Source organism: Pseudomonas sp. S2_H10 (assembly GCF_054668285.1).
In genome coordinates, this window is record NZ_CP162754.1 from 461,374 (window position 1) to 519,044 (window position 57,671).

Here is a 57,671-nt window from a genome sequence, read left to right on the forward strand (position 1 = left end):
GACTCAAGAGCGCCGTGTTTTTCCAGTTTGCACGCGTTATCGTTAACGACCATCGCGAGCAGGCTCGTTCCTACAGGGTTGGGTGGGCGCCACTGGAAATCGCCCTGCACCTGCGCCCCGACGCACCACGCCGGGTGACCGCCCAATGATCAGTCTTCTGACGTATGTTGGCCCCGCCAGTTTCTCGGAGAAAACCCGGTCCACTGCTTGAAATGCCGACTGAACACCGAGACATCGGCATAACCCAGGTTCAACGCCAGATCGGTGATGCTGGTTTTGTCCCGCAGCAGGTTTTGCTTGGCGATTTCCAGGCGGGTTTCCTGCAGCAACTGACTGAAACGGCTGCCTTCGGCCTGCAGGCGTTTTTGCAGGACCCGCGGTTGCAGGTCCAGTGAGTTGCTGACCGCCTCGATGCTGCACTCGCCCGTGTGCAGGAGGCCGCCGATCAGATGGCAGACTTGCGCCTTGAGGTTGTCCGGGTACTGGTGCTTGAGCAGTTGCATGCGATGCAGCAGGTGTTCGCGCATCAGTTCTTCATTGGCTTGCGGCGAACGCTTGAGAAACTCCAGCGGAAAACTGATGCCATCGAAGCTGCTGTCGAAACGCAGCCTGCCGTAGACACCTGCCGCCTGCCACAGGGCGCTTTTCGCCGCGCCTTGTTGCAGATGGAGGCGGATCTGCGGGCTGTCGACCCCGGCGAGGATCTTCACGGCATTGAACAGTTGCGCCGCGCTGAGCTGGCTCAGTTGCAGCAGACCGCTGTCATTGCTGAAGTCAAAACTCAAGCGAACCTCGGCGCGCTCGCCCCGCTGGCCTATCTCCAGGTGCAACCCGCTGGCATGCAGGTACAGGTATTGCCGGGCAAAGCTCAACGCGTCCCCCACCGTCGGCTGCCGGCTGCCGGACAAGGCAACGTCGCCAATCGCCAACAGGTTCTGGCGCGACGCCAGGCGCAGTGCGAACAGCGGCTCCTGGCATTGACGCGCGGTTTCATCGAGCAGGTCGGCGGTCTTCTCGTAAGACAGGTAGCTGTTGGGTTGGCGTAACTGGGCCACGACCATGCCGGCGTCACGCAACAGGTTCACCGGATTCTGGCCAAGTTGCGACACCAGGGTGCTGTAGCCCTCGATTGCGCCACTGCGTAGTAGAAACATCGTCCGTAGCCATCCGCGTCAAGATTCGCAATAAAGCAAGTTTTGCGCCCCGCAAGTCAACTCCATTGTCGACCGCTGTCTCAGCGCACCACATGCAAGTAATGCAAGTGACGCTCGTACTGGTCGAGGATATCGCCGATGACGTCCTCGCGGCTCCAGCCCATCAGGTCATAGTCCTGGCCGCCCTCGCGCAGGTGCACTTCGGCACGGAAGTATTTGCGCGCGTCGGAGCCATCGTCGCCATCGCGAATGACAAAACTCGGCGTGGTAAAGGCACGCGGGCGCACCTCGTAGAGGAAGCGCCCCTCCCCGCCATGGTTCACTTCCAACGCCACACTGCCCTCGGCGTTCTCGTTGACCGTGACCTCATAGCCTTGCTTGCGCAGCTCGACGGCAACCTCCTCGCAGGCAGGCTTGACCACTTCTTCGATGAAGCGCCGGACATGGGCGCGCCTGGGCAGCATGGCGATATTGCGCAGGCGCCGTTGCCAGCCGCCATGGGGATGCCGCGCATGGTGCTGGCCCGGCAACGCCTGGGTGCGCAGCCCGCGCCGCGTGGCGTCCAGGCTCAGCGCCTTGAACAGGCCCCAGATGGATGCCAGCAGAATGATCGAGAATGGCAGTGCACTGGCGATCGTCGCGGTCTGCAGTGCCTTCAGGCCGTTGGCCAACAGCAACGCGATCGCTACCACGCCGATGCACACCGACCAGAAAATACGCTGCCACAGCGGCGAGTGGTCATGCCCGGAGGATGCCAGCATATCCACCACCAGCGCGCCGGAATCGGCGGAAGTGACGAAGAACACCACCACCATCAGCACGGCCACCATCGACACCACGCCGGAAAACGGGAAGTGCTCGAGGAAGGCGAACAGTGCCAGTGAGCTGTCCTGGTCGATGACGCTGGCCAAGTCCTTGACGCCTTCGTTGAGCACCATATGGATCGCCGAATCACCGAAGATGGTCATCCACAGCAGGGTGAAGCCGGCCGGCACGAACAGCACGCCGCAAACAAACTCGCGGATGGTCCGGCCGCGGGAGATGCGCGCGATGAACAGCCCGACAAAGGGCGACCAGGACAGCCACCAGCCCCAATACAGCAGCGTCCAGCCGCCGATCCAGTCGGTGGGCTCGTAGGCATAGAGATTGAAGGTCTTGTTGACGATGTCCGACAGATAGGCGCCGGTGTTCTGCACGTAGGCCTGCAACAGAAAGACCGTAGGCCCCAGCAGCAGTACGAAGACCATCAGCACCACGGCCAGCCCGAGGTTGATTTCCGAGAGGATGCGAATGCCCTTGTCCAGGCCGCTGGCGACCGACAAGGTGGCCAGCGCGCATGTCGCCGTGATCAGGATCACTTGCACCGTGGTGTTCACCGGCAGGCCGAACAAATGATGGAAGCCGCTGTTGATTTGCAACACGCCATAACCCAGCGACGTCGCGACACCGAACACGGTGCCGAGGATGGCGAACACATCCACGGCATGGCCGATCGGACCGTAGATGCGTTCGCCGATCAACGGATACAACGCCGAACGCAGTGTCAGCGGCAGGCCGTTGCGAAAGCTGAAGTAGGCCAGGATCAACGCGACCATGGCGTAGATCGCCCAGGCGTGCAGGCCCCAATGGAAGAAGGTGATCTTCATCGCCTCACGGGCAGCGGCGACCGTACCGCCCTCACCCACTGGCGGCGAGGTGAAGTGCATGACCGGTTCAGCCACGCCGAAGAACATCAAGCCGATTCCCATGCCCGCGGAAAACAACATGGCGAACCAACTGCTGTTGCGGTAGTCCGGCACGCTGTGATCCGGCCCCAGCTTGATGTCGCCGTAGCGACTCACGGCCAGGAACACCACGCTGATCAGGATCAGGGCGACCGACAGAATGTAGAACCAGCTGGCGTTGGTGTTGATCCAGCGCTGAATGTCGTCGAATTGCGACTGGGCCTGGGTTTGAAACACCACGGCATAAAGCACCAGCAGCAAAATGAGAATCGCGCTGGTGTAGAAAACCGGCGGATTGAGCGTACTCTTCGGCTTGGCAGGGCTGTCCATGAAAGCATCGTCTCCTTTGCAGCGGGGCATTCGAAGGTTCAGCCCAACAGCTACCTGGGCTCCGGCTCATCGAGTGTAGTTGCTTCCCCGGCTCAGGCAGCGCTCAGGTTTGCGCTTGTCGGGTGACCGTTGCCAAGTCTTCCACGATCGACTGCGCCGATCCGCCGTGTATCACAGTGTGTCAGCGCAACCTCTCGATACACAGACTTTCATCCGGCGGGAGATTGGACACAGGCCGGATACGTTGCCGCGTTTCAATGCAAGCAAGGTTTGCAGGGGCACAGACCGCACCCCTGACCCATGGCTGGTAATGGAGACAACCCATGAAGATGGCACTGCGCAACAGCAACACCGGCAAGACCCGCCGCCACCTGGCCGGCCCTTCGATTCTCGCGCTCACCCTGTTCGGCGTGCTCGGCGCGGCCCAGGCGCAAGCGGCCGCCACCGTGCAGCCAGTTGCGGCTCCCGCCGCGTCCACGCAAGCGCTGGCCTTGCCCTTCGGAGCGCTCAAGCACGTCAACGCGGGCCTGCTGGACGTGGCGTACGCCGAAACAGGCCCGGCCGACGGGCCGGTGGTGATCCTGCTGCACGGCTGGCCATACGATATTCACAGCTATGACCAGGTTGCGCCGTTGCTGGCCGCCAAGGGCTATCGGGTGCTGATGCCGTATGCGCGTGGTTATGGCGATACGCATTTCCTCTCCGACAAGCCCCTGCGCAATGGCCAGCCGGCTGCGCTGGCCAGTGATGTCATCGACTTCATGGACGCGTTGAAGATCAAGCAAGCGGTGCTCGGGGGGTATGACTGGGGTGCGCGTTCGGCCGACATCGTCTCTGCGCTGTGGCCGGAGCGGGTCAAGGCGCTGGTCTCGGTCAGCGGTTACCTGATCGGCAACCAGGCGGCCGGCAAGAACCCGCTGCCACCCAAGGCGGAATTGCAGTGGTGGTATCAGTTCTACTTCGCCACCGACCGTGGTCGCGCCGGTTACGAGAAAAACACCCACGACTTCGCCAAATTGATCTGGCAACTGGCCTCACCAAAATGGGCGTTCGACGATGCCACCTTCGACCGCAGCGCCCAGGCGCTGGAGAATCCGGACCATGTCGACATCACCGTGTTCAACTACCGCTGGCGCCTGGGCCTGGTCCAGGGTGAAAGCCGCTACGAAGCGCTGGAGCAGAAGCTGGCCATGGCGCCGTCCATCAGCGTGCCGACCATCACCCTGGAAGGCGACGCCAACGGTGCGCCGCACCCCGCCCCCGAGGATTACGCCAAGCGCTTCACCGGCAAATACGAGTTCCGCCTGATCAACGGCGGCATCGGCCACAACCTGCCGCAGGAAGATCCCCAGGCGTTCGCCAAGGCGGTGATCGATGCCGATCATCTTTGACCAACGTGGGCACGATCCCTTGCTGGCGATGTTCGTCAACGATAACGCGTGCAAACAGGATAAACGCGGCGCACCTGAGTCCATCGCCGGCAAGCCGGCTCCTACGGGTATCGCGTGTTTCGAACGGTACGTGGTCCCTTGTAGGAGCCGGCTTGCTGGCGATGGTCGTCAACGATAACGCGGATAACCCGAATGAACGCGCCGCCCTTGAGTCCATCGCCAGCAAGCCGGCTCCTACAGGTGTCGCGTCGTCGGTGATTCCCGGGATTGACGCGGTCTTTTGTAGGAGCTGGCTTGTCGGGTCGCCGCATCGCAGCGATGGTCGTCAACGATAACGCGTGTAAACGGCATAAACGCGGCGCACCTGAGTCCATCGCCGGCAAGCCGACTCCTACGGGTATTGCCGGGGCAAACATTGAGCTATCTTGTCTGCGACTCACCTGCATCAGGTGACTGCCAACAAGTAAGGACGCTTCATGAATAGTTTGCCCCGGCGCCATGCCCTCTTCGCCCTGACTCTCGCCAGTACGCTCACAGCCGCTGCCCTGTCGGGCACTGCGGTTTACGCAGCGCAAGCCACGGCTGCAGCCCCGGCCGCCAGCGCTGTCTCAGGCCCTGTTACCGGCACCAAGGTAACTGAACCGTACGTACGCATGATGGCGCGCGAGGCGTATTTCTGGGGTTGGCCGATGGCCAATATCTTCAATCGTCGCCAGGCGTTCAAGAACCTGCCCGAGCCCGGCTTGATGGGCGGCATCGTGCCCATAGCGCCGATCAACCGATTGTCGATGCTCAGCGACTACATCGACCCGGCCGAGCGGCTGGTGGCCTGTCCGAACCAGGACGTGGTGTACGGTGCCGGCAGCATCGCCCTGGACATTGAGCCGGTGGTGCTGCAAGTGCCGGACTTCGACGGCCGCTTCTGGGTGTATCAGGTGGTGGACCTGCGTTCGGACAGCTTCGCCGAACTGGGCAAAATGTATAACACCCAGCCAGGTTTCTACCTGCTGGTCGGCCCGGACTGGAACGGCAAGGTGCCGCCCGGCATCAAACGGGTGTACCGCGCGCGCACCAACACCGGGTTCGTGATCCCGCGGGTGTTCCAGGACGATACCGCCGCCGACCGCCAGGCCGTGCAGCCGGCATTGGCAGGCATCGACATGTACCCGCTGTCGCAATACGACGGCAAGGTCAAGAAACGCGACTGGAGCAAACAACCGAAATTCCCCGCCCAGGCTTCCGAAGGCAATGCCGAAACCAAATGGGTCGACCCGGAGAAGTTCTTCGACGAACTGCCGGCCCTGCTCAAGGACGCCAAGCCATTGCCTGGCGAAGAAGCCCGCTACGCACAAATGGCCGCCCTCGCAGCCATCGCCAAGGCCGACCCGCAACTGCGCGCTGCAATGATCGACGAGGCGAAAAAGGCCGACAGCGAAGTGATCGATCCGCTGTTGCAGTTCCGCAACTACGGCCTGCAACTGCCCAACCACTGGAGCACCGTCAGCAACGGCGCGGCGTTCGGCACCGACTATTTCACCCGGACCGCCGTGGCGCGTTCGAACATATTCGTCAACCAGCAGAAAGAGACCAAATACTTCTACCAGGATCTGGATGAGAACGGCCTGCACCTCAACGGCCAGTACGGCTACAGCGTCACGTTCGCCAAAGGCAAGCTGCCGCCGGTCAAGGGTTTCTGGTCGCTGACGCTGTACAACGAACAGCACTTTTTCGCCCCCAACGACCTCAAGCGCTACTCCATCGGCACCAAGAACAAATCCCTGCAAACCAACCCTGACGGCTCGCTGACTATCTATGTTCAAAGCGAATCGCCGGGCAAGGACAAGGAAAGCAACTGGCTGCCCTCGCCCAAAGGCGCCGAATTCTCGCTGTACATCCGCGCCTACTGGCCGCAGGCCGATGCCCTCGATGGCGACTGGACCCCGCCGGCCGTGGTGAAAACCAATTGATAAGGACTTCGACGATGAACGCAGCCAGCAAAACGCTGACCGCACTGGCGTTGGCCGTTTCGGTCAGCCTCGGCGCCCAGGCGGCCACGCACTATGAACAACTGGCGGACCTGCCCTTCGCCGGCGGTTATCCAACCCTTGAAGGCGTGGCCCAGCTCAAGAACGAGTTGCTGTTCCAGCGCGCCGTGCAGTCCTACATCTGGGCACTGCCGGCACTGAACATGTACGCCATGAAGGAAGGCTCGGAAAAAACCTTCGGTGCCGGCTACAACGTGCTGCCGATCTGGAAAGACCGGCTCAACGCCAAGACCCTGGTGACCACGCCGAACTCCGACGTGATCTATGCCATGGGTTACCTGGACCTCAAGCAGGACGGCCCGATGGTGATCGAAGTGCCGCCGGGGATGCAGGGCATTCTCGACGACTTCTTCCAGCGCCCGATCTGCTCCGAAGGCCAGATCGAAGGTCGCCAGTGGTGCGGCGATGTCGGCCTGCCCGGTCCGGACAAAGGCAAGGGTGCCAAGTACCTGGTGCTGCCACCGGATTACACCGGTGACGTGCCTGCGGGCTACCTGACCTACCGTTCGCGCACCTACAACGTGTTTGTGTTCTGGCGCGGTTTCTTCAAGGACCCGAAACAGCTGGAGGCACCGGTCAAGCTCATGGAGCAGACACGCATCTATCCGCTGGGCAAAGAAACGACGGCGAAAAAGATGGAGTTCCCCAACGCCTCGAATATCCCGGTCAACATGCTCTACCCCACCGATGGCAGCGCGTTCGACATGCTTTCGCGGTTTATCGACCATGAATATGTCGACCCGCAGGACATGGAAATGCGCGGCATGCTTGCCGCCCTGGGCATTATCAAGGGCAAGCCGTTCCAGCCGGATGCGGCGACCCGCGACCTGCTCGACAAGGCCGCCAGGACCGCGAGCAAAATGGGCCACGCCACTTCCTACACCCCGCAAACCATCGTCGCCAACGGCACCTGGTATCCGGACCGCAAGTGGCTGAACGTCTTCCCGGGCAACGCAACGTTCACGGCCGACACCTTCAACTACATCGACCCGCGCACCGGCTTCTTCACCAATGCCTACTCGGCCAGCCCGGGCATGGCGGTCAACATGGAGAACGTCGGCGCCAAGTACCCTGCTACCTTCGTCGACGCCAAGGGCGAGTTCCTCTCGGGCAGCAACGGCTACACGCTGAACCTGCCCAAAGGCATTCCAGCGGCGTTGTTCTGGTCGGTGACCGTGTACGACTCGATCACCGCATCGGGCGTGGACAACGGCCAGCCGTTCCCGTCGTTGAACACCATGGACAAACCCCTGGTGAATGCCGACGGTTCGATTGACCTGCACTTCGGGCCGGACTCACCGGGTGAAGGCAAGAACTGGATTCGCACCCTGCCGGGCAAAGGCTACTTCGTGATCCTGCGCCTGTACGGCCCGACCAAGGCGTTTTTCGACAAGGCCTGGAAACCCGGTGATTTGCACAAGCAATAACCCGTGATGCCGTGAACAAATGAGCGCCCAGGTGGCGCTCATTTCATTTGGGTCACGCAAACCCCCTGTAGGAGCGGGCTTGCTGGCGATAGCGCAGTGTCAGTCAACATCGATGCCGGATGTACCGGCCTCATCGCGAGCAAGCTCGCTCCCACAGGTTTCAGTGGTGTCCTCAGATTTCGCGTCCGACACCGATCAACTGTGGGAGCGGGCTCGCTCGCGATAGCGAAGTGTCAGTCAACATCAATGCTGGCTGTACCGGCCTCATCGCGAGCAAGCTCGCTCCCACAGGTTTCAGTGGTGTCCTCAGATTTGGCGTCCGACACAAATCAACTGTGGGAGCGGGCTTGCCCGCGATAGCGGAGGGTCAGTCAACATCAATGCCGGATGTGCCGGCCTCATCGCGAGCAAGCTCGCTCCCACAGGTTTCAGTGGTGTCCTCAAATTTCGCGTCCGACACAGATCAACTGTGCGGGCTTGCCCGCGATAGCGGAGGGTCAGTCGCCATCAATGCTGGATGTACCGGCCTCATCGCGAGCAAGCTCGCTCCCACAGGTTTCAGTGGTGTCCTCAGATTTCGCGTCCAACACCGATCAACTGTGGGAGCGGGCTTGCCCGCGATAGCGGTGGGTCAGTCAACATCAATGCTGGCTGTACCGGCCTCATCGCGAGCAAGCTCGCTCCCACAAGCCCCCCTGTCAGCATTTGGTAAGTCCCTGGCGTGAAATGCGCTGAAATCCCCCGCCTCGCTATCCATCATCTCCCTCAGCTTGTCCACCCTGGCGCTCGTGCGTGATGCACAGGCGTCGAGGCCCCAGGTAAACCGCGCCTGTTTCAAGCCCCCAACAATAAAAATCAGGAGGGCATCTCTATGACCCCAATCCGTGGTCGCACCTTGCTGGCCCGTACTGCGTTAGTCCTCTCGCCGCTGTCGCTGGCTGTCATGCAGTCGGCGCACGCCGGTGAGTTTCAATGGGGAGAAGTCACCGGTCGTGCCAACGGCAGCATCAGCGTGGGCGCCGTCTGGAGCGCCGAGAACCCCAACGGCAATTTCATCAACCAGGCCAACGCCGACAGCATCGGCCATGGTCATGCCGGGCAGTTCAACCCCAACAGCGCGCGCAACGTCGACGACAGCCGACTGAACTGGGGCAAGGGCGATCTGGTGTCCTCGCCCATCACCGTGCTCGGCGAGATGGAACTGAACTGGAAAAACTATGGCGCGTTCATTCGCGGCAAGACCTGGTACGACTACACCCTGAACCACCACAACGTCGACTTTGGCCATTCCTCCAATGGCTACCAGGCCAACAGCACGCTCGATGACAGCCACTTCGACGAGCTGGCCAGATTCCAGGGCGTGGCGCTGCTCGATGCCTACGTATTCGGCGATTTCGAGATTGCCGATCACCCGCTCAACGCCCGGGCCGGTAACCAGGTGGTCAACTGGGGCGAAGGCCTGTTCTTCCAGAACGGCATCAACGCGATCAACCCGGTCGATACCGCCGCCCTGCGCCGTCCCGGCTCGCAACTCAAGGAAGCGCTGGTGCCGGTGCCGATGCTCTATGGCAACCTCGGCCTGACCGACAACCTGAGCCTGGAAACCTTCTACCAACTGCAATGGAAGGCCTCGACCCTGGAAGGTTGCGGCACGTTCTTCTCCAGCAACGACTACATCACCGACGGTTGCTACGGTGTGCCGCGCGCCGGTGCCAATGATCCGGCCTCCTACGCGGCCGGCCAGTACATCACCCGCGGGCCAGACAACGATCCCCGCAACAGCGGCCAGTACGGCATGTCGCTGCGCTATTTCGCCGACGCCATCGACACCGAGCTCGGCGCGTACGCCATGAACATTCATTCGCGCACGCCCTACGCCAGCATCAACACCGACCTTTACGGTCCGACGGGTGCCGGTTGGCGCGATCCCAACCTGGCCCCCGGCAACGCGGCGAAAAACGCCAGCTACTTTGCCGACTTCCCGGAAGACATCCGCATTTTCGGTTTGAGTTTTTCCACTAACCTGTGGGGCACCTCGGTGTTCGGCGAGTACAGCTATCGTCCCAACCAGCCGGTGCAACTGGCGACCGGTGACCTGATCCCGGCCTTCGCCGGTAACGCTGCCGGCACCGCCGCGCTCATCGGCCAGCCGCTGACCCTGGGCAACGACGCCATCAATGCCGCGCCGGGTTCTGTCTACAACGGTTACGACCGCCTGAAGATTTCCCAGTTTTCCCTGGGCTTCATCAAGTCGATCCCGCAGGTGCTGGGCGCCGACAGCCTGAACCTGATGGGCGAAGCGGCCATGAAGTACATGCACGACCTGCCGGCCCCGTCGGACCGACGCTACAACAAGACCGAAATCTACGGCAGCAACCTGGCGGACGGCAGCGCGGCCGGCTGTGCCGGTGGCGTCACCGTGCAGCAATACAAGCAGTACGGCTGCACCCGGGACGGCTACACCACCCAGTTCTCCTGGGGCTATCGCCTGCGCGCCCAGTTGAACTACCCGGGGGTATTCGCCGGGGTCAACCTGTCGCCGTTCATGGCATTCGGCCAGGACGTCCAGGGCTGGTCCTACGACGGCAACTTCGTCGAAGACCGCTTGCTGGGCTCGGTCGGCCTGCGTGCGGACTACCTGCAGGACTACTCCGCCGAGGTGTCCTGGTCGGGCACCGGCAACACCCCTTTCGCGCCCACCGACAAGGATTTCATCTCCCTCAGCCTGCGCATGGGCTTCTAGTACACGAGATTTCAGCATGAACCCTAAAAAACTGTTTCGCCTCACCCTCCTCGGCGCCTTGATCAGTGTCGCCAGCACCCAGGCACTGGCCGCCCTCGATGCCAAGGACATCGCCCGCCTGGGCACCGACCTGACCCCGGTCGGCGCGGAAAAGGCCGGCAACGCCAGCGGCAGCATTCCGGCCTGGACCGGCGGCCTGAACGCCGCGCCGGCCGGTTACAACCCGGCCCAGGACTACGTCGACCCGTACGCCGGCGAAAAACCGCTGTACACCGTGACCGCCGCCAACATGGCCCAATACAAGGCCGAGCTGACGCCGGGCTACCAGGCCATGTTGCAGAAGTACCCGACCTTCAAGATGCAGGTCTACCCGAGTCATCGCAGCGCGGCCCTGCCGCCAAGCGAGTACGCGGAAATCCGCAAGGAAGCGGCCACCGTGTCCCTGGCCGACAATGGCAACGGCATGGTCAATTACCAGAGCACCTCGGTGCCGTTCCCGATCCCCAAGACTGGCCTGGAAGCCATCTACAACCACATGGTCCGCTACCGCGCCGGTGGCTATCACTACTACCCGACCGAAATGGTGGTGCAGGCCAACGGCAAGTTCACCCCGGTACGCCGTGACGTCTCGGTGATGATGGCGTCGGCCATGGGCAACCCGGAACCGAACCGCCTGTATTACTACCTGGGCAAGGTCACCTCGCCGGAAAGCGTGGCGGGCAGTCAGAACCTGGTGCACGAGCCCATCGACCAGACCACCGAGACGCGCCTCGCCTGGACCTACAACCCGGGCCAGCGCCGGGTGCTGCGCGCACCGGAAATCTCCTACGATTCGCCGGTAGCGACCTCCGAAGGCCTGCGCACCAACGACATGATCGACATGTTCAACGGCGCGCCCGACCGCTACGACTGGAAGCTGGTCGGCAAGAAAGACATGCTGGTGCCGTACAACACCTACAAACTGGCCTCACACACGCTCAAGTACGCCGACATCATCCAGCCCGATCACCTCAATCAGGACCTGATCCGCTACGAGCCGCACCGCGTCTGGGTGGTAGAAGCCACGCTCAAGCCGGGTCAGCGTCACATCTACGGCAAGCGCGTGTTCTACATCGACGAAGACACCTGGGGGATCCTGGCCGCGGACCTGTACGACGGTCGCGGCGACCTGTGGCGCGTGCAGGAAGCCCACAGCCTGCAGCGCTATGACGTGCTCTCGGCGATCCACATCAGCGACGTTTCCTACGACTTGCAGGCTCGTCGCTACATCGTCTCGGGTCTGGAAAACGAAGAAAAACGCGCCCGGTTCGGCATCAAGGCCGAGCTCAAGGACTTCAGTACCGCCGCCCTGCGCCGCAGCGGTCGCTGAGCCTTTCATTGTCGGTCGGGCGGTCAGCCCAGGTTGACCGCCCGCTTTCCGTATCCCCAGAAAACAGGGTGCTGCATGACACTCAAGTTCCCCCTACGCCCCGCTTTCGCCCTGCTGCTTGGGCTGGGCGCTGCGTTCGCCGCACAGGCCGCGCCCCTCGATGACCGGCTGGAGCGCCCGTCGCAGCCCTCGGCACTGGCGAGCCGAGCACTGCTCACCGATGTTCAGACGGTCGGCGAGCGCCAAGTCATGGTCGGCGCCGCCGGCCATATCCTGCTGCGCGATGCCAACGGACAGGTGCAGCAGGCCCGGGTGCCGGTCGACCTGCTGCTGACCGCCGTGCAGTTCGTCGATGCCCGCAACGGTTGGGCCGTCGGTCACGACGGCGTGGTCCTGCACAGTGCCGACGGCGGCGAGTCGTGGAGCAAGCAACTCGATGGCCGTGCGATCAATCCGTTGTTGCTCAAGGCCGCCGAAGAGCAAGTCGCCCGCGCGCAACAAGCGGCGGATGCCGCAGCGCAAGACGAGCAACTCGCCACGGCACTCGACAACGCCCGTTTTGCCCTCGACGACGCGCAAGCCGCCGAGGCCGCCGGCCCATCGCGCCCGTTACTGGGCCTGTGGTTTCGCAATGCCCGCCAAGGCTGGGTCGTTGGTGCCTACGGCGTCTTCCTCAGGACCGACGACGGCGGCGCGTCCTGGCAGCCGGTCAGCGGCCTGGACAACCCGGATCGCCTGCACCTGAACACTGTGCTGGGCCTGGCCGATGGCAGCCTGCTGGTGGCGGGCGAAGGTGGCCGTCTCTATCGCAGCACCGATGGCGGTGAGCACTGGCAGGCGGCGCAACAGCCGACCGACGCCTCGCTGTACGCCCTGGCAGAGCTGCACGGCGGCCAGGTCATGGCCAGCGGTTTCGGGGGCACCTTGCTGGTCAGCGATGACCACGGCGCCAGCTGGACGCCTCGCGAATTACCGGTCAAGGCCAGCCTGTACGGCATCAGGCAGTTGTCTTCAGGCGCCGTGGTGCTGGCCGGCCAGGCGGGCGTTCTGCTGTACAGCACCGACGGCAAAACCTTCGAGCAATGGCGCTCGACCGGCAAGGCTGCGCTGCTCGATGTCAGTGAAACCCGGGCAGGCCAACTGCTGCTGGTCGGCAATGCCGGCCTGCAAGTGCTGCCCATGATCCCCTTCAAGGAACACGCAAAATGAACGCCCCCCTCCATCAGGAACCGACCCCAGTCGGCGCCATGCAACGTGCCGTGGGCTTCACCGAGCGCCTGCTGTTCGGACATCGCCTGCTGGTCCTGGCTTTTTTCGCACTGGCCTCGGTGGTGCTTGGCATTGCCGCGCTGTCGTTGCGTCCCGACGCGAGCTTCACCCGGATGATTCCCGACGGGCATCCGTTCATTGCCAATTACCTGAAGTTCGAAGACGTGCTGCGCCCCCAGAGCAACGTCCTTCGTGTGCTGGTGGAAAACCCCAAGGGTGACATCGTCAGCAAGGAGTTTCTCGAGACCCTGCGCGAGGTCAACGACAAGGTTTTCTATATCCCGGGCGTGGACCGCAGCAACCTCAAGTCCTTGTGGACGCCCAATGCCTTGTGGTCGGAAGTCACCACCGAGGGCCTGCGCGCCGGCCGAGTGATCCCTGACACCTACGATGGCAGTGCCGACTCGCTGGAACAGGTGCGGCGCAACATCCAGCGCGCCAACATGATCGGCAGCTTCGTCGCCAATGACTTCAAGTCGGCGATCATCCGCGTGCCGCTGCTCGAACGTGACCCGCAAACCGGTAAGCCGCTGGACTACGGCGCGCTCACCCAGGCCTTGGAAACCCAGGTGCGCGAGCACTTTGCCGGGCAAGGCGTGACGATCCGGGTGATCGGCTTTGCCCAGATCATCGGCGACTTGCTCGCCGCCGCCAGCGACATCGCGTTGTTCTTCGCCCTCACGGTCGGCCTGATCAGCGCGTTGCTGTATGGCTATTGCCGGTGCTGGCGCAGCACCGCGGTCACCGTGCTGACCTGCCTGCTGACGGTGGTCTGCCAATTGGGCCTGCTCAGCCTGTTGGGCTTTGGCCTCGATCCGTATTCGATCCTGGTGCCCTTCCTGATATTTGCCATCGGCATCAGCCACGCGGTACAGAACATCAACCTGATGATGAGCGAGATGAGCCACGGCGTGACGCCGGTCGAAGCCTCGCGGCGGACCTTTCGCGCCCTGTTCATTCCCGGCACCACTGCCCTGTTGGCCGACGCCGTGGGTTTCATCACCCTGCTGGTGATCGACATCGGCGTGATCCAGCAGTTGGCGATCACCGCCAGCATCGGCGTGTTCGTGGCGATCTTCACCAAGATGTTCCTGTTGCCGGTGCTGATGTCCTGGGTCGGCGTCAGTCCCCGGGGCATGCGCCAGCAACTCAAACGCAGCGGTTCCTCGTGGCCGGTGTTTCGCCGGGTGGCGAGCATCGTCCAGCCACGTCGTGCCACGGCGTTGATCGTGGTCAGCCTGATGCTGCTCGGGGTCGGCTATTACGCACGCCAGGACCTGAAGATCGGCGACCTCGACAAAGGCGCCCCGGAGTTCCGCCCGGAATCGCGCTACAACCAGGACAACGCCTACCTGCTCGACCACTACACCACCAGCACCGATGTGTTCGTGGTGATGTTCAAGACCCCGGCAGAACAGTGTTCGCGCTATGCCGCCGCCGACCTGGCCAACCAGTTCGAGCAGCACATGCGCGCGGTGCCCGGCGTTGAGTCGGTGCAATCGCTGTACAACGCGATGCGCTTCAACATCCTGGCGCGCAACGAGGGCAATCCGAAATGGGCGGAGTTTTCCCGCGACCAGTTCGTGATGAACAACGCCCGCTCGAGCGTCTCGGGCGAGTTTGTCGACCCCGACTGCAGTGTCGCGCCGATCAGCCTGTACCTGGCCGATCACAAGGCCGAGACCCTGAGCCGTGTAGTCAATGCGGTGAACGCTTTCACCGCCCGCTACGACACTGGCGACGTCCAGATCCTGCAAGCCGCCGGCAATGCCGGGATCGAAGCGGCGACCAACATGACCATCGAGCAATCGGAAAAGACCATGCTGATCCTGGTGTTCGTGATCATCAGCCTGGTGGTGTTGTGGGAGTTCCGCTCGCTCAAGGTGACCTTCGCCCTCATGGCGCCGTTGTACCTGTCCACGGTGTTGTGCGAAGCGGTCATGGCGAAAATGGGCCTTGGGGTGAAAATCGCCACGCTGCCGGTGATTGCCCTGGGCGTGGGGATCGGCGTGGACTACGGGATCTACCTGTACAGCCGCATCGAAGGCTTCCTGCACCAGGGCTTGAAATTCCAGGCCGCGTTCTTCGAAGCGCTGAAGACTACCGGTACCTCGGTGGCGTTCACCGGCATCACCCTGGCGCTGGGTGTGGCGACCTGGTCGTTCTCGGTGCTCAAGTTCCAGGCCGACATGGGCCTGCTGCTGGTGCTGTTGTTCCTGTGGAACATGGTCGGTGCGCTGCTGTTGATGCCGGCGCTGGCGTCGATGCTGATGTTCGACAAACACACGCGGTAGGTTTGGCAAATGCAAAAAGGGCAGCCAATGGCTGCCCTTTTTTTGGGCTTCACTGGTTTGGAGGTCCCTTGTAGGAGCTGGCTTGCCAGCGATGGTCGTTAACGATAACGCGGGTAAACCGGATAAACGCGGCGCACTTGAATCCATCGCCGGCAAGCCGGCTCCTACAGGATTTGCGTGTTTCCCGGGATTGCGTGAAGAACCTTTTTTCCTGATCACCACATCCCTCTGTGGGGGGTGTGGTGCCTTTCAGGGGGTGATCTGCCCGTTCATCCGCAACCAGTCTTCGGAACGACGCAAGCCGTCCTCAAGGGTCACCTTCGGTTCATAGCCGAGCAAACGCCGCGCCTTGGCAATGGAGATATCGCCGCGGCGGGCGAGCATGTACATGGTGTCCGGGGTGACTTCGCTATTGACCCTGAGCACGCCGTTGATCCGCCAGATCAGGCCGGTCAGCGCTGCCGCAAGACCCAGTGGCAGCGTGCGCGGTGCACCGCTGCGCCCTGCCCAGCGCCAGTGATTGGCGAAGAACGCCTTGCAAGTGGTCGGGCTGGCGCTGCTGAGGTGGAAAATATGTCCCCGCGCCTGATCCAGCCCCGCCGCCAGCATGATGCCGTCGAGCAGGTCCTCGACATACACCGGGGTAAAGACACCCTTGCCGCCATTGGGCAAAATCAAGGCGCCGGCCTTGGCCATCTTCAAGGGTTCAATCAGCCAGGCGCGCGAGCCCGGCCCGTAGACATCCCCCGGGCGCACCACGGTGCAATCGATTTCCCCCGCGGCATGGCTGGCCAGCACCACGTGCTCGCTCGCGCCCTTGGCCACGCCATAGCGATACTGATCGCCGATGACCACATCGCACGATTCGTCGGCCATGTCCGGATAGGTCCAGCCCAGCGCCGCGATCGAAGAAATGTGCACAAAACGCTTGGCACCGCCGGCAATCGCGACGTCGAGGCAATTGCGTACACCCCGCACCGACACTTCCCGATAGAGTTTCCAGGGGGCGGCCAGCGACACCACCGCCGCGGTGTTGATGAACAAGTCGCATCCCCTGGCATGTTCGGCCCAGACCTGAGGCTGGGTGAGGTTGCCGGCCACCACATCGTTCTCCGGGTCGGCAAACAGGTCCATGCCGCGCACTTGTGCACCCAGGGCCTTGTAGCGCTTGAGCAGTGCCTTGCCGATAAAACCGTTGGCGCCGGTGATGAACACCGAACGGGGTACCTCTGGCGTTTGCCCGCCCGCACCAACGGGTATGTGTGCTTTTGTCATACGAGATCCTTGCGACGGGCCCAGGGCCGTCACGCTGAGTGCTGTTTTTTTTAGAGTGAGGGATCACGCAGATCCATGCCTAGCTTGATGCACCCTGGCCCGGCGGATTGTCCATTTCGCGCCAATTTCCCATCAGATCATGCCAGCGTAGTAAAGCCGGGCCGACTTTGTGCAAAGGTAAACCTTCGCAACTAAACCCGATTCTGTGAACTACCCTTGAGCCTGGCCTTTCAACCCCTCCGCAATCCCTGATGCAACTAAGGAAGAACTGCATGAATCCACGCTTGAGTACATTGACGCTCGGTGTCGCACTGATCGTATTGGCCGGCTGCTCGTCCACCTCGCAGCCAGGCAGAAGCACTACCCTGGGGGAAAACCTGACCGGTTCCGGTTTCATGGAGGACGTCTACCCGAAAATGAAAGATGGCCAGGGAGACGAGGCGCTGCGACTGTATCGCAACCCGAAATACGCCGACAAGGCGGCCTTTGCCCAATACAACAAAGTGCTCCTGGACCCGATCAAGTTGTACGGCGGACCCAAGTCCAGACTCAAGGATGCACCGGCGGCCGACACTGCCGCGATTTCGCAGAACTTCCAAAAGCTGGTGGCCGAGCAACTCGGCAAGGACTACAAGATCGTCGATCAACCGGGGCCGGACACCCTGCGAGTCTCGGTGGCGATCGTCGATGCGGAAGCGGCTGATTCGTCGATGAAAGCGGCGTCCTACATTCCCATTCCCCTCGGCCTGCCGGGCGCCAAGGCCGCCGCGATGCAAACGCTGACCCACACCACCGGCAAACCGCCGTTCAGCGGGCAAGTGACCATCGAAGGCAAACTGGCCGATGCCCAGACCGGCGAAGTCATCGCCGCCGAGATTGACCGCCGCGTGGGGGCCCGCAAACCGATCATCGGCCTGTTCGAAAGCAGCACCTACGACTCCTGGAGCGATGTCAAAGAGGCCGGCCGCTACTGGGCCGAACGCCTGCGTAATCGGCTTTGTGAGCGGCGTGGTGCAACCAATTGCGTCGTAGCCACCGAGTAAATCCTGCAACGTGACTGCCGCGATCCCTGTGGGAGCGAGCCTGCTCGCGATGGTCGTCAACGATGACGCGTACTTCCCGGGTATACGCGGCGAACTGGCGATCATCGCGAGCAGGCTCGCTCCTACAGGGGGCCGGGGTGGATCGACCATAGTGTCAACGCCGGAGATTATTGTGGGAGCGAGCTTGCTCGCGATGGTCGTCAACGATGACGCGTACTTTCTGGGTATACGCGGCGGACTGGCGATCATCGTGAGCAAGCTCGCTCCTACAGGGGTGGGTGGGTGAGGAAAGGTGGGGTTGATTGGCGGAAGGCAGCCGGAGTCGAACCTGCCCGGGAACGGATGCCGTCCCCAACCGGGTTTGAAGCCCGGCCGCGCCACCGGGCGCGATTGCCTTCCTTGAATTCCTGCGCCTGGATCAGGGCTCGTTGCGTTGGGCCAGCGCATTGTCCGGGCGAACCTGGCGACGATCGCCAAAACGCCGGGTCAGGCCGATGCGGTCGAAGTACTCCAGTAGCTGGATGCTGCGCTTGCGCCCCAGGCCCACCGCATCACGAAACGCCGTCACCTGGATCACCGGGTTGGCGTCCGCCAGTTGCAACAGCATAGCCGCCAATTGGCGAATCATGCTGTCGGTGTAGAACAGGTCGCGCACCACTTGATGCATCAGCCCCAGGCGCGCCATTTTGCGCAGTAAGCCGCGCACGGCGGCCTCGTCATGTCCCAGGTCACGCACCCACGGCGGTGCGAACCCGGCCTGTTCGAACAACGGCTGCAATTGTCGCCACAGGGCCTGGTCGTCTTCGCTCAAGTGCACCTGATGCCCGGGCAGATGCAACCACGGGCCACTGCTGCTGATCTCGGCGCTGGCCAGCAACTCGTCGAGCAGGCTGATGAACGTCGAGCGTTCCAGCGCGCTACCGCTGAACCGGCGCAGGCGATCGCGGTCCGGGCCCATCTGGTCCGGTTCCAGCTGGTGGAAACGCGTGAGGTGCTCCAGCACTGCGACCTTCAAGGCTTGCCAACGGCTGGCACTGAACAGCAACGCGCCCTGGCGGGTGTCGATCAAGCGCACGTCAGCGGGCAACACCCAACTGCTGCGCGGTTGATTGAACTGCCGCTCCAGACGCTGCGGATCGAGCCCGGTGTCGCTGTGGGCCAGCAATGTCGGCAGCACCTCTTCGAGTTTTGCGCTGTTCGCCAGCGCCTGCAGTTGCGCCAGCCGTTCGGGACTGCGGCGCTGGCGGGTGGGGGCAAACGGATCGAGCACCCGGCCGCCACCCAGGGTACGTTGGGCACTCTGATCGCGCAGGATCAGCGGGTCGCCCTTCACCGCATGCACCGGTGAATTGAGCAACAGTTGCGCAAACATGCGGCCTCCGGGCACCAGGCTGGAGCCTTCGAGCAAGGCGACTCGCGCGGTGACGTCCTGGGTGCCGAGGTGCACATGCACCGGTTGAAAGTGCTCGAAGGCCCGGGACTCGCCCGTAAGCAGGCGCATGTCGATGTCCACGCGCTGGGTCGGCGCATACAAACCGTCAACCAGCAACCAGTGGCCGCGATGGATGTGCTCCAGCGCCAGCCGTTCGGCACTCAGGTTCAACGCCACGCGCTGGCCGGCAAAGGCGCGGTCGGCGATCTGGTTTTGCGCATGCAGGCCGCGAATGCGCACCGGTTTGCCTTGTGGCCCCAGCAGCAAGGTGTCGCCCACCGCGACCTGACCGGACAGCGCCGTGCCGGTCACCACGATACCCGCCCCGGCCACGCTGAAGGCTCGGTCGATCGCCAGGCGAAACCCACCGTCGATGCTGCGTTGCGCCACGTCCCGCTGGGCATCGAGCAACGCCTTGCGCAGGGTTTCGATGCCCTCGCCCGTCACGCTCGACAGCGCCATCAGCGGCGCATCGGCATACGGCCCCGGCGCCAGTAGTGCGCTGACCTGCTCGCGAACGATCTGTACCCGGGCGCCATCGACCCGGTCACATTTGCTGATTGCCACCAGCGCCCGTGGAATCCCGAGCAACTCGACAATCGCCAGGTGCTCGCGGGTCTGCGGCATCACGCTGTCATCGGCCGCCACCACCAGCAACACCAGATCGATGCCTTGCGCGCCGGCCAGCATGTTGTGGGTGAAGCGTTCATGCCCGGGAACGTCGATGAAACCGGTCAACTGCGCGTCCGGCTCCAGCGCGGCGTACAGGTAGCCGAGGTCGATGGTCATGCCGCGCTCACGTTCTTCGCGGCGCCGGTCACCCGCCTGACCGGTCAGCGCCTGGAGCAGCGCCGTCTTGCCATGGTCGATGTGCCCTGCGGTGCCGACGATCACCCTGCCCGGCCCTCCACCTGCAATTGATCGAGTTGCGCCAGCCACGCCGGCTCGTCGTCCAGTTGCCGCAGGTCCAGCCACAGGGCGTCATCGTCGATGCGCCCGAGGACCGCAATCGGCAAGGCGCGCAAGGCCTCTTCCAGGGTCAACAGCGAGCGCCCGCGCAAGCGTTTTGAGGTCAGCGGACGCAGACACAGCGCGGCGCTGGCCAGCCGCGCCACCGGTTGGCTGCCGCTGCCGATCATGCCCAGTGCCGGCATGGCGCTGACGCTCCAGCCCGCCCCCAACACCTGGGCGAGCGCCGGCCGCAAACGCTCGGCCTGGGCGAGGATATCGGCTTGTGGCCGGGTCAACAGGCGCAGGCTCGGCAAGCGCTCGGCCAGTCGGTCCGGGTTGCGGTACAAGCCCAACACCGCTTCCAGCGCAGCCAGGGTCATTTTGTCGACCCGCAGCGCACGCTTGAGCGGGTTCTTCTTGATTTTGCCGATCAGTGCCTTGCGCCCGACAATCAACCCGGCTTGCGGTCCGCCAAGCAATTTGTCGCCACTGAAGGTGACGATGTCCGCGCCATCGAGCAGCGCCTGGCGCACCGTCGGTTCGGCGGGCAGGCCCCAGCGGGTCAAATCCAGCAGGCTGCCGCTGCCGAGGTCCTCGAGCAGCGGCAGTCCATGTTGGTGGGCGATTTGCGCCAGTTCGGCGGTCGGCACGCTCGTGGTGAAGCCCTGGATGCTGTAGTTGCTGGCGTGCACGCGCATGATCAAACCGCTGCGCGGGCCGATGGCGGCCTCGTAGTCGCGGGCATGGGTGCGGTTGGTGGTGCCGACTTCATGCAGCTTGACCCCGGCGCGAGCCATGATGTCGGGGATGCGGAAGGCGCCGCCGATTTCAATCAGTTCGCCCCGGGAAATAATCCCTTCCTTGCGCGCGCCCAGGCTGTTGAGGGTCAAGAGCACCGCGGCGGCATTGTTGTTGACCACGGTCACCGCTTCGGCGCCGGTGAGTTCACGGATCAAGCCTTCGATCAGGTCGTCGCGGTCACCGCGCTTGCCGCTGCGCAGGTCGAATTCGAGGTTGAGCGGATAACGCGCGGCCATTTGCACCGCCTCGATCGCCTCTTCGGGCAACAGCGCCCGGCCGAGGTTGGTGTGCAAGACCGTGCCGGTCAGATTGAACACCCGACGCACCTGGCTGCGATGCAAGGTTGCCAATCGCTCGCCAACCCTGCCCGCCAACACGTCGGGGCTGACATCCACAGGTTCGAGCAACCCCTGCAGCCCCCCTTCGCGCAACTCATCCAGCAATTGCCGCAAGGCGCCCAGCAAGGCGTCGCGGCCATAACGCTCGGCCAAAGGCCGGCACGCCGGATGCCGCAACAGACTGTCGATGGAAGGTAGACGCAGGGGTTGGCTGGCACCGCGTGCAGACATCTGGCGCTCCTGAAAACGAATGACCGTCGCGCCAGAGTGTAGACGCTGCGGTTATTCGTCTCCCGGCGCCAGCAACAGATTCGGTGCCAGACGCTGATAACCGTCCTGGCTCAGGCGGATGTCGAGCATCAGGCTGGACAGGTCCGCCGACAACGCTTCGGCATCCGCATCGTTCTCCAGATAGAGCAACTTCAGGTAGCTGTTGCAGCCGGGGCAGACCTCGGCGCGCAACGGCGCCTGGTTGGCGGCATGGCGGTCATCTTCAAGGCTGAGGTATTCCAGGCCCTTGCTCTGTTCGCAATACACGCACTTGACCCGCACTACATGCCACTCGCAGGCGCACAGTGAACACACCAGATAACGCAGGCCATTGTGCTTGCCGCGATGGCGGATGACCCCGGCCATGGCCGGCGAACCGCAGGCCGGGCACTGGCTGAGGCTGTCGCCGGGCGTCAGTTGCAGATTGCGCGTGCTCAACAGCCAGTGGCTCCAGGCCGTTTGCAGCGCCGCGCCGAGAAACGGCACCAGCGCCGCCGGCACCAGCGAATACTGGCCGCTGACCAGTGCCACTGCCCAGGCGCGGCGTTGCCCGGCACTAGCCAGGCGCAAGGAGTCCACGGCATCGGCCACGGCGGATGGCGACGGTGCGCCATAGCGCTGCAGCAAGGCATCGAGGTAAAGCTGCCAGTCGTCTTCGCGCGCCAGGCTGTCGGCGGCGAACGGCGGCAGGCCGTGTTGCTGGCACAACTCGATGCGTTGTCGGTCAAGGGGTTCACTTGAGGGCGGGTCGTCCAGCACCTGTTGCTGCGCCCGGCACAACCCGGCGATCAGGCGCAGGTAATCGGCCAGCGGGTGCCCTTCGGCCAGCGTGTCCAGACGCCGGGCGCGCAGGCTGAACAGGTCGTGCGGTGGCATGTACAGAAACGGCGGCGAACTGGCCGCCGCTTCGATTTCGCCGGGTTCGAGGATGGTTGGCAAATGTCAGCCCTTTTTGGTGATCGGTCGCGCGGGAGCCTCGTCGCGGGTCTCGTCCTGAGTCACTTGGCGATACCAGAGCTCGTGGTGCTTCTTCGCCCAGGCGCGGCTGACCCGGCCGTGCACCATGGCGCTGACCGAGCCCTTGATCCAGATCCCGGCATAGATGTGCACGATGATGCTCAGGATCAGCACAAAACCGGCCAAGGCATGCAGCAGCATCGCCCAGCGTATCGCGGTGATGCCGAAATACGCGCTGAAGTAGGCACGCCAGATCACCAGTCCGCTGAACAACAGCACCAGCATGCACAGCAGTAAAGTCCAGAACAGCAGCTTCTGCCCGGGGTTGTACTTGCCGATGGGCGGCACGCCCTCCTCCTGGTTCAGCATCACCCGGTCGATGCGCCGGAGCCACAGGCGATCGTTGGCGATGAAGTAGTTGGCGCGCCAGAAGCGCAACACCAGGCCGAGGAACAGCAGGAACATCAACACACCCATGAACGGATGCAGGATGCGTGTCCACGGTCCGCCGCCGAACAGGTTGCTCAACCAGAACAGCGCCGGGTGGAACAACGCCAGCCCGGACAACCCGGCCATCAGGAACAGGATCGCCACCAGCCAGTGATTGGTGCGCTGGTTGCTGGTGTAGCGCAGGATCGTCTTGTTGCTCATGGCCTGCCCTCTCCACGGGGATCGAAGGTGTGCACCGACGGATCGACTTCGTGCACGGCGGTGTCCGGTGGGTCCGGATGCTCATCCTCTTCGACGATTTGCGGGCCGACGCGCACGTAGTGGAAGAACCCGGCCAGCACCGCCGCGCCCATGGCCAGCAGCGCCAGCGGTTTGCTGATGCCTTTCCACAGCCCTACCAACGGACTGATCGCCGGGTGATCGGGCAAGCCGGCGTACAGCCTGGGCGTATCGGCATGGTGCAACACATACATCACGTGGGTGCCGCCGACACCCTCGGGGTCATACAGACCGGCGTTTTCAAAGCCCCGGCTCTTGAGGTCGACGATGCGCTCGGCAGCATGTTCCTTCATGTCGTCCTTGGTGCCGAACACGATGGCACCGGTCGGGCAGGTTTTCACGCAGGCCGGTTCCAGACCGACCGCCACCCGGTCCGAACACAGGGTGCACTTGTAGGCCTTGTGATCCTTTTGCGAAATGCGCGGGATGTTGAAGGGGCACCCGGTGATGCAGTAGCCGCAGCCGATGCAGTGGTCCTGATCGAAATCGACGATGCCGTTGGCGTGCTTGATGATCGCCCCCGGGCTGGGGCACGCCGCCAGGCAACCGGGTTCGGCGCAGTGCATGCAGCCGTCCTTGCGGATCAGCCATTCAAGGTTGCCGGCGTCGGTCTCGTGCTCGGTGAAGCGCATCAAGGTCCAGGTTTCTGCCGTGAGGTCCTGCGGGTTGTCGTAGGTGCCGTGGTTATGGCCGACCTCGTCGCGCAGCTCGTTCCATTCCGAACAGGCCACCTGGCAGGCCTTGCAGCCAATGCACTTGGTGGTGTCGATCAGCTTGGCGACTTCTTCCATGCCGCGCACCGAGGGCGCGGGAGTGGTGGTGGCCGAGCGGGCAATGATGTCTTGGCTGGCCATTCAGACTTTCTCCACATTGACCAGGAATGACTTGGATTCCGGGGTCTGGGTGTTGCCATCGCCGAGGAACGGCACCAGGGTGTTGGTCAGGTAACCGTGGCGCGTGAGGCCGGTGAAGCCCCAGTGCAGCGGAATGCCGATCTGGTGCACCACCTGATTGTTGACCTGCAGCGGACGAATCCGCTTGGTCACCACGGCCACCGCTTCAATGAAGCCACGCTTGCTGCTGACCCGTACCCGATCACCCGCGGCGATGCCTTTCTCCTTGGCCAGCACTTCGCCGATTTCCACGAACTGTTCGGGCTGGGCGATCGCGTTGAGCTTGCAGTGCTTGCTCCAGAAGTGGAAATGCTCGGTCAGCCGGTAACTGGTGGCGGCGTACGGGTAGTCCTTGGCCACGCCGAGGGTATCCCAGACCGAATCGAAGATCCGCGCCGCCGGGTTGCTGGTGGCTTTCTTGTTGTTCGGGTGCAGCGGGTTGATGCCGATCGGCGTTTCGAACGGCTCGTAGTGCTCGGGGAACGGGCCTTCGTTCATCTTGTCGACGGCGAAGAATCGCGCCACGCCCTCGGGGTTCATGATGAACGGGTTCATCCCCGCTTCCGGCGGCACGTCGGCCTTGTAGTCCGGCACGTCGGTGCCGGCCCAGGCCTTGCCGTTCCACCACACCAGGCGTTTTTTCGGGTCCCACGGCTTGCCTTGCAGGTCGGCCGAGGCGCGGTTGTAGAGGATCCGCCGGTTGGCCGGCCAGGCCCATGCCCAGCCTTGGTGTTGATGCATGCCGTAAGGATCGGCATTGTCGCGGCGGGCCATCTGGTTGCCGAGCTCGGTCCAGCTGCCGCAGAAAATCCAGCAGCCGGACGCGGTGCTGCCGTCGTCCTTGAGCTGGCCGAAACCGGCCAACTGCGCGTTGGCCTTGATCGCCGCGCCCGTGGCGTCGGTAAAGTCCGCCGTGGCCGAGCCGTTGATTTCCCTGGCCAGTTCTTCCGGCGAAGGTTCTTCGGCGATCTTGTACGGCCACGTCAACTTGAGCAGAGGGTCGGGAAACTTGCCGCCATTGGCCTGGTAGCGCTGACGCAGACGCAGGAACAATTCACTCATGATCCGTATGTCGGTGCGCGCTTCGCCAGGGCCGTCGGCGCCCTTCCAGTGCCACTGCAGCCAGCGACTGCTGTTGACCAGCGAACCGTCCTCCTCGGCAAAGCAGGTGGTGGGCAGGCGAATGACTTCGGTCTGGATGTCGGCGCTCTTCACATCGTTGTACGGCCCGACCTTTTGCCAGAACTCCGAGGTCTCGGTGGCCAGCGGGTCCATCACCACCAGCCACTTCAGCTTGGCCAGCGCCAGCATCACACGGTTTTTGTCCGGCAGCGCGGCGATAGGGTTGAACCCCTGGCACATGTAGCCGTTGACCTTGCCTTGCCCCATCAGATCGAACACCTTGAGGATGTCGTATTGGGGGATGTCGAGTTTCGGCAGGTAGTCGTAGGCCCAATTGTTCTCGACCGTGGCATTGGCGCCGTACCAGGACTTCATCAGGCTGACGTGGAACTTGCCGTAGTTCTGCCAGTAGGACAACTGCCCCGGACGCAACGGTTTCTGCGTGCGCTTGACGATGTAGGCGTTGTAGTCCTGTTCGGCATCGCCCGGTAGCGTGAGGTAGCCCGGCAGCGAGTTGGACAGCAGCCCCAGATCGGTCAGCCCCTGGATGTTGGAGTGCCCGCGCAAGGCATTCACGCCGCCGCCCGGCATGCCGACGTTGCCCAGCAGAAGTTGCACCATCGCTGCACTGCGGATGATCTGCGCGCCGATCGAGTGCTGGGTCCAGCCCAGCGCATAGAGAATGGTCATGGTCTTGCCCGGTTGCGAGCAAGTGGCGATTTCCTCCCAGATTTTCTGCATGGCATCGACCGGCATGCCGCAGATCTGGCTCGCCAGGTCGATGTTGTAGCGGCTGTAGTGCTGCTTCATCAATTGATAGACGCAGCGTGGGTCCTGCAAAGTCGGATCGACCTTGGCAAAACCGTCCTCGCCGAGTTCATAACCCCAGCCGGATTTATCGGTGTACAGGCGTTTTTCGGCGTCATAGCCGCTGAAGATCCCGTCCTCGAAGCCATAGCCGGCTCTGACGATGAACGACACGTCGGTGTAGTTGCGCACGTATTCGTGCTGGATCTTGTCCTCGGTCAGCAGGTAATTGATCAACCCGCCCATGAAGGCGATGTCGGTGCCGGTACGGATCGGCGCGTAATAGTCGGCCACCGAAGCGGTCCGGGTAAAACGCGGGTCGACCACGATCAGCCGTGCCTTGTTGTGCGCCTTGGCTTCGGTCACCCATTTGAAGCCGCACGGGTGCGCTTCTGCTGCGTTGCCGCCCATCACCAGGACCAGGTTCGCGTTGGCGATATCGGTCCAGTGGTTGGTCATGGCACCACGGCCGTACGTCGGGGCAAGACTTGCCACCGTCGGGCCGTGTCAGACACGCGCCTGGTTATCGAACCCCAGCATGCCGAGACTGCGCACCACCTTGTGGGTGATGTACCCGGCTTCGTTGGACGCCGCCGAGGCCGCGAGGAAACCGGTGGTCAGCCAGCGGTTCACCGTTTGGCCATTGGCGTTTTTCTCGATGAAGTTGGCGTCGCGGTCGGCCTTCATCAGGTCGGCGACGCGATCGAGCGCTTCATCCCAGGAGACGCGGGTCCACTCGGTGCTGCCGGGCTTGCGTACCTGCGGATATTGCAGGCGTCCGGGGCTGTGGATGAAGTCCAGCAGGCCCGCGCCTTTGGGGCACAGGGTGCCGCGGTTGACCGGGTGGTCGGCGTCACCTTCGATGTGGATGATGTTTTGCGCGACATTCTTCGCATCATCGCCCTGGCTGTACATGATCAAGCCGCAACCGACCGAGCAATACGGGCAGGTGTTGCGGGTTTCATGGGTGTGGGCGAGCTTGAAATGACGCACCTGTTCGGCAAAGGCAAGCGTCGGGGCCATGCCCAACGCGCCCAGGCTAGAGCCTGCAAGGCCGATACCGGCGACCTTGAAGAACTGACGACGGCTGAGATCCATCGTGCACTCCTGATCAGGTGGGACCCGGTACGTGGCCGGGCTTTTTTGAACAACCACGGTTTCGGCAGTCTGGCTGCCGACACTTCAAACTTTAGTCAACCGGTTGGCGTTCTGTGTGAAAACCGACCGTCGGGCAAATCCCGGTTGGCGTCCAAGGAACACAAACTGTGGGAGCGAGCTTGCTCGCGATGGCGCAGGGTCAGACAACATCAATGCTGACTGTGCTGGCCCCATCGCGAGCAAGCTCGCTCCCACAGGGCTTGGGGATTATCATGGTCGCCATTCCAATCCGGCTTTTACGAGACTGCGCATGACTTTCGATTTTGATCAGGTGTTCGACCGCCACCACACCGGCAGTACCAAGTGGAGCCGCTACCCGGCCGATGTGTTGCCGATGTGGGTCGCCGACATGGATTTCGCCGCGCCGCCGGTGATCGTCCAGGCCCTGCAAAAACGACTGGAACACCCGATGGTCGGCTACAGCGTGGCCCAGGATGACCTGCGCGAGGCGATCGTCGCCGACCTCTGGAACAAGTACGCCTGGCGTGTCGAGCCCCAGGAACTGATCTTCCTGCCGGGCGTCGAGTCCGGTTTCAACATGGCGTTGAAGGCCCTGGTGCAGGCGCCACAGAACGTCGTGGTGCAGGTTCCGAACTACCCGCCGCTGCGCCATGCACCCGGGCACTGGGGCCTGAACAAGGTCGAACTGGGTTTCGATGCCCTGGCTGATGGCACCTACAGCACGCCGCTCGATACCCTGAGCCAGTCGTTGCAAGGCGGCGGCGCCCTGCTGCTGAGCAACCCGCACAACCCGCTGGGCAAGGCCTTCCCCCGCGCAGAGCTGCAAGCCATTGCCGACATTTGCCTTGAGCACGGTGCCTGGATCATCTCCGACGAGATCCACGCCGAGCTGTGCTTCGACGGCCGCCAGCACATTCCGATGGCCACGTTGAGCCCGCAGGTCGCCCAGCGCACCATCACGCTGATGTCCGCGAGCAAGGCCTACAACATCGCCGGCCTGAAGACCTCCTTCATGATCATCCAGGATCGCCACCTGCGCGAGAAGGTCAACCACGCCCGTTGCGGCATGGTCGACAGTGTCAATCCGCTGGGCATGGAGGCCACTCGCGTCGCCTACAGCGAAGCCGCACCCTGGCTGGCGGAGCTGAAGGTCTACCTGCAAGGCAACCGCGATTTTCTCGCCGAGGCCGTGCGCACCCGCCTGCCCGGCGTCACCATGAACCTGCCGCAAAGCACCTACCTGGCATGGCTCGACTGCTCGGCGCTGGGGCTGGACAACCCGCAGCAGTTCTTCCTCGAGCAGGCCAAGGTCGGCTTGAGTGCCGGCCTCGACTTCGGCGATGACTGCAAGCAATTCGTGCGCCTGAACTTCGGCTGCCCCCGCTCGCTGCTCGAAGAAGGCATCGCGCGGATGGAGCGCAGTTTGCGCCACCTCAAGGCCTGATCGATCCCCGAAAATCCCTGAATATCCATGAATATCCCTGTAGGAGCGAGCCTGCTCGCGATGGACTCAAGAGCGCCGCGTTTAGTCAGCGAACGCGCGTTATCGTTAGCGACCATCGCGAGCAGGCTCGCTCCTACAGGGATTGGTGGTTTCCCGATCGAAAATCCAGTCGAACTCCAGCCAAAACGCCAGGGTCAACCTTCTGACACCCTGGCCTCGAGACTGGAGATCGATAATGACCGACTATCCAAAACCGCCCTTCCCCAAGCAGCATCAGCCGGTTCCCGGCACTCAGCGCACCATGGACCCCGTTCCGGATTGCGGCGAGCATTCCTATAAGGGCTCCGGTCGCCTGGCCAACAAAATCGCCCTGATCACCGGCGGCGACAGCGGCATTGGCCGTGCGGTCGCCATCGCCTTCGCCCGTGAAGGCGCCGATGTGGCCATCGCCTACCTCAACGAACATGAAGACGCCAAGGCAACCGCGCACTGGATCGAACAGGCTGGCCGCCAGTGCCTGTTGCTGCCGGGAGACCTGGCGCAAAAGGCGCACTGCCAGGCCCTGGTGGAGAAAACCGTGGAGCGCTTCGGCCGCATCGACGTACTGGTCAACAACGCCGCGTACCAGATGACCCATGACAGCCTCGAAGACATATCGGACGAGGAATGGGTGATGACCTTCGACGTCAACATCACCGCCATCTTCCGGATCTGCCAGGCAGCCCTGAAACACATGAAGCCCGGCAGTTCGATCATCAACACCAGTTCGGTCAATTCCGACCTGCCGAACCCGACGCTGCTGGCGTACGCCACCACCAAGGGCGCGATCGCCAATTTCAGCGCCGGCCTCGGGCAAATGCTCGGGCCCAGGAACATCCGCGTCAACAGCGTCGCCCCCGGACCGATCTGGACGCCGTTGATCGTCTCGACCATGCCTGAGGAGACGGTACAGAACTTCGGCGCCAACACCTCCCTTGGGCGGCCGGGCCAACCCGTGGAAGTCGCGCCGATCTACGTGCTGCTGGCCTCGGATGAGGCCAGTTACATCACCGGCCAGCGCTACGGCGTCACCGGCGGCAAACCGATCCTGTGACCGCGTCGAAAAATTGAACCGGCGACGTCCTCCAGCGCTCCACAGCGTATAGACACTGATCGCTGGAGGTCGTCATGTCCGCACCCATTGTCAAACTGTTCACTCAACCGAACTTCGCCTGGCTGGATATCCGCAAGGAAGAAGAAGCCCATCCACGTCATTACCTCGCGCATCTGTTGCTGCTGGCCCTGATTCCCGCCGTGTGCCTGTTTTTCGGCACGACCTACGTTGGCTGGAGCCTGGCGGAAAACGAAACCGTGCGGCTCAGCACCCACAGCGCACTGCAACTGTGTGTGCTGCTGTACCTGACCATCGTTGCCGGCGTCGTGGTCATCGGCGCATTCATCCGCTGGATGTCTCGCACCTTCGAGGCGCGGCCAACGCTCAACCAATGCATCGGCTTTGCTGCCTACACGGTAACGCCGTTCTTCATTGCCGGCCTGGCAGGCCTGTACCCCAGTCGCTGGCTGGCGATTGCAGTGCTGGCCGCGGCATCGGCTTATTCGACGTTCCTGTTGTTCATCGGCTTGCCGACCTTCATGCACGAGCGCAAGGAGCAAGGCCTGCTCAACGCCGCTTGCGTGTGGGGTGTCGGGCTGTTGGTGTTGGTAACGATCCTGGTCACGATGATCCTGGTGTGGTTCAACGTGCTCACCCCTGAGTACCTGCGCGCGCCTGTCGGTTGATGGGCTTCACGGCGTGGGTGGCGGTGCTGGGCGCCGTATTGCTGACACTGGCGCTCACCTCGTCGTACCTGCGCTGGTTGCCCGTGACCACCTCGGCGGTCTGCCTGGTGCTGGGCGTGGCCATCGGACCGTCGGGCCTGGGTTTGCTCAGGCTGGATATCAAGGACGCCGCCTTCTGGATGGAGCATCTGTCGGAAGTAGCGGTGCTTTTTTCCCTGTTCGTCTGCGGGTTGAAGTTGCGTCTGCCCCTGGGCGATCGCCGATGGCGGGTGGCATTTACGCTGGCGGGACCGGTGATGATCCTGACCATTGCCGGTGTGAGCCTGCTGCTGCATTTCGGGTTTGGATTCGCCTGGGGGCCATCGCTGTTGATCGGGGCGATCCTGGCACCCACCGATCCGGTCCTGGCCTCGCTGGTGCAGGTCAGCGATGCCAAGGACTACGACCCGGTCAGGTTCGGGCTCACGGGTGAAGCCGGTCTCAACGACGGCAGTGCATTCCCTTTTGTCATCCTCGGTTTGCTGTTTCTGCAACAAGGTGAGCACGCGGGTGCGTGGCTCGACGAATGGGCGCTCAAGCGGCTGCTATGGGCCGTGCCCGCCGGCTTGCTGACCGGTTATTGGATGGGGCGCGGCATCGGCCGCCTGACCCTGTTCATGCGCATAAAGAATGCCGACAGCACCTTTTCCCCCAATGATTACCTGGCCCTGGCCTTGATCGCACTGGCCTATGTCGTGGCCGAAACCCTTCAGGGCTACGGGTTTCTTTCGGTGTTCGCCGCCGGCCTTGGCTTGCGCCAGGCCGAGGTCAGTACCAGCAGTGACACCCGCACACCGGCGGAACATCTGGTCCAACCGGTGGTCGGTCATCAGCATGTCGAGCCGGAGGCCGCCGTGGCCGGCAATGTCGACCACCTGGAAGACAAGCAAGTCGCCGCCGGGATCATGATGGGCGACATGCTGTCGTTCGGCAGCCTGGTGGAACGGGCCATGGAAGTGTTCCTGGTGACCTTGCTCGGGGTCGTGCTGACTGCACACTGGGACTGGCGGGCACTGGTGGTCGCGCTAGTGCTGTTCGCGGTGATTCGCCCGCTGATGGTCTGGCTGATGCCATGGGGCTCGCTGCTCAACGGCCCGCAACGCTGGTTGATCGGCTGGTTCGGCATTCGCGGCATCGGCAGTTTCTACTACCTGTTCTACGCCTTGAACCACGATCTGTTGCCATCAGTGGCCACCTTGTGTGCCGACCTGACGCTCTCGGTGGTAGCCATGAGCATCCTGCTCCACGGCATCAGCACCCAGCCGATGCTGGCCCGCTATGAACAGCACAATCGCCGCGTCATTTCATCGCCAGGGCAATGATTTCCACCAGGTTGAGTTGGGTATAGGGTTTCGACAAGCGCGGCAGATGGGCGGCAAAGCCCTCCAGCCGTTCGGCATAACCGGTGGCGAGGATGATCGGCACGTTCGGTCGAATGATCCTGATGGCATTGGCCAGTTGCGCGCCGCTCATCTGGGGCATGGCCATGTCGGTGATGACCAGGTCGATCTCCGGTTCACGTTCGAACAGATCCAGCGCCGTGGCACCGGACGGCGCACTGATGACCCGGTGCCCGAGGTCCTCGAGCAGCAGGCTGGTGCTGGTCAAGACCAGGCTGTCATCGTCTACCACCAATACGCACAGGCGAGGCACCGTCACGTCCACTTCCCCGGCAACCGGCTGGACGACCGCATCGTTGGTAGCGACGGGCAACCAGAGTTCGGCGGTCGTGCCCTGATCCTTCTGACTCTTGAGAATGAAGCGTCCGCCCAGTTGTTCGATAAACCCGTGAACCATCGACAACCCCAGGCCCGTGCCTTTGCCGACGCCCTTGGTGGTAAAGAACGGGTCCATCGCCGAGCCCAGCGTGGTTTCATCCATGCCCTCGCCCGTGTCGGCAATGCTCAGGCAGACGTAATGCCCGGGCACCAGAGATGAGGAAACGCTGTCGCTCACTTCATGGTTTCTGGCGCTGAAGATGATGGTCCCGCCGTTGGGCATGGCATCGCGGGCGTTGGTCGCCAGGTTCAGGACGGCCAGTTCCAACTGGTTGAGGTCCGCCATCACCGGTTCGAGATCGGCGGGAAACTGCGTTTCGATTTTCACCGAAGGCCCCAGGGAGCTGCGCAACAGCCCGGAAATGCCTTCTACCAATGCCGGTATCTGCACCGGTTCCGACTTGAGTTCCTGGCGTCGGGCAAACGCCAGCATGCGCTGGGTCAGGGACACACCGCGCAAGGCGCCCTGGGTGGCGTTGTCGATCAGGCGGGTGACCTTGGGATTGTCCGTCACCCGCTTGCGCACGATTTCCAGATTGCCGAGGATCACCGTCAACAGGTTGTTGAAGTCGTGGGCGATGCCGCCGCTGAGCTGACCAATGGCCTGCATTTTCTGCGCCTGGAACAAGGCCTCACGGGTTTGCTCCAGTGCCTGCTGCGCCTGCGTGGCTTCAGTGATATCGCGGGTAATCTTGGCAAAACCGAGCAGGGTGCCGGTGTCGCCCCAGATCGGGTCGACAACCACATGGGCGAGGAACCGCGTACCGTCCTTGCGCATCCGCCAGCCCTTGTTTTCAAAGCGCCCTTCACGCACGGCAATGTCCAGCGTGCGTTGTGGCTCCTGGGCCTCGCGATCTTCCGGGGTATAGAACATCGAAAAATGCTGGCCGATGACTTCTTCCGGCAGGTAACCCTTGATGCGCTGGGCGCCGGGGTTCCAGTTGCTCACGCGTCCGTCCGGCGTCAGCATATAGATCGCATAGTCGGTCACGCTCTGCACCAGCAGGCGGAACTGCTGTTCGCTTTGCTTGAGGACTTCCTCGGCCATCTTGCGGTCGGTCAGGTCGCGGGTGATCTTGGCAAAACCGAGCAAGGTGCCCGACGGGTCGAGGATCGGATCGATGACCACATGGGACCAGAAACGCGTGCCGTCCTTGCGCACCCGCCAGCCTTCGCCTTCGAAACGTCCTTCGCCGATCGCTGTGTCTAGCGCCCGCTGCGGCAGGCCGGCGCGGCGATCCTCGTCGGTGTAGAAGCGCGAGAAATGCTCACCGAGGATCTCGGCCTCCTCATAGCCCTTGAAACGCCTGGCGCCGGCGTTCCAGCTGGTAATGATGCCGTCCGGATCAATCATGTAGATCGCGTAGTCGATCACCGCATCGATCAATAGCCGAAAACGGCCGTCTTCGATGGCACTGACCCTGGTTCGATCTTCGCTCATTGATCCCACCGCCTCATGGTTTCTCTGGAGTATGCGTCATACCGGGAATTTGGACAGCCCACCAACGCGGCAGCAACTGCCTGACCTTGCTCTCGCCGAAGCGGTCGTCGATCAACATCACCACCCCCTGGTCCTGTTGCGTACGGATAACCCGCCCGGCGGCCTGCACCACTTTCTGTACGCCGGGATACAGATACGTGTAATCGTAGCCGGAACCAAAAATGGCGGCCATGCGCCGTTTCATCTGCTCGTTCACCGGATTGAGCTGCGCGAGCCCCAAGGTGGCGATAAATGCACCGATCAACCGCGCACCGGGCAAATCGATGCCCTCGCCAAAGGCCCCGCCCAATACAGCAAAGCCGATGCCCTGGCCGTCGGCGTGGAATTGATCGAGAAACTGCTGGCGTTGCGTTTCGCCCATGCCTCGGGACTGCGACCACAGGCTGATGTGCGGATGCTTCTCGGCCAACAACTGCGCCACTTGCTGCAAGTAATCGAAGCTGCTGAAAAACGCCAGGTAGTTGCCGGGGCTCTTGCAGAACTGTGCGGCGATCAAGTCCACGATCGGTGCCAGGGAGGACTGGCGATGCACGAACCGCGTGGAGATCTGGTTGACGATGTGCACCTGCAGTTGATCGGCATGAAACGGCGACTCGACATCGATGCACACCGTATCAGTCGGCGTGCCCAGTAAATCGGCGTAATAGTGACGGGGGCTCAGGGTCGCGGAAAACAGCACCGTGCTGCGCGCGGCCGTCAGGCGCGGGCGGATGAAGCCTGCGGGCACCACATTGCGCAGGCACAGCAGCGACAGATTGCGCTTGCGCTCGAGGTCGCGCTTGCTGATGTCGAACAGGAACTGCTCATCGAACAGCTCGGCCACCCGGCAGAACTGCAGCATGTCGAAGTAGAAGCCCTGCAGTGCGCTGTCCAGCCCTTGCGGGTGATCGTTGAGGTAGTCACCGATGCTGGCGCTGCACGATGACAGTGCCTGAAGGAGCTTTTCCGGCGCCTTGTCGTAGGCCTGGTAGGCGCCGGTTTGCGTGCCATTCAAGGCATTCCACTCACGGTTGACTCGCTGCATCGGCTTTTTCAGCACGTCGGGTGCGGTTTTGCGCACGCCGTTGAAGGTCCCCTGGTCGAGGCTCGCGCTGTACATCTGCCGGCCGCGCTCCACCAGGTTGTGGGCTTCGTCGACCAGCACCGCGACTTTCCAATTGTTGGCCTGGGCCAGACCGAACAGCAGCGCGCTGAAGTCGAAGTAATAGTTGTAGTCGGCCACCACCACGTCGGCCCAGCGCGCCATTTCCTGGCTCAGGTAATACGGACAGACGTCATGCGCCAGGGCGACCTCGCGCAAGGCGCTCTGGTCCAGCAGGCTCAGTCGGCTGGCCGCCTGCCGTGCGGCGGGCAGGCGATCGTAGAAACCCCGGGCCAGTGGACAGGACTCGCCGTGGCAGGCTTTGTCCGGGTGTTCGCAGGCCTTGTCCCGGGCGATCATCTCCAGCACCCGCAACGGCGGCGCATCGGCACTGGCCACAATCACCTGCGCGGCGTCCAGGGCCAGCTTGCGGCCCGGGGTCTTCGCCGTGAGGAAGAACACTTTGTCCAACTGCTGCGGCGCCAGTGCCTTGAGCATGGGAAACAGGGTGCCCAGGGTCTTGCCGATGCCCGTGGGCGCCTGCGCCATCAGGCAGCGCCCGGTGCTGACGGCCTTGAACACCGACTCGGCCAGATGGCGCTGCCCCGGCCGAAAGTCGGCGTGGGGAAAGGCCAGGCGTTGCGCCGCCAGATTGCGCCCGTCGCGATGGGCGACTTCCTGCTGCGCCCATTGCAGAAACCGCGCGCATTGGCGTTCGAAGAATTCCTGTAACTGCGCGGCCTCGAAGGGCTCGACCAGGCAGGTTTCCCTTTCGCTGACGATGTCGAAATACACCAGCGCCAGGTTGATCCGCGGCAGATCGAGTTTGCGGCACATCAACCAGCCGTAGATTTTCGCCTGGGCCCAATGCAACTGGCGGTGGTTGGCCGGTTGTTTGCTCAGGTCCCCGCGGTAGGTCTTGACCTCCTCCAGGCAGTTTTGCGCCGGGTCATAGCCATCGGCCCTGCCCTTGACCGTCAGGGTTCGATACAGGCCTTCAAGGGCGACTTCGCTTTGGTAGCCCTCGCTGCGTCGCGAGGCCACCGTACGGTGCCCGACGATGCCCTCCAGCGCAGTGGGCGACGGTGTGAAGCGCAGGTCGAGGTCGCCGGTCTTGGCGGTGAACTCACACAGCGCCCGCACCGCAATGCTGTAGCTCAAGCGCCCTGCTCCGCCCATTGCACGTAGCACACGGTGATCGGCATCTGGTGCTCGTGGCAGAACTCCAACCAACGCAACTGGTTGTCCTGCAGGCGATCGCCCGGGCCTTTGACTTCGATCATGCGGTAGGTCTTTTGCTGCGGCCAGAACTGGATCAGGTCCGGCATGCCGGCGCGATTGGCCTTGATGTCCAGCAGGAGGCGGTTGAACCAATGCTTGAGGTGCTCAGCCGGCAGGCAATCGAGGGCCTGCTCCAGCAGCGCCTCGTCAAGCACGCTCCAGAACACGAACGGCGACTGCACGCCCCACTTGGCCGCATAACGTTCGCGGATGGTCTGCCGATAGCGCCCGTCGTCGAGTTCGGCCAGGCACGCGGCAAACAGCTCGGCCCGGCGGCCATGGAAGTCTTCGCTGAGCAAATCCACCGGCCCGCGCTGGAACGGGTGAAAAAACGCACCCGGCAAAGGCGCGAAGATCGCGGGCCAACACAGCAGGCCGAACAGTGAATTGACCAGGCTGTTTTCGACGTAGTGCACCGGTGCCGAATCCTCCGCCAGATGCGCCTGAACGTAAAACTCGACCGACATTGCCGGGTCGAGCCTTGGCAATTGCAGGTCCAGGCGCTGCATGTGCCGAGGCGCCGCGCGCTTGATCGGCGGCCCGCCGAGCTTGCGTCGCAGGCGTGGCAACACGCGAAGCAACTGTTGTTGCTCGGCGGCGCTCTGCGGTGCCTGTTCAGCCTGCATGGCCAGATCCAGAGCCCGTTCAAACTCACCGCTGCGTTCCAGCACGCGAATCAGCCGCGAACGCGCACCGGGATAGGCGCATTCGCGGTAGAGGTTCAGGGCCATGGCGAAATCGGCGATGCGTTCGCAATGCTGGCCCATCTGGAACAGCAGCCTGGCGCGCCGGCGTTGCAGCCACGGGTTGTCCAACACCAGCCTGTTGATGCGCCCGGCCACCGCGTCCAGCGCTTCACCGGCCTCGAATTGTTGCTGGTACGCGTGCAGGAGGACGCAGGCATCCACGTCTTCGCGGCTGCGCAAGCCCCGGGACTCGGCGCAGAATTCGACTTTTTCGTAGGTATAAATGCCCAGGTCGGCGAGGACGAACTCCGACCAGTCCTGATACAGGTTGCCGAAGAACATCAGGCGCAGGCGATCGCACAACTCCATGATGGTCAGGCTGAACAGGCGTTCGTCCAGGCTCGGGCACCACTCTTTGAAGCTTTGCGCCTGGGGAAACTGCTCGCACAGCGCTGGCAACCAATCGGCTTTCTTGCCTTTGGGCTGATCGATGACTGGACCAAAGGCCTGGAGGATTTCCCCCTTGAGCAGCACCTCGAACAGCGTTTCGACCGTCAACGGCATTTGCTCATCGACCCAGCCAAGCGCCAACAGCGGGCCGGCGGCGCTGACGATATCGCCGATTTCCTCGTAATGCAGTTTGCTCGCCCTGAAATGAATGCCCTTGCGCATGACCATTCTGACCAGCAGTGCCTGCGATTCACGGGGCAACAGCCTAAACTCAAGAACGAAGCACAGCTCCTCGGCGCTCAGCACATCGGCAAAGCGCTGTTCAAGCCAATCAAGCACTTGCATGAAGTTGTTAAGGTAATAGAACGGATCGTCTAGCGGATTTGCAGTCACAGGAAATGGGCCATGGCGAGCGAGTACTGGTTATGCGTACAGATACCAGTTCCGCCCCACCCGGTGCAATCGGAAAAGGATAAATGGAGGCGCTGTAAGGAATATTTCCCGGGCGGCAGAACTTTCTGCCCCCTGGCGGCACCAACCGCCATGGGAGTGCAGTGACAGGCGCAAGCTGATGGCACTGCTTCAAAATGAACGAGAGGTGATCATGGACATCAAGACTTTGGGTTTGCCCCTGGCCGTTGCGGCCCTGCTGATGCTGGCAGGCTGCTCGACGCCAACGGTGGTGACGCTGCAGAACGGCACCCAGTACCTGACCAAGGACATGCCGAAAACCAGGACAAGCGACGGCTTCTTCGAGTTCGAGGACATTTCAGGCGCGAAGGTGAAGGTCAGGGCCGATGAAGTGGCGACGATTCGCGAGGAAGACTGACGTTTCTCCTGGCACGATGTGGCAGGTTTCGAGCACTGCCTTACACTCGATAGACCCGTGCGACCGAATGACTGTGCAACGCTTCGACACGATGCGTTGCAATACGGGCATCACGCAAAGATTCAGGTGACGCCGAAATGAAAATGGTCATGCCACTCCTGGCCTCAGTGCTCGCCGTCAGCACGTGCGTGACGGCGAGCGTGTGTGACGCCGCCACCAAGGCAAAGCCAAAGCCCTTGCCAACGTACAAAACCAGTTTCGATTGCAGCAACCCCCAGGCATCCGTCGAACAGCTTGTCTGTCACGACGCGCAACTGGCGCGCATGGACCTGGAACTCAATCGACTTTATCTGCTGGCGCTCACCGACGACCATTCAGTGCCGCGTCCGGATAAAGTCGAGATTGATCAGCGGTTCTGGGTCCAGTCCCGTAACCAGTGCGGTGCCGGGCCCCAAGCCAGGGAATGCGTCGTGCGAAACTATGCCGAGCGTGCGTTCCAGCTGCGCCAGGGTTCGGCCATTGCGAGAACCAAAGACCCGAGCAGGCTCACCGAAGGCCCGCTGGCCTATCGTTGCGCAGGGTTCAACGCTTTGGTTGCCGCCACCTTCTTTACCGTCGACCCGGGCGTTTTGTTCCTCAAATGGGCGAACACCTCCATTACCCTGAACCAGGTGCCGAGCAACTCCGGAAACCAGTACACGGGCAAGGATTCCAAGGGCAACTACAGCTTCTGGCAATTGGGCAATGACGTGTTCCTGCAGATACCCGGCTCAGGACAGATGACGTGCGCAGTCGAGCCGGTGGGCTGAAGGCCTGACATCGGGACATCCTGTCCCGATGACCGCTCGATGCTTCAGCTGCCGGTGCGAATCTTGTTCCACACGCGGGTGCGAACCCGGTCGATGTTCAACGGCATGGCTTCGAGCGCAAACAGCTTGCCCATCATTTCCGGGCTTGGGTAAACCTTGGTGTCGTTCTTGATCGCCGGGTCGATCAGGCTGTCGGCCTGTTCGTTGCCATTGGCGTAGTGCACGTAGTTGCTGACGCCGGCCATGACGTCCGGGCGCAGCAGGTAGTTCATGAAGGCGTAGCCGGCCTTTTCGTCCGGAGCGTCGGCCGGCATCGCAACCATGTCGAACCAGATCGCCGCACCTTCCTCGGGAATCGCATAGCCGATCTCGATGCCGTTGTTGGCCTCTTTGGCGCGGTTTTCCGCCTGCAGGATGTCGCCGGAGAAACCGACCGCCACGCAGATATCGCCGTTGGCCAGGTCACTGGTGTACTTGGACGAGTGGAAGTAACTCACGTACGGCCGCACTTTCAACAGCAGCGCTTCGGCCTTCTTGTAGTCCTCCGGGTTCTTGCTGTGATGCGGCAGGCCGAGGTAGTTCAGCGCCGCCGGCAGCAATTCGGGGCCGTTGTCGAGAATGGCCACGCCGCACTTCTGCAACTTCTGCATGTTCTCGGGCTTGAAGATCAGGTCCCAGGAATCCACCGGGGCGTTGTCGCCCAGCACGGCCTTGACCTTGGCAATGTTGTAGCCGATGCCGGTGCTGCCCCACAGGTACGGGAAGCCGTGCTCGTTGCCCGGATCGTTGGTCTGCAATGCCTTGAGCAAGACCGGGTTGAGGTTCTTCCAGTTCGGCAACTGGCTCTTGTCGAGTTTCTTCAGTGCACCGCCTTCGATCTGCCGGGCCATGAAGTGGTTGGACGGGAACACCACGTCATACCCGGATTTGCCGGTCATCAGCTTGCCGTCGAGGGTTTCGTTGCTGTCGTAGACGTCGTAGGTGAAGCCGATGCCGGTTTCTTTCTGGAAATCCTTGGTGGTGTCCGGTGCGATGTAATCCGACCAGTTGTAGATTTTGACGGTTTCGGCCGCCTGGCTGATCGATGCAACCAGCATCAGCGGGGCCAGTGTCAGGGTCTTTCGGATCATGAGTCGATTCCTGTAGGGGTTGTTGTTATTGGCAGGCAATCAAAGGATCAGCTTTCAAATTCCTGGGAATTCAAAAATCAAAACGTAGGTCTTGCGCACGGTTTCCTGGATGTCCCAGATGCCGAGGCTGTTGGCCGGCAACATCAGTGCGTCGCCGGCCTCGATGTGCAGCGGTTCTCCGCCGTCGGGGGTGAAGGTGCAGCGGCCCTGGATGAAGTGACAGAACTCCTGGGCGACGATCTGCCGCCGCCAGCGCCCCGGGGTGCATTCCCAAACGCCCGTCTCGACGCCGTCGTCGCGTTCCACACTGGTGGTCGACGCCACGGCCACGGGCGTACCCGGGGGGACGGCGACCGGATTGGACTCGTCCAGTTTCAGGGTTGCGGTGTTCTTGAATTGCGTGATGCTCATGGGAATACCTGTCGATCTGGCCTGTAGATGAAGAGCGCACCGTTCAGTGCATGAAACCTTCCATGAAACCGGCGACCCCGCTGGCCAGCTTGCGCCGCCAGGGCGCAGTGGCCGGGTTGGCCAGGGTCTGGTCCTCATGGACAAAGCTGCGGATGATTGCGTTGTAGCCGAGCCAGCGCACGGGTTCCGGCTCCCAGGCCCTGAGCGCGTCGAGGCCGCGCCGGGGGATGACCCACGGCTGACGCACCAGATCGCTGTCGCGGCCGAGGATCAGGTCGGCGAGCGTGCGCCCCCCCAGGTTGCTGGCGCCGACACCCTCCCCGCCATAACCGCCGGACAAGGCGATGCCGCTGGCCCGGTCGCAGAGCATGTGTGGCTTGAAGTGCCGGGACATGCCCAGGTTGCCGCCCCAGGAATGGGTGATCTGTACGTTCTTCAACTGCGGGAACAGCTCGCCGAACAGATAACGCCGCAGGTCTTTTTCATCCGCGGTCAGGTCGAAGTCGTGGCGCAGCTTGCCGGCGAACTGATAGCCGCCACGGGCGCCGAAGATCAAACGGTTGTCAGCGGTGCGCTGGCCGTAGGTCACCTGGCGACTGGCCTCGCTGAAGGCCTGGCCGCGACTCAGGCCGATTTCGTCCCAGGTCGCCGCGGACAACGGCTCGGTCGCGACGATCAGGCTCTGCACCGGCATCTGATAGCGCCCCAACGGCGGCAAGGTGATGGAGTAACCCTCTACCGCCGGCACCACCCAGTGACAGCGCACAGATGCTTTCGCCGTGCGCAGGCCGCCGGATTGCCAATGGGTGACCGGGCTGTTTTCGTAGATTTTCACCCCCAGGCGCTCCACCGCCCGGGCCAGCCCGCGCACCAGTTTGGCCGGGTGGATGGTCGCTACATGCGGCGCGTAGATGCCGCCATAGGGCTTGGCGACGCGAATCTGCTGTGCCAGTTGTTCCGGCGTCAGCCAGCGATAGTGGCTATCGTCGAGGCCCTGGCGGTGGAGATCGTCCAGATAGTGACGCAGGCTGGTCTCCTGCTCCGGGTAGCGCGCGGCGCAATACAGCACCCCGCCTTTACGGTAATCGCAGTCGATGCCCTCACGTTCGAGGACAATCCGCACTTCATCCGGGATGCTGTGCAATAAATCGTAGGAGGCTCGGCGTTGTTCGGCGGAAAGATTGGCCAGCAGGCGTTCCTCACCGAGCAAATTGCCCATCAGCCAGCCGCCATTGCGCCCCGACGCGCCGAAACCGGCGGTTTGCGCTTCGATGATGGCAATGTTCAGCTCGGGTTTGTGCCGCTTGAGGTAGTACGCGGTCCAGAGACCGGTGTACCCCGCCCCGATGATCGCCACCTCGACATCCAGGTCCTGCTCCAGCGTGGGACGTGCCAACAACGGCTCGTCGAGCTGGTCCATCCACAAACTGATATCGCGCCACGCCGACATGCAAGACTCCGCCACTCAAACTTCGATGGCGTCGATCCTAGTGCGTGGGCTCAGACGCTGTCTTGCGCGCGTGCACGCAAAGAAATTTGTTTGACGTAGGCCTTGGGTGACTGGCCGGTGTGCTGGCGGAAACAGCTGTAGAACGCCGACAGCGAATTGAACCCGGCAGCGAAGGCCAGCTCATCGATGCGCAGCGGTGGCGTGGCGGCATCCAGCGCTGCCAGCAGATGTTGCAGGCGCGCCTGGTTGACGTAGCGGTAGAAGCTCTGGCCCAGGACCTGGTTCAACAGGTAGGAAATCTGATTGCGGCTGTACCCGCACTCCTTCGCCACCCGCTGCAGATCGAGCTCCGGGTCGAGATACGGTTGCTGGCCCTGGAAATACTGCTGCAGGTCCTCGGCCATGAAGCTCAATTGGCGCGGCGACAGACCGAGCCGGCTGACGGCCGGGCGCTGGCTGTGGGTGGCTTTGCTGCCCGCTTGCTCATGCACCAGCGAGGCGTATTCATTGACCCGCCAGATCAGCCCGTCCTTGACGGTGATCGCCTCGCTGGCGCGGAACGACACCAGCCCTTCACCACCGCGCAAGGTGATGCGGTACTGGATGAACGCGGTGTTGCCGTCCAGGCGAATGCGGTCGGAGTGCTCCAGCGCTTCATCGGGGTCCCGGGGCATGCTGCTGCGCACGTATTCGCGCAACTCGGCCAGGCCCATGACCCGGTTCTGGAAGAAATCGTTGTACTGCACCTGCGGGTGATAGAGCGCCATGACGCCGTCCAGGTCCCGGTGCTTCCAGCGCAAGTGATAGCGCATGACCGTCTCGGCCGTGGCCTGGGTTTGCAGCGGGCCATCATCATCGGCGTGCATTGAAAGTCCCGGCAAAAAAAGCCGAGCTTGCCCAACTTCCGCTCAGGCTTCAACGACTAAACGGATGAGGGTTTGGGGCGGCAAACACCACCAAAGCGTGACCTGAATCAAAAAAACGCCAGCAATCGCCAAACGGCCTGAAAAAACCACATTCCTTTCACACACGGATGCTACTTTTAAAGACTGTCACTGGTTGAACCAATGAAGGTTCTTCCCTCCTACCATGAGCTAAAGGAAGCGCTCGATACTGAAGGCGGGCAACACATGAACAAAGGCTTCAGCAAGGTCACCTTTCCAAACGCCTGCCAGCTGATGCGCTGGCATTTTCATCCCATGGGATTCGAGGCGAGCATGGACGCGCCGGGCAGCATGATTGCCCGTCTTTTTGACCGTGCCACTGGCGAGACCATGATCGCCATTGCCGGTATTCCGTGCGCTACCGTGATGAACGCCGCGGATGTCGAACGAATAATCGAAGCGGTGGAGGATGAGCTTGAAGCCTTCGTTCCACCGGAGGCCCTCAGGAGTTACGCCTGAAGATTCAGTAGTCAAAAAAGCCCACTTCAAGTGGGCTTTTTGTTGAGCGCAATTCCTTGCTCGCGATGGACGTTAACGATAACGCTGTGAACCGGATAAACGCGGTGCACTCGAGTCCATCGCCAGCAAGCCGGCTCCTACAGTTTGGTGTTCACATCATTTCGACCCGGACGCGGTCCCTTGTAGGAGCTGGCTTGCCAGCGATGGTCGTCAACGATAACGCGTGTAACCCGGATAATCGCGGTGCACTCGAGTCCATCGCCAGCAAGCCGGCTCCTACAGTTTGGCGTTCACATCATTTCGACCAGGACGCGGTCCCTTGTAGGAGCTGGCTTGCCAGCGATAGACGTTAACGATAACGCGTGTAACCCGGATAATCGCGGTGCACTCGAGTCCATCGCCAGCAAGCCGGCTCCTACAGTTTGGCGTTCACATCATTTCGACCAGGACGCGGTCCCTTGTAGGAGCTGGCTTGCCAGCGATGGTCGTTAACGTTGACGCGTGTGACCTGGATAAACGCGGCGCACTTGAGTCCATCGCCAGCAAGCCGGCTCCTACAGGGTTGCGATTCAGGCGGTGGTCTGGCTTTTACGATGATCGACAAAAAACGCCTTGCCCTTGCCAACCCGGTCGGATGCCTTGGGCAGGTTCGCGGCCTGGGTGTCTTGCGCATCGACGTACCAGTAGCAATGGCTGACGGCTCGGGTAATGCCCACGTATGCCAGGCGCAGGATCTCGTCCTTCTGGGCGTTGTCGTAGGGTTCGCTGTCGCCGGCCTTGCCCAGGCCCGCCAGGCGGTAGACCTGGTTCTTGTAGGGTGAACTGGTCAGGTGCTGACAGTCGCCGAGCAGGAACACTGCATCGGCCTGGAGGCCCTTGGCGCTGTGATAGGTCAGTTGCTTGAGCCTGCGAGCCTCGTACGGCAAGCTCGAATCAACATTAACTACAGACTGAATATGCTCTTCTATCAATGACTTATCGCTACTTTTTCGATAAAGCATCAAGATTGAATCACCCTTCCGGTAATGCTCCATCAGGCGCTGCGCCATGCCCTGGTCATCACGGTCGAGGACGTTCACCGGCAGCAATGCCTTGGGCTCACCGCTGGCCTTGGCTTTCTTCCCGGCAATCGCTGGTGCTGCGCGCACGATGTGCTCGGCGGCATCGATGATGTACTGGTGGCTGCGGTAGTTGTCGCTGAGCATGACCCTGGTGGTGCTCGGCGACGGGAACTCCTTGTTGAATTCCATGAAGTAGCTCGGCGAACTGCCGCGCCAGCCATAGATGGACTGCCAGTCATCACCCACACAAAGCAACGAGGAACGCTGGGCCCCGCGTCCGACATGCATGGCCGGCCCGCGACTGCGGATCTCCGCCAGGCTGGCCCGGATCCAGGAGACGATCTGCGGCGAAACGTCCTGGAATTCGTCGATCATCAGGTGCGACAGCGGTCGCAGCAACTCGTCGCCGAGCAGTTTCAGATTCTCCGGCGAATGTTCGCTGAACAGGGCGAACATCCGGTTGTAGGTCATGATCGGCGGTTTCTGATCGAGCAAGTGATCTTCCAGCGCCCGCCAGTACAGACTCAAGGCTTCAAAGAAGAACCGGTCGGGATCGTCCTTGGCGAAACTCATCTGCCCCACGGCGCTCGGCACGTCCAGACCGAGGTTTTCGATGAACCCGGCGGCGGCGACAAAACAATCGAGCAGCGGCGCCGAAGCGAGCTCGCCCTTGACCTTGTAATCGAAGCCCGGCCCGGCACTGGCATCGCCGGCAAGGGAGGCCAGGACACGCTTTGACGATTCGTAGCTATCCAGCCATATCAGTGGCTTACGGCAGAAAGCTTGAAACAGGGTGCGCTTTACCGCCCACTCTGCGCGCACCGACAGCTTGGCGTTTGGCCGGGCCAGCTGCGGGCTTTCCCCGGGATCGAACCCCAGCACCACCCAGGCATCCAGGGACGCAATGTAGCCGTGACAATGGAATGTCGAGCCATTGATATCGAACGACTGGCGATTCGGCTCGATACCCTTGATCGGCCAGGCACCAGCGCGAATCCACAAATCCTCAAGGGTGTCGCACAACTCTTCATCGCGCTTGGCCGCCAGTTCGGTCACGCCGATGCGTTTCTGCACATCCGGGTGATCGCGCTCCAGCTCCTTGAGTTGCAGGGCATGCCGGGACAACGGCTTGATCAGCTCGCGAAAACGCTCATCGTCGCGGTGTAGACGGTGATAGCAGGCATTGAGCTGTTGGCGTTGAGCGTCGTTGATGCGCAGGTCGAACGGATTGCTGTCGACCTCCTCGTCACCCTGCGCCGCCCGCAGGCTGAGGTTCTCGAAAGCCTGCAAACGCTCGAACCCCGGGAGGCTGCGCACCATCGGCAGGATCCGCGAGTGAAAGGTGCGCACCAGGTCCCGCGCCTCCTTGAAACTGATCGCGCGGCCCCAGAGCGCAAACAGTTCGATCAGCTTGTTGATGAAGTCCTTGCGCGACTCGCGGGTGAAGGTCACCACGGTCATCGAACTCAGCTCGAAGCCCAGGTAATGGCTCAACAGCAGGATGCGCAGCACCAGCGTGGTCGATTTGCCTGCACCGGCGCCCGCGATCACCGAAGTGGACGGCGTGTCGCTGAAGATCATTTTCCACTGGGCGGCGCTGGGCTGGGCATGGGCCGGCAGCAACCGGGCGACATCCGCCTTCATGCGCTTCTTCAACTCGGCGCTCAAGGGCAGGCGCCAATCGTCGAACAGCAGCTCATCGACATTCGGTGGCCGGTGTTCAGTGCTGCGCGAGTCGCGGATCAGCAGGACCTGCCGACCCTCCTCCAGCCCTTCGAGCTTGCCTTCCTTGTAGCCGTAATCGACCCCGGCGCTGTGTCCACTGCGAAAACCATCAGCCTGGCCGTGCAACCACGACGCACGGTGCTGTGCGTGCAGGCGGGTCAGGCTGTAGCCGAAGAACCGGGCGAGCAATCGCTTGATCAGCGGCATCTCGGCCAGGGGACGAAGTTCAGGAGGAAGATCGGGGGTGTGTTGCGGCACGCGGACTGACTCCAGGGTGTGAGGCTGTTGGGCGCTATGGTGTCTGCATTTGCCCTTGAGTTCTAGTCAATTGCTTATGACTCATTGGCTTATGCGATGAATTGAAGGTTGGATGAGATAATTTCGAGATAACTTCATATCTATCGATTCGATGGGAATGCTGCATTTTTTACGCTTTTTATCGATTGTTGCCTGTTGGATGATGGCCGTCATTACCCACCGACGAAGCTTTTCAGGAGACGATCATGCTCGAACTCAGGCCTTTCAACTCGCTCGGCGGTGCTAACCACGGCTGGTTGGATGCTCACCACCATTTTTCGTTCGCCGAGTACTACGACCCCAAACGTATGAACTGGGGCAACCTGCGGGTCTGGAATGACGACGTGATCGCTCCTGGCACCGGTTTCCCGCAACATCCGCACCGCGACATGGAGATCATCACCTATGTCCGCGAAGGCGCCATTACCCACCAGGACAACCTTGGCAACAAGGGCCGCACCGAAGCCGGTGACGTCCAGGTCATGAGCGCCGGCACCGGGATCGCCCACAGCGAGTACAACCTGGAAGCTACACCGACGAGGATTTTCCAGATCTGGATCATCCCCAACGAGACCGGCCTGGCCCCTTCCTGGGGCGCCAAGCCGTTCCCGAAAGGCGACCGCGAAGGTTTTGTCACGCTGGCCAGCGGCAAGGAAGGCGACGAACAGAGCCTGCGCATCCGCGCCGACGCCCGGCTGGTGGCGGCCAATCTGAAGGCTGGCGAGACTGCCGAGTACCACTTGGACAACGGTCGTCGTGCGTACCTGGTACCGGCCACCGGGGTCATTGAAGTCAATGGCTTGCGCGCACAAGCTCGAGACGGAGTCGCGGTGGCCGATGAGGCCGTGTTGCGGGTGACGGCCATTGAGGACAGTGAGATTGTTCTGGTGGACTTGGCCTGATCCGAAATTTGCGGCGTTCTTGCTGAAGTCATCGCTGGCAAGGCAGCTCCTACAAAGGCGAATGCATTCCAATGTAGGAGCGAGCCTGCTCGCGAAAAACCCGAGAATACGCGGGGTGTCAGGCTGCCAGCGTTATCGTTGACGACCATCGCGAGCAGGCTCGCTCTTACAAGGAAATCGCCCCATCCACCAGCGCTTGCGCCTCGGCCACCAGTTGCTTGAGGTGGTCGTCGCTGACAAAGCTTTCGGCGTAGATCTTGTAGATGTCTTCCGTGCCCGACGGGCGCGCCGCGAACCAGCCATTTTCGGTCATGACCTTGAGGCCGCCAATGGCCTGGTCATTGCCCGGTGCGTGGCTGAGGATGCTCTGGATCGGCTCGCCCGCCAGTTCGGTCGAGGTGACCTGTTGCGGCGACAGCTTGCTCAGCAGCGCTTTCTGCTGCGGATTGGCCTTGGCGTCGACCCGCACCGAGAACGGTTCACCCAGTTCATCGGTCAAGGCGCGATAGGCCTGGCTGGGGTCGCGACCGGTGCGGGCGGTCATCTCGGCGGCCAGCAGGGCCGGGATCAAACCATCCTTGTCGGTGCTCCAGACGCTGCCGTCCTTGCGCAGGAACGAGGCGCCGGCGCTTTCTTCGCCACCAAACCCGAGGGAGCCATCGAACAGGCCATCGGCAAACCATTTGAAACCGACCGGCACTTCGTACAGGCGACGACCCAGGCGCTTGGCCACGCGATCGATCAGGCCGCTGCTGACCACGGTTTTACCCACGGCGGCATCGGCGCGCCATTGCGCACGGTTCTGGAACAGGTAGTCGATGGACACCGCGAGGTAGTTGTTCGGCGCCAGCAAACCACCGGACGGCGTGACGATGCCATGGCGGTCGTGGTCCGGATCGCAGGCAAACGCCACGTCGAAACGTTCCTTGAGGCCGATCAGGCCTTGCATGGCGTGACTGGACGATGGGTCCATGCGGATCTGGCCGTCCCAGTCGACGGTCATGAAGCGGAAAGTCGAGTCGACCTCTTTGTTCACCACCTCCAGGTCCAGGCGGTAATGCTCGGCAATCGCCGACCAGTAGCGCACCCCTGCTCCGCCCAGCGGATCGACACCCAGGCGCAGCTTGGCGTCGCGGATGGCGTCGAAGTCGATCACGTTGATCAGGTCGGCGACATAGGTGTTGAGATAGTCGTGACGATGGGTGGTGCTGGCCTTCAGTGCCTGCTCGTAGCCGATGCGCTTGACGCCCGCGAGCTTGTTGGCCAGCAATTCGTTGGCCTTGGCTTCGATCCACTTGGTGATGTGGGTATCGGCCGGACCACCGTTGGTTGGGTTGTACTTGTAGCCACCGCTCTGCGGCGGATTGTGCGACGGCGTGATGACGATGCCATCCGCCAGGCCGCTGGTGCGACCACGGTTGTAGCAGAGAATCGCATGGGAAATGGCTGGCGTCGGCGTGTACTCGTCGCCCGCGGCGATCATCACCGTCACGCCGTTGGCCGCCAGCACTTCGAGGGCGCTGGCGCCGGCCGGCGTGGACAGCGCGTGGGTGTCGATGCCGACGAACAGCGGGCCGTCGATGCCTTGAGCTTGGCGATACAGGCAGATCGCCTGGCTGATCGCCAGCACGTGCCATTCGTTGAAACTCAAGTCGAACGAGCTGCCACGGTGCCCGGACGTGCCGAAGGCAACGCGCTGGGTCGAAATCGCGGCATCAGGCTGGCCGGTGTAATAGGCCGTTACCAGTCGCGGGATGTCGACCAACAATTGTGCCGGTGCCGGTTTACCCGCAAAAGGACTGAGTGTCATGCAAAACCTCTGGAATAGAGTGGTTCAGGAGTTGGGTCGCAGTTTACTGGCAGTTTGACCGCAACGCGATGGGATCGATCCACGGGGAGTGAAGCTTGTTTGTCGCCCCGCTCAGTCGATCGATTCCAGACGCAGCGCATCGCCCAACAAACCCAGCGCGGCGGCCAGATTGTGATCACCGCCGAAGGTATGGCTCAGGCGCAAATGTTGCCCGTGCAGGCCATGCAGGCTGAACAGTTCGCCCGGCGCGACAACCACCTGATGCGCCAACAGGCGCTGGAACACCCGGCGGACATTGACCTGACGCAGCGAGCGCACCCAGATCGTTGCCCCGCCTTCTGGCTCGACGAAATGCAAGGCATCGCCCAGCCGCTCCTGCAACAGCTGGGTCATCTGACTTTTACGCTCCTTGAGCAGCCGTCGCAGCACCAGCAGGTGTTGATCGATGCGGCCGCTGCTATATAAACGGGCGATGGCTTTCTGGCGTATCGGCGACAGACGGAAGGAGCGCAGCAGAAAGTGCCGTTGCAGCTCGGCGCTCAAATGCCTTGAAAGCAGGTAGCCATAGGGCGCTTCCGCACCAATGGTTTTTTCGAAGGTGGAAAACACCATCAGCCGTTCAGGGTCCAGCAAGTCGCGAAAGCGTACGCCATCGGGTTCGAATCCGAGTTCGCCATAACAGTCGTTTTCCAGCACCCAGCTGTCATGCACAGCCAACAGCCGGGCGATGGCCTGGCGGTTTTCGTCAGGCGCCTGGCTGCCGCGCGGCATGTTCAGGGCCGATGACAGCATCACCAATTGCACCGGTTCGGTTTCCAGCAGCGTTTTCAGGCGCTGCGGATCCAGGCAGCCATCGGCTTGCACGGGCAACTCGATCACGTGCACGCAGGCGGCCTGGAACAACCGCAGGAACGTCCAGTCGCACGGTGACTCCACCACTACCGTGGCGTCTTTCAACGCCAGCACGGCGATGAGGATTTCCAGTACGCCCCGAAGATCGGCGCCGATATAGACATCATCGGCGTGCCAGTAGCGCATGGGTGACGTGGTGTAGCGCGCTGCCAGGGCGGTGCGCAATTCCAGCTCGCCGCAGGGCTGCGAAGGCGACTGCGGCTGGCGCGGGTACTGGCGCAGCAACTCGCGCTCCAGCAGCAGCAACGGGCTGTCCAGCGGCTGCAGCAGGGCCGGCTCATCGGCGCTCAGGACCAGCATCCCCGGACGCCGGGCATTGACGTACACCGCTTCCAGCAGATCACTGGCGCTGTCCTGCGGGTTGATCGAGGACACCGGCAACGCGTAGTAACCGGACTTGGCCACTGAATAGACGCGCCCTTCCTTCTCCAGCAGCGAATAGGCGTATTGAATGGTCGAGATCGACACATTGAGGCGCTCTGCCAGTTGTCGCAGCGACGGCAGGCGAATGCGCGAATCCCCTTCCGATTCGTTGATCAGGCAGGCCAGGTATCGATAGACCGCCTGATAGGCGAAATCCGTTTCTCGTGGTCCTTTCATGGCAGCAGGCCGACAACACTGGCTGGAAATCCGCCCACGTTCAGTGATCCGCCGACCATTCTTCCTCCAGCGTGAGGCTGGCGTCAGGCGCCCCGCTATCGCCTTGCGACGCCCATTGCAGGCGATAGAGCTGGCCAATCAGGCTGACGGGCAAGCCGCTGACGTCCATCATCCAGTGCATGATCTGTTCGGCGACCGAATGCCCCTGCATGGCCCGGTGCAACTCCGGCAAGGCCACCAACATGCCCGGGTGGCACTCTCGCAAAAAGCGCTCAAGTCCCGCACCTTGCTCAACAAAGGGGGAAAAGAGCAGGCACACCAGTTGTGCTTCGCTCAAGCCCAGGATCTTCTGCGCCTCAGCCGTTGCCCGTGCGCGCAGCTCGCTCAGTGTCGCCGGGTTGCCGAATACCTCGATGGCCTGCTCGCACAAACGCTCGGGCAGCTCCTTGCGACGCATCATCACCAAGGCGCGCTGCAGGTATTGCGCAATGCCGCCGGCGTAATCGCGACCCTGCACAAAGCACGCTTGCAACCCGCGCACGTGCGCAGAGATCAACGGACTGACGAATTCGTTGTCGCTGACCTGCCCGGACAATTCGTCAGGCCGGAATCCGAGAAATTCAGTGAGTATTGGCCAGCGCTCTTCCAGGCTACTGACCAGCAGGTCGTGAATGTCGATGCAGGCCGCACGACGACAAGTCTCGAAGCGCTCCTGCGGACGCCATCGAGCCTGACCATGACCGGCATACAACGCCTGATAACAGTCGCTGCCCAGTTCATCGAGCAGTGCAAACAACTCCGCAGAACCGGCTTCGCCCACTGGCAAAGGCTCGAGCCCTGCCTTGGTGGCGGCACGCCGCAAACCGTCCATGAACTGCTGTTGCTGACGTGGCGTGTCACTGATGAGCAAGGCGTCGACACCACCGTCCCAGCGAGCGATTTGCCCGTAGAACTCTGCCGTGGCCAGATAACCGTCATCCCACAGGTCCAACCCGCCACGCCACTGCCGGCGATGGCCAATCATCAACAGGTTCAGGCGACTGGCCTCGCGAGCGGCCTCGGACATCGGTGCCAGGTGATCAAACGGCAGGATTTCCCGGTCATCGACCATCAACACCTCGACCCGGGGGTCGTCATAGACAAACAATGCGCTGTTGGTCCTGTGCATGTTTTCCATGGCCATACCGCTTGCGCCGTTCAAACGCAACGAGGCGATGCGCAGCTGGAAAGTCGTCGGCGAACGCGTGGCGATCGTCAATTGCGCGGCACGCAACAGGGCCAAGGCGTAGCAGTTGTCACGGGCCCCGGTCTGGACCGCCAACACCTTGTAGTCGCCAATCTGCTCCATGCCCCCCGCCGCGAACGCCAGGCGTTGAATCAACAATTGCAATGCGGTGCGTTCGGCACGCGAGAAAAAACCCAGCAATCGCTGCAGCACTTGTTGATAGACATAGTTCATCGCTTGGTCATGGATGCTGGTCATCTTTATTTACCTGGTACGCGTAAGTTCAATATCGTGCGGACAGCAAATGGCGCGGGACTGTCTGCACGAATGGAGTCATGGACTTTATTGCCAAATGCTAGCACTTGAATTTTCTGGAAATTATTTGAAACGATCGCAACAGCGCTTCTTTCGATTGCCAAAGACGGGGCTGTAGTGCCCGGCTGGAAAGGGTTTGTCGGGCTGGAGGGAAGATCCTAGGAAACGTCCGACAAAGTCCCACAGACACTTAACACAAGAAATAAAGAAGAAAGTAGTCGCTGTCTTTTTGGCAACTACAGAACAACTAAATAATGTGGAGGTTTGCACCGATGGCGCACTTTTAAAAGTTATAGCCTGACAGACAGCCATGACTCATTCCTTGAGATGAAAGTAATCATTCAATTATCAGTGCTTAGTGGCTGATTAGAAGCTACAGATTACGGGCAAAAACCAGTTCAGTTGCTGGACCGGCCTGCGGATCGACGGCTTCTTTTTGCGGAGGGGGGCACAAACGAAAGAGTCCGTGCAGGCACGGACTCTTGGGGGTGGGCATTTGCAGCGGTGGTTACGCCGGCTCGACCTGCAGCGCGACCCTTTCGCGACACGGGCATTCGTCCATGTAGCGGTGTGCCTCGACAAACTCGGCAAACGGGAAGACCCGAGTCTTGAGCGGCAGCAGAACGCGATCGGCGGTCAGCTGGTTGATGTCGCGCAAGGCACGTTGCAGTGCGGCCTGGTCCTGGGTGATGCCCAGTTCCGGCTTGCCCGTGAAGTTGCCGATGCAGTGCACGAAGAACTGAATGTTCTTCTGGAACGCTGCGCAGGCCGGGAACGGCGTCTGGTTGCCACCTTGCAGGCCGTACAGCACCAGGCTGCCGCGAGGCGCCAAGACATCGCCCAGCAACGACATCTGCGGACCGCCCAAACCATCGAAGACCACGTCCACGCCGCGGTTGTCGGTGATCTTGTTGATCCGCATCAGCAGATCTTCTTCCTCGGTGACGATGACTTTCTCGGCACCCAGTGACAGCAGGTATTCACGTTCCTCTTCGGTCTTGGTCGCGGCGATCACTCGAACACCCAAGGCCTTGCCCAGTTGTACGAACGAAGGTCCGGCGCAATGACTCGCGTCAGTCACCAGGGCGAATTGCCCTGGCTTGACCCGTGCCAGATCCGCATAAGCGAAATAGGCGATCAACAACGGCGTGTAGTGCACGCTGGCTTCAATCGGGCTGAGCACATCCGGATAACGGGTGACTGCCGAGCGTGGCAGAACGATCAACTCACCGTAGACCGGATAGTCGTTCGGGCTTTGGGCCGGGAAGCTGGCGACCTTGTCACCGACCTCCAGGTCGTCGACACCCTCACCGACGGCGGTGACGATACCAGCCATCTCCTGCCCCAGGCCTGAAGGCAGGCGGGCATGGGACGGGGCCAGGTTCTGACGCCAGAGAGTGTCATACCAACTGATGCCGATCGCTTCGACGCGCACCTGCACTTCGCCCGGTGCAGGCTGAGCCGTCGCATGCTCTTCGCATTTGAGCACCTCGGCTGGACCAAACTTGTGAAAACGGATCGTGCGGGACATCGCAAACCTCGCCAAATGAACCTCTAATGCCTTGAACTCTAGCTGGGCTTTCAACCCAACACTATCTGTGGCTATTAATAGTCGACATGCCTGTCATTGATTCCGCAGCGCCGGCAACATCGTCAAATGTCGTAAGAAACCGAAGCAGCCCATGTAGGAAAAACTGAATTACCCGGTGCAGAGTACCAGCCTTTCCCCGTAATATTCCTGCTGGCCATTGTTCTCATATGGCCGCCCACGTCAAGCTTGCTGACTCTGCCAGGACTCCAGATGAATCGTAATGACCTGCGTCGTGTCGACCTGAACCTGTTGATCGTTTTCGAAACATTGATGCACGAACGCAGCGTGACCCGCGCCGCGGAAAAACTGTTCCTCGGCCAGCCCGCCATCAGTGCGGCGCTCTCGCGCCTGCGCGGCTTGTTCGATGACCCGTTGTTCGTGCGAACCGGGCGCAGCATGGAGCCGTCCGCCAGGGCCGTCGAGATCTTCGCCCTGCTCTCGCCGGCGCTGGATTCGATTTCCACGGCGGTCAGCCGTGCGGCCGAGTTCGATCCTGCCACAAGTACCGCGGTGTTCCGCATCGGCCTTTCGGACGACGTCGAGTTCGCCTTGCTGCCGATGCTGCTCAAGCGCCTGCGGGCCGAATCGCCGGGGATCGTGCTGGTGGTGCGCCGGGTCAACTACATCCTGATGCCGGGATTGCTGGCATCCGGCGAGATTTCCATCGGCGTCAGCTACACCACCGACCTGCCGGCCAACGCCAAGCGCAAGGTGCTGCGTCGCAGCCAGCCGAAACTGTTGCGCGCCGACACCGTGCCGGGGCCGTTGAGCCTGGATGATTACTGCGCTCGCCCCCATGCCCTGGTGTCGTTCGCCGGCGACCTCAGCGGCTTCATCGATGAAGAACTGGAAAAGCTCGGGCGCAAACGTCATGTCGTATTGGCCGTGCCGCAGTTCAACGGGCTGAGCACCCTGCTCGCCGGCACCGACATCGTCGCCACCGTGCCGGACTACACGGCCGATGCGTTGACCGCCGCCGGCGGTGTGCGCGCGGAAGATCCGCCGTTGCCGGTGCGCAGCTTCGAACTGCACATGGCCTGGCGCGGGTCGCAGGATAACGATCCGGGGGAACGCTGGTTGAGGTCGCGGATTCAGATGTTTTTCGGGGATCCGGATAGCCTGGCATAACCGGCCACATCAGCGGCACAAGCCAATAAATACGGGGGCTTTGCTTTCCAAGAACCTCCGATCAAGTCCAGCTTCCTCAGTTGTATTCCGGAAATGTGGGGGCAAAATTTGGACAGGAACCCATAGTCCATAGCTGGACGCCCCCCTAATGACTGACGATGCCGACGACCAGACCGAAGCCATCGATGGCAAATCCCAGAGACTCAGTGCTTCCAAGGTCAGAGATCTGACCAAACCCAGCAAACATACCGATGACACTGTGCTGGGGCTGTGTCTGGATGTCGGCAAGGTGCGTAAAGATGGCAAGCCAAGCAAAAACTGGCGCCGGGGAATAACCGACGTTGTACAGCAACGACTTGGCCACCCTGGATAATCAAACGCACCGCAGCATCGTTCAGCGGGAGTCAGCGTTATGAACATCCACTGAGTTGAGTGGATTGGCCGTGGCATGCTGCTACGCTTCCCGCTCTCGAGCGATATCCGTCGCGAACATAAGGAGATGGACCGTGCACATTTTCGAATTCATCGTTCCCGGCACTTGGCTTAATTTTCGAGGGCCAACTCCAAGCGCATCAGGGGAAATGGAGAACATGCTGGGCTCGCTGAAAAATCTGTTTTTCGAGGCTAACCTGGCATTGAATTTTTTTGAACAGTCGATGAACGTACCAGATCCGGACCCTACGCTAGAGCAATTTGATCGTCGAAGGAGGCGGCTAGGAGAGATCGAACAAATGGTTGTACAGGAGCACGAGGCTTCTACTGACGACTCTTGGGCTGACACAAGGCTTGAGGCAGACGCTCGCCTCAAGCGCGAAGAATGGACCAGCAGAAAACCGCCTAGCGAGTTCGAACACCAGATTTCTATTCTGTACGCGAAAGCTTTTCTATCCGCGATCGACGGGTTCGACAGACTCCTTAAGGTGATCGCGGAGACCGATGGCGTCCCTCAGGCCGTTGCCGGCTTCCATGCAAATCTGGAAACCGCTTTCCCAGATTTGCGTGGAGTCCGCAACTCAGTTCAGCACCACGAAGACCGAGTTCGTTCGCAGGGTGTCGGTGGAAGACCCCTTGATTTGCAACCTATCACTAACGGTATGGTGCCTCCTGAACTCCCCGTGCTAGCGCTCAACAACATTGAAGGCTCAATGTTCTGCACGATCATGGCCAATGGTCATTACGGCGGAGTAGACATCACTCCAGAGTCAATGGAAGCACTGCGAGACATTTTGCAGGAAGTCCTAAGCGCATTCGCTTGGACAGGACCGAAGCAGCACCTACCAAGCGCACCAAGGCTGGCGCTGCTGTACCGTGGTGACGTCTAACGGCGGCGATGGACAGGATGATGGCGAATCGGTAGCTTTTCTTTCACGCACCGATTCATGCCATGAAAAAATGGAATCTGTTTGATGAGCTTACGGTATTTGAAAAACCCCTTTGAGAAAGTCAGCTATCTGCAAACCTTGTTGATCGCTCGCGCTACAGGAAATGGCGGAGACTCTTCTGAATACGAACAACTTCGGCACGAGCTATTAAACGATGCAGAGATATCGGGACTCCTCCCTACGTGGATGAAGATGCATAGAGATCTCGACTCCTTCTGGAGCTTCATCAAGCACAAATTCCCAAGCTATGCAGAGCGTCGAACCTACTTATCGGAACAGTTCACCCCGTTGCTTGATGCTCTTGAGTCTGACTATAACCCGGAGCCAATCGAAGTGGGTCCTCCACCTAGGCCTAAATGGGTTTCGATTGCCGATGCAATAGGGACCGGTGTGCCCCCTGTAGTTGCCAGGAATAAAAGGAATGTGTTCATCGTCCATGGCAGAGATAACGAAGCCAAGCAAGAGGTCAGTCGATTCATCGAGAGCATCGGACTCAAGGCGATAATCCTGCACGAACAGGCCAGTGGCGGCAGAACGATCATTGAGAAAATTGAACATTATTCTGGCGATGCTGACTTCGCGCTAGTTCTATACACGCCCTGTGACCGTGGCCGAGGGGCACACGAGACAACAATACCGGCGAGGAACAGAGCCCGCCAAAATGTTGTTTTCGAGCATGGCTACCTTATGGCTAAGCTCGGCAGGGAAAACGTATGTGCTCTGTCCAAGGGTGACATAGAAACCCCTAACGATATCAGCGGCGTGGTCTACGTGAGCTTCGATCCTGCCGGAGGTTGGAAGGCAGAAGTCGTCAAAGAGTTGAGGGGGTGTGGGTACGTCGTGCAAGGCTGGTGAGCACACGTATCGCAGTTACCAAATGCCGAGGTAATGAGCCTCGGCATTTTTGTTTTCGCTAGTCATTGAGAGGCGGCCTCGGTGCCGACTTCCTGACAGTGCCTTCGGCACCGAACAATTCGGCGTACAGCACACCCAAGCGCAATTGATCACGGGAGCAGGCCGCCACCTCCATCACCAACACAAAGGGTAGAAAAAACCGCATTCACTGAATAGAGTCTTGCATCCATATCAGATCAGAAGGTGTTAGAGCCGAATGAGCAATTCACCAGCAATACTGGACGAGCTTGTTGAGTCCTTAAAGACGCAAGTTT

42 protein-coding genes and 1 tRNA gene (1 of these 43 running past the window's edge) are annotated in these 57,671 nt (G+C 61.6%); 21 read left to right on the forward strand and 22 right to left on the reverse strand.

The features are described from left to right. Window positions 1-149: 149 nt before the first annotated feature. Window positions 150-1,154, reverse strand: a complete 1,005-nt coding sequence (locus tag AB4O16_RS02050; protein WP_160386770.1) for a helix-turn-helix transcriptional regulator — start codon at window positions 1,152-1,154, stop codon at window positions 150-152. A gap of 80 nt (window positions 1,155-1,234) precedes the next feature. Then, window positions 1,235-3,208, reverse strand: a complete 1,974-nt coding sequence (gene betT, locus AB4O16_RS02055; RefSeq protein WP_460156851.1) for a choline BCCT transporter BetT — start codon at window positions 3,206-3,208, stop codon at window positions 1,235-1,237. 323 nt (window positions 3,209-3,531) lie between these two features. Between betT and AB4O16_RS02060 the strand changes: the two genes are divergently transcribed. The 7 genes from AB4O16_RS02060 (at window position 3,532) to AB4O16_RS02090 (ending at window position 15,746) form a co-directional block, all read left to right on the forward strand. Continuing rightward, window positions 3,532-4,599, forward strand: a complete 1,068-nt coding sequence (locus AB4O16_RS02060; protein WP_460156852.1) for an alpha/beta fold hydrolase — start codon at window positions 3,532-3,534, stop codon at window positions 4,597-4,599. A gap of 476 nt (window positions 4,600-5,075) precedes the next feature. After that, window positions 5,076-6,566, forward strand: coding sequence for a DUF1254 domain-containing protein (locus AB4O16_RS02065; protein WP_460156853.1), 1,491 nt, complete (start codon window positions 5,076-5,078; stop codon window positions 6,564-6,566). 14 nt (window positions 6,567-6,580) lie between these two features. Then, on the forward strand, window positions 6,581-8,071 hold the full coding sequence (locus AB4O16_RS02070; RefSeq protein ID WP_160386766.1) for a DUF1254 domain-containing protein: 1,491 nt from the start codon (window positions 6,581-6,583) through the stop codon (window positions 8,069-8,071). Window positions 8,072-8,942: 871 nt separating this feature from the next. Further along, on the forward strand, window positions 8,943-10,814 hold the full coding sequence (locus tag AB4O16_RS02075; protein ID WP_460156854.1) for a DUF1302 domain-containing protein: 1,872 nt from the start codon (window positions 8,943-8,945) through the stop codon (window positions 10,812-10,814). 16 nt (window positions 10,815-10,830) lie between these two features. Next, window positions 10,831-12,183, forward strand: coding sequence for a DUF1329 domain-containing protein (locus AB4O16_RS02080; protein ID WP_460156855.1), 1,353 nt, complete (start codon window positions 10,831-10,833; stop codon window positions 12,181-12,183). 75 nt (window positions 12,184-12,258) lie between these two features. After that, the gene (locus tag AB4O16_RS02085; protein ID WP_460156856.1) at window positions 12,259-13,392 is read left to right on the forward strand and encodes a WD40/YVTN/BNR-like repeat-containing protein; all 1,134 of its coding nucleotides are present in this window, start codon (window positions 12,259-12,261) and stop codon (window positions 13,390-13,392) included. Continuing rightward, entirely contained in the window at window positions 13,389-15,746 is a 2,358-nt protein-coding gene (locus tag AB4O16_RS02090; RefSeq protein ID WP_460156857.1) for an efflux RND transporter permease subunit, read from the forward strand. Before AB4O16_RS02085 ends, AB4O16_RS02090 begins: the two co-directional genes overlap by 4 nt. 249 nt (window positions 15,747-15,995) lie before the next feature. Here the strand turns inward: AB4O16_RS02090 and AB4O16_RS02095 are convergent, their stop codons facing one another. Continuing rightward, the gene (locus AB4O16_RS02095; protein ID WP_460156858.1) at window positions 15,996-17,021 is read right to left on the reverse strand and encodes an NAD-dependent epimerase/dehydratase family protein; all 1,026 of its coding nucleotides are present in this window, start codon (window positions 17,019-17,021) and stop codon (window positions 15,996-15,998) included. 272 nt (window positions 17,022-17,293) lie between these two features. On the opposite strand from AB4O16_RS02095, the gene AB4O16_RS02100 reads away from it, so the two are divergent. Beyond that, a complete protein-coding gene (locus AB4O16_RS02100) occupies window positions 17,294-18,064 on the forward strand; it encodes a DUF3313 domain-containing protein (RefSeq protein WP_460156859.1) in 771 nt (256 codons plus the stop codon). A gap of 303 nt (window positions 18,065-18,367) precedes the next feature. Here AB4O16_RS02100 and AB4O16_RS02105 read toward each other — a convergent pair. The 7 genes from AB4O16_RS02105 to fdnG all read right to left on the reverse strand — a co-directional run bounded on the left by AB4O16_RS02105 (window position 18,368) and on the right by fdnG (window position 27,462). After that, a tRNA-Sec gene (locus tag AB4O16_RS02105) sits at window positions 18,368-18,463 on the reverse strand. A gap of 19 nt (window positions 18,464-18,482) precedes the next feature. Beyond that, complete coding sequence (gene selB / locus AB4O16_RS02110) at window positions 18,483-20,390, reverse strand: selenocysteine-specific translation elongation factor (RefSeq protein WP_460156860.1); 1,908 nt, start codon at window positions 20,388-20,390, stop codon at window positions 18,483-18,485. Then, window positions 20,387-21,817, reverse strand: coding sequence for an L-seryl-tRNA(Sec) selenium transferase (gene selA / locus AB4O16_RS02115; RefSeq protein WP_460156861.1), 1,431 nt, complete (start codon window positions 21,815-21,817; stop codon window positions 20,387-20,389). The genes selB and selA overlap by 4 nt, the downstream gene beginning before the upstream one ends. A 51-nt stretch (window positions 21,818-21,868) precedes the next feature. Then, a complete protein-coding gene (gene fdhE / locus AB4O16_RS02120; RefSeq protein WP_460156862.1) occupies window positions 21,869-22,795 on the reverse strand; it encodes a formate dehydrogenase accessory protein FdhE in 927 nt (308 codons plus the stop codon). Window positions 22,796-22,798: 3 nt separating this feature from the next. Continuing rightward, window positions 22,799-23,464: a formate dehydrogenase subunit gamma gene (locus AB4O16_RS02125; protein ID WP_460156863.1), complete on the reverse strand. Its 666-nt coding sequence runs from the start codon at window positions 23,462-23,464 to the stop codon at window positions 22,799-22,801. Further along, window positions 23,461-24,396 (reverse strand): formate dehydrogenase subunit beta, encoded by a 936-nt coding sequence (gene fdxH / locus AB4O16_RS02130; protein WP_160386750.1) that lies wholly within the window; start codon window positions 24,394-24,396, stop codon window positions 23,461-23,463. The genes AB4O16_RS02125 and fdxH overlap by 4 nt, the downstream gene beginning before the upstream one ends. Beyond that, window positions 24,397-27,462 carry a formate dehydrogenase-N subunit alpha gene (fdnG, locus tag AB4O16_RS02135; protein WP_160386748.1) on the reverse strand — a complete coding sequence of 1,022 codons (3,066 nt, stop codon included), beginning with the start codon at window positions 27,460-27,462 and terminating at the stop codon, window positions 24,397-24,399. Window positions 27,463-27,772: 310 nt separating this feature from the next. Here fdnG and AB4O16_RS02140 point away from each other — a divergent pair, with 310 nt between their 5' ends. The 4 genes from AB4O16_RS02140 to AB4O16_RS02155 all read left to right on the forward strand — a co-directional run bounded on the left by AB4O16_RS02140 (window position 27,773) and on the right by AB4O16_RS02155 (window position 32,067). After that, complete coding sequence (locus tag AB4O16_RS02140) at window positions 27,773-28,927, forward strand: MalY/PatB family protein (protein WP_460156864.1); 1,155 nt, start codon at window positions 27,773-27,775, stop codon at window positions 28,925-28,927. Between the two features lie 235 nt (window positions 28,928-29,162). Next, on the forward strand, window positions 29,163-30,020 hold the full coding sequence (locus AB4O16_RS02145; protein WP_160386744.1) for an SDR family oxidoreductase: 858 nt from the start codon (window positions 29,163-29,165) through the stop codon (window positions 30,018-30,020). 74 nt (window positions 30,021-30,094) lie between these two features. Continuing rightward, a complete protein-coding gene (locus tag AB4O16_RS02150) occupies window positions 30,095-30,706 on the forward strand; it encodes a Yip1 family protein (RefSeq protein WP_160386742.1) in 612 nt (203 codons plus the stop codon). After that, window positions 30,706-32,067, forward strand: coding sequence for a cation:proton antiporter (locus AB4O16_RS02155; RefSeq protein ID WP_160386740.1), 1,362 nt, complete (start codon window positions 30,706-30,708; stop codon window positions 32,065-32,067). The genes AB4O16_RS02150 and AB4O16_RS02155 overlap by 1 nt, the downstream gene beginning before the upstream one ends. Here the strand turns inward: AB4O16_RS02155 and AB4O16_RS02160 are convergent. Genes AB4O16_RS02160 through AB4O16_RS02170 form a run of 3 tightly spaced genes read right to left on the reverse strand, consistent with a single transcriptional unit; the run spans window position 32,045 to window position 37,867 of the window. After that, complete coding sequence (locus AB4O16_RS02160) at window positions 32,045-33,964, reverse strand: hybrid sensor histidine kinase/response regulator (protein WP_460156865.1); 1,920 nt, start codon at window positions 33,962-33,964, stop codon at window positions 32,045-32,047. The two genes, AB4O16_RS02155 and AB4O16_RS02160, sit on opposite strands and share 23 nt — an antisense overlap. A 13-nt stretch (window positions 33,965-33,977) precedes the next feature. Beyond that, window positions 33,978-36,266 (reverse strand): ATP-dependent DNA helicase, encoded by a 2,289-nt coding sequence (locus AB4O16_RS02165; RefSeq protein WP_460156866.1) that lies wholly within the window; start codon window positions 36,264-36,266, stop codon window positions 33,978-33,980. Continuing rightward, window positions 36,263-37,867: a VRR-NUC domain-containing protein gene (locus AB4O16_RS02170; protein WP_460158108.1), complete on the reverse strand. Its 1,605-nt coding sequence runs from the start codon at window positions 37,865-37,867 to the stop codon at window positions 36,263-36,265. The genes AB4O16_RS02165 and AB4O16_RS02170 overlap by 4 nt, the downstream gene beginning before the upstream one ends. Window positions 37,868-38,126: 259 nt before the next feature. Between AB4O16_RS02170 and AB4O16_RS02175 the strand changes: the two genes are divergently transcribed. Both AB4O16_RS02175 and AB4O16_RS02180 read left to right on the forward strand, forming a co-directional pair. Beyond that, a complete protein-coding gene (locus AB4O16_RS02175; protein ID WP_160386984.1) occupies window positions 38,127-38,351 on the forward strand; it encodes a YgdI/YgdR family lipoprotein in 225 nt (74 codons plus the stop codon). Between the two features lie 137 nt (window positions 38,352-38,488). Continuing rightward, window positions 38,489-39,160 (forward strand): MliC family protein, encoded by a 672-nt coding sequence (locus AB4O16_RS02180; protein ID WP_460156867.1) that lies wholly within the window; start codon window positions 38,489-38,491, stop codon window positions 39,158-39,160. Window positions 39,161-39,204: 44 nt separating this feature from the next. Here the strand turns inward: AB4O16_RS02180 and AB4O16_RS02185 are convergent, their stop codons facing one another. From AB4O16_RS02185 to AB4O16_RS02200, 4 genes are read right to left on the reverse strand one after another with little or no spacing between them, the layout of a single operon-like run. Next, on the reverse strand, window positions 39,205-40,290 hold the full coding sequence (locus AB4O16_RS02185) for a polyamine ABC transporter substrate-binding protein (protein ID WP_460156868.1): 1,086 nt from the start codon (window positions 40,288-40,290) through the stop codon (window positions 39,205-39,207). Between the two features lie 54 nt (window positions 40,291-40,344). Further along, window positions 40,345-40,701, reverse strand: coding sequence for a cupin domain-containing protein (locus AB4O16_RS02190; RefSeq protein ID WP_460156869.1), 357 nt, complete (start codon window positions 40,699-40,701; stop codon window positions 40,345-40,347). Window positions 40,702-40,744: 43 nt separating this feature from the next. Further along, the gene (locus AB4O16_RS02195) at window positions 40,745-42,151 is read right to left on the reverse strand and encodes an NAD(P)/FAD-dependent oxidoreductase (protein ID WP_460156870.1); all 1,407 of its coding nucleotides are present in this window, start codon (window positions 42,149-42,151) and stop codon (window positions 40,745-40,747) included. A gap of 50 nt (window positions 42,152-42,201) precedes the next feature. After that, on the reverse strand, window positions 42,202-43,017 hold the full coding sequence (locus AB4O16_RS02200) for a helix-turn-helix transcriptional regulator (RefSeq protein WP_460156871.1): 816 nt from the start codon (window positions 43,015-43,017) through the stop codon (window positions 42,202-42,204). A gap of 264 nt (window positions 43,018-43,281) precedes the next feature. Here AB4O16_RS02200 and AB4O16_RS02205 point away from each other — a divergent pair, with 264 nt between their 5' ends. Next, window positions 43,282-43,554 carry a DUF1652 domain-containing protein gene (locus AB4O16_RS02205; RefSeq protein WP_160386983.1) on the forward strand — a complete coding sequence of 91 codons (273 nt, stop codon included), beginning with the start codon at window positions 43,282-43,284 and terminating at the stop codon, window positions 43,552-43,554. A gap of 569 nt (window positions 43,555-44,123) precedes the next feature. Here the strand turns inward: AB4O16_RS02205 and AB4O16_RS02210 are convergent. After that, window positions 44,124-46,598 (reverse strand): UvrD-helicase domain-containing protein, encoded by a 2,475-nt coding sequence (locus AB4O16_RS02210; RefSeq protein WP_460156872.1) that lies wholly within the window; start codon window positions 46,596-46,598, stop codon window positions 44,124-44,126. A gap of 245 nt (window positions 46,599-46,843) precedes the next feature. Between AB4O16_RS02210 and AB4O16_RS02215 the strand changes: the two genes are divergently transcribed. Next, window positions 46,844-47,539, forward strand: coding sequence for a pirin family protein (locus tag AB4O16_RS02215; RefSeq protein WP_160385554.1), 696 nt, complete (start codon window positions 46,844-46,846; stop codon window positions 47,537-47,539). A 166-nt stretch (window positions 47,540-47,705) separates the two neighbouring features. Here the strand turns inward: AB4O16_RS02215 and pgm are convergent, their stop codons facing one another. The 4 genes from pgm to AB4O16_RS02235 all read right to left on the reverse strand — a co-directional run bounded on the left by pgm (window position 47,706) and on the right by AB4O16_RS02235 (window position 53,932). Then, window positions 47,706-49,349, reverse strand: a complete 1,644-nt coding sequence (gene pgm / locus AB4O16_RS02220; protein ID WP_160385553.1) for a phosphoglucomutase (alpha-D-glucose-1,6-bisphosphate-dependent) — start codon at window positions 49,347-49,349, stop codon at window positions 47,706-47,708. Between the two features lie 111 nt (window positions 49,350-49,460). Continuing rightward, a complete protein-coding gene (locus AB4O16_RS02225) occupies window positions 49,461-50,861 on the reverse strand; it encodes an aminotransferase-like domain-containing protein (RefSeq protein WP_160385552.1) in 1,401 nt (466 codons plus the stop codon). 40 nt (window positions 50,862-50,901) lie between these two features. After that, window positions 50,902-52,344 (reverse strand): hypothetical protein, encoded by a 1,443-nt coding sequence (locus AB4O16_RS02230; protein ID WP_460156873.1) that lies wholly within the window; start codon window positions 52,342-52,344, stop codon window positions 50,902-50,904. A 565-nt stretch (window positions 52,345-52,909) separates the two neighbouring features. Continuing rightward, window positions 52,910-53,932, reverse strand: a complete 1,023-nt coding sequence (locus AB4O16_RS02235) for a zinc-dependent alcohol dehydrogenase family protein (protein ID WP_160385550.1) — start codon at window positions 53,930-53,932, stop codon at window positions 52,910-52,912. 270 nt (window positions 53,933-54,202) lie between these two features. Here AB4O16_RS02235 and AB4O16_RS02240 point away from each other — a divergent pair, with 270 nt between their 5' ends. The 5 genes from AB4O16_RS02240 to AB4O16_RS02260 form a co-directional block, all read left to right on the forward strand. Further along, window positions 54,203-55,120 carry a LysR family transcriptional regulator gene (locus AB4O16_RS02240; protein WP_090455287.1) on the forward strand — a complete coding sequence of 306 codons (918 nt, stop codon included), beginning with the start codon at window positions 54,203-54,205 and terminating at the stop codon, window positions 55,118-55,120. A 148-nt stretch (window positions 55,121-55,268) separates the two neighbouring features. After that, a complete protein-coding gene (locus AB4O16_RS02245; RefSeq protein ID WP_460156874.1) occupies window positions 55,269-55,493 on the forward strand; it encodes a hypothetical protein in 225 nt (74 codons plus the stop codon). A 133-nt stretch (window positions 55,494-55,626) separates the two neighbouring features. Next, window positions 55,627-56,442 carry a hypothetical protein gene (locus AB4O16_RS02250; RefSeq protein ID WP_460156875.1) on the forward strand — a complete coding sequence of 272 codons (816 nt, stop codon included), beginning with the start codon at window positions 55,627-55,629 and terminating at the stop codon, window positions 56,440-56,442. Window positions 56,443-56,526: 84 nt separating this feature from the next. Beyond that, on the forward strand, window positions 56,527-57,357 hold the full coding sequence (locus tag AB4O16_RS02255; RefSeq protein ID WP_460156876.1) for a TIR domain-containing protein: 831 nt from the start codon (window positions 56,527-56,529) through the stop codon (window positions 57,355-57,357). Window positions 57,358-57,613: 256 nt separating this feature from the next. Then, window positions 57,614-57,671 carry the 5' portion of a DUF5677 domain-containing protein gene (locus AB4O16_RS02260; protein WP_460156877.1) on the forward strand. Its footprint extends 632 nt past the window's final position, so 58 of the gene's 690 nt are visible here — the first part of the coding sequence; its start codon is at window positions 57,614-57,616; the stop codon falls past the right edge of the window.

Bases quoted from the DNA above. Each gene is read 5' to 3' on its own strand.
- AB4O16_RS02050 (WP_160386770.1), bottom strand. From the start codon at position 1,154: ATGTTTCTACTACGCAGTGGCGCAATCGAGGGCTACAGCACCCTGGTG.
- betT (WP_460156851.1), bottom strand. From the start codon at position 3,208: ATGGACAGCCCTGCCAAGCCGAAGAGTACGCTCAATCCGCCGGTTTTC.
- AB4O16_RS02060 (WP_460156852.1), top strand. From the start codon at position 3,532: ATGAAGATGGCACTGCGCAACAGCAACACCGGCAAGACCCGCCGCCAC.
- AB4O16_RS02065 (WP_460156853.1), top strand. From the start codon at position 5,076: ATGAATAGTTTGCCCCGGCGCCATGCCCTCTTCGCCCTGACTCTCGCC.
- AB4O16_RS02070 (WP_160386766.1), top strand. From the start codon at position 6,581: ATGAACGCAGCCAGCAAAACGCTGACCGCACTGGCGTTGGCCGTTTCG.
- AB4O16_RS02075 (WP_460156854.1), top strand. From the start codon at position 8,943: ATGACCCCAATCCGTGGTCGCACCTTGCTGGCCCGTACTGCGTTAGTC.
- AB4O16_RS02080 (WP_460156855.1), top strand. From the start codon at position 10,831: ATGAACCCTAAAAAACTGTTTCGCCTCACCCTCCTCGGCGCCTTGATC.
- AB4O16_RS02085 (WP_460156856.1), top strand. From the start codon at position 12,259: ATGACACTCAAGTTCCCCCTACGCCCCGCTTTCGCCCTGCTGCTTGGG.
- AB4O16_RS02090 (WP_460156857.1), top strand. From the start codon at position 13,389: ATGAACGCCCCCCTCCATCAGGAACCGACCCCAGTCGGCGCCATGCAA.
- AB4O16_RS02095 (WP_460156858.1), bottom strand. From the start codon at position 17,021: ATGACAAAAGCACACATACCCGTTGGTGCGGGCGGGCAAACGCCAGAG.
- AB4O16_RS02100 (WP_460156859.1), top strand. From the start codon at position 17,294: ATGAATCCACGCTTGAGTACATTGACGCTCGGTGTCGCACTGATCGTA.
- selA (WP_460156861.1), bottom strand. From the start codon at position 21,817: ATGTCTGCACGCGGTGCCAGCCAACCCCTGCGTCTACCTTCCATCGAC.
- AB4O16_RS02125 (WP_460156863.1), bottom strand. From the start codon at position 23,464: ATGAGCAACAAGACGATCCTGCGCTACACCAGCAACCAGCGCACCAAT.
- fdxH (WP_160386750.1), bottom strand. From the start codon at position 24,396: ATGGCCAGCCAAGACATCATTGCCCGCTCGGCCACCACCACTCCCGCG.
- AB4O16_RS02140 (WP_460156864.1), top strand. From the start codon at position 27,773: ATGACTTTCGATTTTGATCAGGTGTTCGACCGCCACCACACCGGCAGT.
- AB4O16_RS02145 (WP_160386744.1), top strand. From the start codon at position 29,163: ATGACCGACTATCCAAAACCGCCCTTCCCCAAGCAGCATCAGCCGGTT.
- AB4O16_RS02150 (WP_160386742.1), top strand. From the start codon at position 30,095: ATGTCCGCACCCATTGTCAAACTGTTCACTCAACCGAACTTCGCCTGG.
- AB4O16_RS02155 (WP_160386740.1), top strand. From the start codon at position 30,706: ATGGGCTTCACGGCGTGGGTGGCGGTGCTGGGCGCCGTATTGCTGACA.
- AB4O16_RS02160 (WP_460156865.1), bottom strand. From the start codon at position 33,964: ATGAGCGAAGATCGAACCAGGGTCAGTGCCATCGAAGACGGCCGTTTT.
- AB4O16_RS02170 (WP_460158108.1), bottom strand. From the start codon at position 37,867: ATGCAAGTGCTTGATTGGCTTGAACAGCGCTTTGCCGATGTGCTGAGC.
- AB4O16_RS02175 (WP_160386984.1), top strand. From the start codon at position 38,127: ATGGACATCAAGACTTTGGGTTTGCCCCTGGCCGTTGCGGCCCTGCTG.
- AB4O16_RS02180 (WP_460156867.1), top strand. From the start codon at position 38,489: ATGAAAATGGTCATGCCACTCCTGGCCTCAGTGCTCGCCGTCAGCACG.
- AB4O16_RS02185 (WP_460156868.1), bottom strand. From the start codon at position 40,290: ATGATCCGAAAGACCCTGACACTGGCCCCGCTGATGCTGGTTGCATCG.
- AB4O16_RS02190 (WP_460156869.1), bottom strand. From the start codon at position 40,701: ATGAGCATCACGCAATTCAAGAACACCGCAACCCTGAAACTGGACGAG.
- AB4O16_RS02195 (WP_460156870.1), bottom strand. From the start codon at position 42,151: ATGTCGGCGTGGCGCGATATCAGTTTGTGGATGGACCAGCTCGACGAG.
- AB4O16_RS02200 (WP_460156871.1), bottom strand. From the start codon at position 43,017: ATGCACGCCGATGATGATGGCCCGCTGCAAACCCAGGCCACGGCCGAG.
- AB4O16_RS02205 (WP_160386983.1), top strand. From the start codon at position 43,282: ATGAACAAAGGCTTCAGCAAGGTCACCTTTCCAAACGCCTGCCAGCTG.
- AB4O16_RS02215 (WP_160385554.1), top strand. From the start codon at position 46,844: ATGCTCGAACTCAGGCCTTTCAACTCGCTCGGCGGTGCTAACCACGGC.
- pgm (WP_160385553.1), bottom strand. From the start codon at position 49,349: ATGACACTCAGTCCTTTTGCGGGTAAACCGGCACCGGCACAATTGTTG.
- AB4O16_RS02225 (WP_160385552.1), bottom strand. From the start codon at position 50,861: ATGAAAGGACCACGAGAAACGGATTTCGCCTATCAGGCGGTCTATCGA.
- AB4O16_RS02230 (WP_460156873.1), bottom strand. From the start codon at position 52,344: ATGACCAGCATCCATGACCAAGCGATGAACTATGTCTATCAACAAGTG.
- AB4O16_RS02235 (WP_160385550.1), bottom strand. From the start codon at position 53,932: ATGTCCCGCACGATCCGTTTTCACAAGTTTGGTCCAGCCGAGGTGCTC.
- AB4O16_RS02240 (WP_090455287.1), top strand. From the start codon at position 54,203: ATGAATCGTAATGACCTGCGTCGTGTCGACCTGAACCTGTTGATCGTT.
- AB4O16_RS02245 (WP_460156874.1), top strand. From the start codon at position 55,269: ATGACTGACGATGCCGACGACCAGACCGAAGCCATCGATGGCAAATCC.
- AB4O16_RS02255 (WP_460156876.1), top strand. From the start codon at position 56,527: ATGAGCTTACGGTATTTGAAAAACCCCTTTGAGAAAGTCAGCTATCTG.